We start from the raw sequence: 57,463 nt of genomic DNA on the forward strand, positions 1-57,463 counted from the left end.
TTTCGGTATCGACGATTATCTCAGGCAATCGACCGTGCTCTCGGCGCGCCATGCCGACGCCGCCGATCTTGCCGATCTCGATCTGCAGCCGGGCGCCATCGTGCTGGTCACGGTGGCGGTCAACGTCACGCCCGACGGCCAGCCGATCCAGTTTTCGGAGTCACGTTTTCCCGCGGAGCGGGTGGAGCTGAAGCTGTCGGCGCTGTAACGCCCGGCTATCCGATCTCGATCACGGCCTTGATCAGGCCCGACTTTTCATGGACCCAGCGTGCGAGATCCCCTGGCGTATCGGTCAGCGTGGTGCGGTGGGTGACGAGCTTGGCCAGCGGCACGGCGCCATTGCGGATCGAGGCGGCGACATGATCGAAATCGGCGCGCAGCGCATTGCGGCTGCCGACCAGCGTCATCTCGCGCTTGTGGAACTCGGGATCGGAAAAGACGATGTCGTCCTTGACGACGCTGACCAGCACCAGCGTGCCACCATGCGCGACATGGGCGAAGGCCGATTGCACCGAGGAGGTGTTGCCGGTGGCGTCGAAGACCACGTCGAAGCCTTCGCCACCAGTCGCGTCGCGCACCAGATCGGCAACCGGCGCTTGTGAGCCGTCAAGGACCGAGAAGCCGAGCTCGCTTGACGCGAAGCCCAGCCTTTCGCTGCTCATGTCGAGCAAGCTGACGTCGAGCCTGGCGATGCGGGCGAAGATGGCGGTGCCGAGGCCGATCGGACCGGCGCCGATGACCAGCGTGCGTGCACCGGGCTCGGAACGCGCGCGGCGCACGGCATGGGCGCCGATGGCCAGGAATTCGACGGCGGCGGCGTCGGCGAGCGACAGGCCGTTGGTGGGATAGAGGTTCTGCGTCGGCACCAGGATCTGTTCGCACATGGCGCCATCGCGATGCACGCCGAGCACTTCGATGCGCACACAGCAATTGGGCTTGCCGTGGCGGCAGGCGATGCATTTGCCGCAGGAGAGATAGGGGTTGATGATCACCGGTTCGCCGACCGCAAGACCGGCTCCTTCGCCGACTTCGACGACGGTGCCAGACACTTCGTGGCCCATGATGCGGGGGTAGGCGAGGAACGGGTGCTTGCCCTCGAAGATGTGATAGTCGGTGCCGCAGATGCCGACATGGCTGACCGCCACCAGTGCCCAGCCGGGAGGCGGCGAGCCGGGAGCGGGACGGTCTTCCAGAATGAGTTCGCCGGGCAAGCGGCAGACGACGGCTTTCATGGTTCGGTCCAATTTGGGTTTACGAAAACGCCGGCCCGTTTTGATACTGAGCCGGAGTTCGTTTTTCGGTTCGTTGACTACTTGCCGCCGCGGCGGCGCAGGCCATCGAAATAGACGATGACGATGATCAGCACGCCGGTGATGACACGCTGCCAGAAGGCGTTGACGTTGAGCAGGTTGGCGCCGTTGTTGATGGTCGCCAGGATGAACGCGCCGAGCAGTGGCCCGTGCACCGAGCCGACGGCGCCGAACAGTGAGGTGCCGCCGATCACCGACGAGGCGATCGCCTGCAGTTCCCACCCTTCGGCCTGGGTCGGGTTGCCGATGCCGATGCGCGAAGCCAAGAGCACGCCGACGAACGCCGCGCACAGACCTGACAGCGTGTAGGCCATGAAGATGGTGCGCTGGACGTTAACGCCGGACAGGCGCGAGGCCTCGGCGTTCGACCCAACCGAGAACAGATACCGGCCCCAGCGGCTGTGATGCAGGAAGACATAGGCGGGTATGCCGACCAGCAGGACCATCCAGAACAGATTGGGGACGCCGAGGAAGGAGTTACGCGAGAATTCCTGGAAAGCATCATTGTTGATCGAAATCGAATTGCCGTTGGTCATCAAGAGGCCAATGCCGCGCAGCGACGTCAGGGTCGCCAGCGTGATGATGAAAGGCGGCAGGCCCATCTTGACGATGCCAAAACCATGGAAGAGGCCGATGGCGACGCCGACCAGCAAGGTGAGCAGGATGGCGAGGAAGACCGGGACGCCGGCATTGATCAACATCGCGGCGATGACGGTTGCGAAACCGACCACCGCGCCGACGGACAGATCGATGCCGCCGGTGATGATGACGAAGGTCTGGCCGACAGCCAAAATGGCGATCATCGAACCCTGGCGCAGCAGATTCGAGATGTTGTTGGCCGACGCGAAGCTCGATGTGGATAACGACAGGATGACCCACAGCAGCACCAGCAGCGCCAGCAGCGTCAGTCCGAACAGGGCGTTGTAATTGCGCTTCGGTTTTTCGGCAGGAATCGCCTCGGTGCTCATGTCTTTCCTCCCAACTTTTCTTGTTTCTCGGCGAGCGCCTGTGTGAGAATGTCCTCATGATCGGCGGTGTGGAAGCCGTGCGTGGCCACCAGCTTGCCGCGGCGGAACACGTGCAGCGTGTCGGCCAGTTCATAGACTTCCGGCAAATAGGATGAGATCAGGATGATGCCGGCGCCCTTTGACAAGAGCGCGCTGAACAGGCGGTAGATTTCGGCCTTGGTGCCGACATCGACGCCAACCGTCGGCTCGTCGAAGATGAACAGCTTGGCGCCGTGGGCCAGCCATTTGCCGATGACGATCTTCTGCTGATTGCCGCCCGAAAGGCTGGAAGCCAACGCATGGCGCGTCGGCGTCTTGATCCTGAGGCCGGCGATCTGGCGGTCGGCCTCGGCCTTCTCTTTCGCGTTCGAGATCAACAGGTTGCGGGAGATGCGCTTGTAGATCGGCAGGTTGAGGTTGAGGCCAACCGGCAGGTTGAGACAAAGGCCCTGGTCGCGGCGGCTTTCCGGCGCCAGCGCCATGCCGAGCTTGATCGCGTCATGCTCGGAGTTGATCTGGACATCCTTACCTTCCCACAGGACCTGGCCGGCCGACTTCTTGTGCCGGCCGTAGAGCGTGGTGACGAATTCGCTGCGTCCGGCGCCGATCAGGCCGTAGAGCCCGACGATCTCGCCGGCACGGACTGTCATCGACACGTTTTCGAAGCCCTTGCCCGAGAGGTTCCTGGCCTCGACGATCGCGGCACCCGGAGTGAAATGATCCTTGTGGTAGATTTGTTCGATCGAGCGGTTGATCATCAGCTTGACGAGTTCGGCGTCATTGGTCTCGCTGATGTTCCTGGTGCCGACCAGCGTGCCGTCGCGCAGCACCGAAACACGATCGGCGAGCTCGAACACTTCCTCCATGCGATGGCTGATATAGATGATCGTCACGCCCTCCGACTTCAGCCGGCGGATCAAGGTGAAGAGCTGGTCGGCCTCCTTGCGGGTCAGGTAGGCGGTCGGCTCGTCGAAGATCAGGAACTTGGTGCCGCGCACGGTGGCGCGGGCGGCCGCGATCAGCTGCTGCTGGCCGATGGTGAGGTCACCGAGCATGACATGCGCCGGTAGGTCGAAGCCGAGGCCGTTGATGATCCTCTGCGCGTCTTTGACCATGGCGCGCTGTTGCAGGAGGCCGAAGCGGGACTCCTCCTCGCCTAAGAACATGTTGGCGGCGACGGTGAGATGGCGGCACAGCACCACCTCCTGGTGGACGGCGTTAATGCCCAGCGCCATCGCCTCGTGCGGGGTGGCCAAAGCCGCCGGCTTGCCCTCCCAGATGACCTCGCCGGAGGTACGCGGCATGACGCCGGTCAGAAGTTTTATGAGGGTCGATTTGCCGGCGCCGTTCTCGCCGACAATGGCGTGGATCTCGCCCGCCTTGAAGGCAAGGTGCACCGGCTTCAGCGCATGGGTGCCGGGGTAGCGCTTTTCGAGGCCGTTGAGTTCGAGGATCGTCCTGCCCGGCTGCAGCGTAGGGGCCGGGTGCAGTTCCTGCGCCGTCGACGTCATAACAATCCTCCCAGATTGGTCTCAATCGTTGGGTACGCAGCGATGCGTCTTGAACACGCATCTTGAAGGCGGAGCCTAAAGCACGCAGGCGAATTTCCAAATCGTCCGATGGATGTTTCCGGGGCGACGCCGCCCCGGAAACGATTGTCGCGACGCTGCTTATTTGAGCTTCGGGTTGAGCAGCGCGTCGATCTTGGGATCCTTCATATTGGCCTTGGTAACGAGGTTCGCGCCGGTGTCGACATTCGCCTCGACCTTCTCGCCCTTCGACGCGGCGAGTGCGGTCTTGATGCCGTCGTAGCCCATCCGGTACGGGTCCTGGACGACGAGGCCGGAGATGACGCCATCATTCAAGAACTTGATCAGCTTCTCGTCGCTGTCGAAGCCGATCAGCCCGACCTTGCCGGCAAGGTTGTTCTCGGCGATCGCCTGGCCGACGCCCTGCGCCATGATCAGATTGGAGGCAAAGATGCCCTTGAGGTCGGGATTGGCGGTGATCAGGTCGGTGGCGATGTTGAGGCCGGTGGTGGCCTGACCGTCGGCGTATTTGTCGGCGATAAGCTCGAGGCCCGGATACTTGGCCTTGATCTGTTCGATGAAGCCTTGCTTGCGCTGCTCGAGCGAACCAGCGCCGGGAAGCGCCGTGATCAGCGCGACCTTGCCTTCGACCTTGCCCCCATTGGCGGCACCGATGGCGGCGGCGAGACCGTCAGCGGCGACGCGGCCGCCCTGGACGTTGTCGGTGGTCAGGAAGGAGGTGAAGGCCTTGGAGTCGGCGCCAGAGTCGATGCCGATGACCTTGACCTTGGAGGCCGCCTCGTCGATCGGCTTGCCGAGCGCCTTGAACTCGGTCGGCGAGATGACGACGGCGGCCGGGTTGCTGGCGACGGCGTTTTCGAGGATCGAGATCTGGCCGTTGACGTCTGTTTCGGCCTGGGCGCCAAGCTCCGGCACATTGACGCCGAGATCCTTGCCGGCCTTGCGGGCGCCGGCCAGAACGATCTGCCAGTAGAAAGAGGTCGTATCCTTGACGATGATCGGAATGGTCACGTCGGCCGCCGAGGCGGGCGCGGAATGCATCGCGCCGGCAAGCATCGATGCTGCTGCCAGGGCCACGAAAGCGCGGCGGTTGAGAAGGCTGGTCACGAATTTCATTAGGTTCCTCCCTAAGTCGCCTGGTGAAGGTTTAGCTCCGTTCGGATAGGCGTGGCCCAAACGGAACTTTATCAATAAAAAACAGTTGCACTGTTTTGATAGTGCATCGATCCAGCCGATGCAAGCGGTGTTTCCAGTCCGTCCTCCAAAGGCCTGAGAATGCCTCGCCTACCAGCGCGGCTCCTTCCCTTGTCGTAGTCAGGCGCTCCCGTTTCCGTTCCGAGAACGTATGGAATATTAATTCCATATGCCAGTCAATATGGAATGTTCGTTCTTTTCTGGATCGCGACATTGTGAAGTCGGCCCCTGACCCTATGGACATCGCGAAGTACGGGGCCTCAAGCCAGTTCCTGCACCACCGTGTAGGGACGATACTTGGCATATTCCGTCTCCGGCACGTCGATATCGAGCAGTTCGAGGTTGCGCGTCAGGTTCGCCAATTTTGCCGTGCCGGTCAGCACGGTGGCGACGGCTGGCTCGTGCAAGGGAAACTGAAACGCGGCCGCCGGCAGCGGATAACCGCCTTCACCGGCGATCTTCTCCATGGCGTCGACGCGGTCGAGCACATCGTGGCTGGCGGGCTGGTAGTCGAAATGGGCGCCTTGCACCGGCCCGGTCGCCAATATGCCCGAGTTGAAAACGCCACCGATCACCAGCGACGTCTGTTGCGCACGGCACAGCGGCAGCAGTTCGGCTTCCGCGCTGCGGTCGAGCAAGGAATAACGGCTGGCGAGCAGGATGCAGTCGAGCGGCGCCCGGCGCATCACGTCAAGGCAGATTGGGACTTCGTTGACGCCGAGCCCATAGGCGGAAATCGTACCGGCCCGCTTCAACTCCTCAAGCGCCTTGAGCCCGCCATCCATCAGCTGGCGGAAATGCAGCTTGGTCTTCTCGACACCATGCGTGTAGACGCCGATGTCGTGCACATACAGGATGTCTATCCTGTTTAGCCCGAGGCGCGCATAGCTGAAGTCTACCGACCGCATAATGCCGTCATACGAATAGTCGTAGTCCAGCGCGAAGGGCAACGGATCGACATAGGAGTGGTCGGGAACCTGGTCTTCCGGCACCGGGCGGAACAGGCGGCCGACCTTGGTCGAAAGCACGTAGGAATCGCGTGGCTTGTAGCGCAAGAAGTCGCCGAAGCGACGCTCCGACAGGCCGAAACCGTAGAAGGGCGCGGTGTCGAAATAGCGCAAGCCCGCCTCCCAGGCGCCTTGCAGCGTTTCCATCGCCGCCTCGCGCGAACAGGCGCGGTAGAGGCCGCCGATCGCGGCGCCGCCAAAGCTGATCTCTGTGACCTCCAGCGCTGTCTGGCCGATGCGGCGTCTTTCCATGCACAACCTCCCCGTTCCCGGCCGTTGTCCAGCCCGGCAAGTTTATCAGATATTGCTTGAATTTCAGAGTGTCGCGCCGAGATGCCAGGGCACGAACTCGTTGTCGCCGTAGCCAAAATCCTCGCTCTTGGTCTTGCGGCCCGAAGCCGTCTCGACGATCAGTTCGAAGATCTCGCGGCCCATCCCGGCAATTGTCTTTTCGCCGGAAGCGATGACGCCGCAATTGACGTCCATGTCCTCTTCCATCTGGTGATACATGGTCGAGTTGGTGGCGACCTTGATCGAGGGTGTCGGCCGGCAGCCGAAGCAGGAACCGCGGCCGGTGGTGAAGACGATGACATTGGCGCCGCCCGCGACCTGTCCCGTGGCCGAGACCGGGTCGTAACCGGGCGTGTCCATGAACACCAGCCCGTTGCCGGTGACCTTCTCGGCGTAGCCGAACACGCCGTTGAGCGGCGTCTGGCCGCCCTTGGCGACGGCACCGAGCGACTTTTCCAGGATGGTGGTGAGGCCGCCGCGCTTGTTGCCGGGCGAGGGGTTGTTGTCGATCGAGGCGCCATGCTTGGCGACGTGATCTTCCCACCATTTCACATAGCCATCGAGCTTCTTGGCGACCTCGGGCGTCGCCGCGCGATAGGCGAGCAGATGCTCGGCGCCATAAATTTCCGTCGTCTCGGAGAGGATGCCGATGCCGCCGACGCCAGCGAGAATGTCGACCGCCGCGCCCAGCGCCGGATTGGCCGTGATGCCAGACATGCCGTCGGAGCCGCCGCATTGCAGGCCGACGACGATCTCGCTGACCGGAATCGGCTCGCGCTTCAACTGGCCGACTTCCTCTGATATCTCGGCCAGCACGCCCATCGCCTTTTCCACCGATTTGCGCGACCCGCCGGCATCCTGGATGTTGAAGTGGCGCTTGCCGGCGGCGGCACCCTTCTGGCCGTAGAGGGTGAGCTGGTTGACCTCGCAGCCGAGGCCGACCATCAGCACGCCGCCGAAATTCGGATGGCGGGCATAGCCGGCCAAGGTCCGGTGCAGCACCATCATGCCGTCGCCGGTACCGCTCATGCCACAACCCTGGCCATGGACGATCGGCACGAAGCCATCGATGCCGGGATATTTCGGCAGCAAGGTCCTGTTGGCCGTGTCGGCGATCGAATGGCAGACGGTGGCCGAACAATTGACGCTGGCGATGATGCCGATGAAGTTGCGCGTGCCGGCGCGGCCATCGGCTCGGCGATAGCCCATGAAAGTGCGGGCGCGGTCAGCTTCGGTTGCGTGCTCGGCTTCGCTCGGCGGCACCACCGGCAGCCGGCCGGCCTCGAAAACCAGATTGTGCGAATGGACGTGCTCGCCCGGCGCGATGTCCTGTGTGGCGCGGCCGATCGCCTGGGCGTATTTGACCACGGCTTCACCCGCGGCGATCGGCTTGATCGCCACCTTGTGGCCAGGCTCGATGACGGCGGCAGCGAGCGCGCCGTCCGGCAGCGTGGTGCCGATCTCGATACGGCCATTGGCAACGGCGACATTGTCGGCTGGAGATAGAAGAATGGTGTTCGAGGCGTTCACGGGCGTTTCCTGGGTGATCCTGGGATGCGCGGATTGACACGCGCCTGTTAAGAGATAATGTCTTTTATCGTGAAAAAACAGTTTTGCGTCAATTGTTTTTTCGCTCGGGTCGGCCCTTGGTGGCGCTGGAAACAATGAGCCTGGCCCAGTGAAAGCGATTCCTGCTTTCAGGGTCCTGGGAAGATCATATTGCGCTTCAAGCCGGCCGCCGCAAGCGCGGGGATGAATGGGTCAGGGATGTCGAAGAGCAACAACGTCTACAAGGATGCCTACAACCGGTGCCTCAGGCTGCTCGACGAGACGCGCAGCCTGCCGTCGGAACCCGAGCTGGGCGCGCTGCTCGGCGTCAGCCGCACGACCGTGCGCAGCATCCTGGCGCGTATGGAGGAAACCGGGCTGATCGCCTGGAACAAGCGCGCCAAGACGGTGCTGCGCGACCCGCATCCCGACGATTTCTTCCCCGAGGAAGAGACCGACACACTGGCCGAGATCATCGAGCGGTCGTTCATGCGGAGGCTGCTTGCCGGCGGCGCCGAGGCCGGCATGCAGATCAACGAGCTCGAACTGGCGCGTGAGATCGGTGTCGGCACCACCAGCGTGCGCGAGTTCCTGATCCGCTTCTCCCGTTTCGGCCTGATCGAGAAACGCCGCAACAGCCATTGGGTGCTGAAAGGTTTTACACGCGCCTTCGCGCTGGAACTGACCGAGATCCGCGAGATATTCGAATTGCGCTCGGCCGCCGCGTTCACCGCGCTGCCGCGGGATAGTCCGGTCTGGGGGGATCTCGACCGGCTGGAGGAGGAACACCGCGCTCTGGCGCGCGAGATCGCAATGCGCTTCAATGAGTTCTCGGAGCTGGACGAGCGCTTCCACCGGCTCATCCATCGCGCATCGCACAACCGCTTCATCGTTGATTTCTACGACGTCATCGCCATGATCTTCCATTACCATTACCAGTGGAACAAGGCGCAGGAACGCGAGCGCAACGAAGTCGCGATCGGCGAGCATCTATTCTATATCGAGGCACTCAAGTCGCGCGACCTCGGCAAGGTCGATGCAGCCTGCCGCAAGCATCTGAAGTCGGCACGCCAGACATTGCTGACCTCGATCCCGGAAAGCCGGCAACCCCAAAAGAGCTGATCCTGCCGCGTTGCCGCAGCAGCGAATTGGCGATTTTCGACCTGTCTCGGCCGTGCTAGGTATCGTCATCGATTGTTTGAAGAGGCAGATGGCTTGATCGGCCCGGGGAGACGGTGGAGCATTCCGGTCGCGCTTGTCGCGGCCTATTTGCTGTTGCTCCAGTCGACACTTGGTGCGTTCGCCTTCAGCACCGTGTCGAGTGCCGCGCAGCTCGACGCCTTCGGCAACGTCATCTGTACCCACGACGGCGCCTCCCAGCTTCCCGGCGGCGACCAGCATCCGTCCCACCTGCCGGCCTGCTGCATACTTGGCTGCAGCATGTTTTCGCCGGCCTATGCGCCGCCGCCCGATGCCGGGCTTGCACTTGCGTCCTTTTCCTTCGAGACCGTCGCCTTTGTCTTCCCGGCGGCCACGCATCTCGACTTCGCCCGCGAACGCTCCCCGTCGAACCCGCGCGCGCCGCCGCTGGCGGGTTGAGCCTGCTTGCTTGCGGAACCTTTCGCGAGCGTACTCATCCAAGATCAAAACCATTCGCGACCGGCGACGGCGCGATCATCACGTCATGGAGCAACCATGTCCCATTCTTTCCGTATAGCGGCGGGCACTTTGTTCAGCCGCATTCTGTCTCGCGTCCAGGAACGTTTCGGCGTTGCCGCCCTGGCTTTCGTGATCATGCTCGGCGGCGTCCAGACTGTCCTGGCGCATGAATTCAAACTCGGTGATCTCGAGATCGGGCATCCGTGGTCGCGTGCCACGCCGACCGGCGCCAAGGTGGCCGGCGGCTATTTCACCATCACCAACAATGGCAGCACGCCGGACCGGTTGCTGTCGATTACCTCCGACATCTCGGAAAAGGCCGAACTGCACGAGATGGGCGTCAAGGACGGCGTGATGACCATGCGGCCGGTCACCGGTGGTCTCGAAATTCCGGCCGGCGGCAAGGTCGTTTTGGGTCCCGGCAGCTATCATGTGATGTTCATGGATTTGAAGCAGCCACCCAAGCAAGGCGAGATGTTCGCCGCCACGCTGACCTTCGAAAAGGCCGGGACGGTGACGATCAAATTCGCCGTGCAAGCCATGGGCAGCGCGGCGCCTCAAGAAGACAATGATTGAACCGACCGTCGTACCGATCAGGATTCTAGAGGGACCATCATGATCAGATATCTTTTGGCGGCCGGCGCGTTTCTCGTGCTGGGGACAAATGCCGCCTTCCCGCACATCACGCTCGAGACCCAGGAGGCGGCGGTCGGCTCGACCTACAAGGCAGTGCTGCGCGTGCCGCATGGTTGCGACGGCAAGGCGACGACCGCCGTACGCGTGCAGATTCCGGAAGGGGTGATCGCGGTCAAGCCGATGCCCAAGCCTGGCTGGACGCTGCAGACCAAGAAGGGCAAGTACGAGAAGTCGTACCAGCTCTACGGCCAGGCGGTGGCCGACGGGGTGAAGGAAATCGACTGGAGCGGCGGCAATCTGCCGGATGAATTCTACGACGAGTTCGTCTTCCGGGCGACGCTGACGGCGGATTTGCCCGCCGGCCAGAAACTCTACTTCCCGGTGGTGCAGGAATGCGGCGATGCCGCCGCCCGCTGGATAGAGGTTCCGGCGGCCGGACAGGATGAGGACGCGCTTGAGAACCCGGCGCCCGGCATCAAGCTCACGCCGAAGAAATGATTTTCTGGCGGCGCGCCTGTCGGCAAGGTGCGCCGCCAATTCCATGGCGACAGCATGAACGAGAGATCCCCACTTCAAAGGCCCGCAACGACCAGCAAGCGATTCGGCTGGCCCTGTGGGCTTTTCGCGATGGTCATCGCGTTCATCGTCATGGCCTCGACAAGCCAGGCCCTTGCCCATGCGGCGCTGATCAAGACCGACCCGGCCGACGGCGCCGTGCTGGCACAGGCGCCGGCGCGGTTCTCGCTGACCTTCAGCGAGCCGGTCTCGCCGCTGGTGCTGACGCTGGTGAGGCCCGACGGCACGCCGGTTGCGCTGACATCCTTCCGCCTCAGCGAGCAGACGGTCGAGATCGACAATCCGCGGGCGCTCAAATCGGGCACGCATGTGCTGAGCTGGCGCGTCATTTCCGCCGACGGCCATCCGGTCGGCGGCTCGCTCTTGTTTTCCATAGGTGCGCCAAGCGAGCCGCCGGACGTCTCCGAAGCGATCGACTGGCCGCTGCGGTCAGCGATCTGGATCGGCAAGGTCCTTCTCTATGCAGGTCTTTTCTTCGGCATTGGCGGCGCTTTCGCCCTTGCCTGGCTGGCCGGGGATGGCCGTGCCGGTCAGCGCTTTGTTGCCGGGGCGATCCTGTGCGGACTGGTGGCGGCGCCGCTGTCGCTGGGCTTGCAAGGCCTCGATGCGCTCGGCGCGCCGCTCTCCCATCTGGCGCAGCCGGTCGTCTGGCGCACCGGTCTTGGGACCAGTTTCGGCTGGACGGTGCTGATCGCCCTGATAGCGCTGGGACTTGGCCTGGTGTCGCTGGCCGCACCGCGCGCGGCTGCCAGGCCACTTGCCCTTGCCGGGCTGGCGGGTGTGGGCGCGGCACTTGCCGCAAGCGGCCACGCAAGTGCGGCCGAGCCGCAATGGCTGACACGGCCGCTGGTTTTCGTGCATGGCGCCGGTATCGCGTTCTGGGCGGGCGCTCTGGTGCCGCTCGGTCTCGCGCTGAAGCGTCAAGCGGCCGGCGCCGTCGAATTCCTGCGTCGCTTCTCATGGGCCATCCTGCCCGTGGTCGCCTTGCTTGCCGCGGCGGGCATCGTGTTGGCCGTGATCCAGGTGCGGACGCCCTCGGCGCTGGTCGACACTGCCTATGGCCGGCTGCTGCTGGTCAAGCTCGCGCTGCTGGTCTTCCTGTTCACGCTGGCCGCCGTCAATCGCTGGAAGCTCACCGCTTCGGCCGAGGCGGGCGCGACCGAGGTGCAACGCAGGCTCACCCGCTCGGTCGGCGTCGAAGTGCTGATCGTGTTGGCGATCTTCGGTGTCGCCGCGGGCTGGCGCTTCACACCGCCGCCACGGGCGTTGGCGATCGCGGCGGCGCAACCGGTTTCGGTCCACATCCACGCGCTGCAGGCGATGGCCGATCTCAGCATCACGCCTGGCCATGCCGGGCCGGTTTCCGCCTCGATGATCATCATGACCGGGGATTTCGGACCGCTCGATGCCAAGGAAGTGACGCTGGTGCTGTCGAAGCCCGATTCAGGCATCGAGCCGCTGAAGCGCGCGGCAACCAAGCCAGGCGACGGCAGTTGGCGTGTCGACAACCTCGTGATCCCGGTTCCCGGCCGCTGGACGGTGCGCATAGACATATTGGTCTCGGACTTCGACGTGGTGAAGATCGAGGCGCCGATCGACATCAGGCCGTAACTCACGGATGTGATACCATTGTCGAACGGGAAACGTCCGCGTGCGGCTATAACACAATTCGGCGAGGCGGTTGACGCGGCTTGAAACGCTCGTCAATCATCGCCCGCAAAACACGGCCTCAACAAAGCGATCCGAAAGCAGGGAAGAAACGATGGAAAAAGCCGAAATCGGCCTGATCGGCCTTGGCACGATGGGCTCCAACCTGGCGCTGAACATCGCCGAACACGGGCACCGCATTGCCGTCTTCAACCGCACCAAGGCACGCACCGACGCCTTCGTGGAGAATGCCGGTGCGCTCAGGAACATGGTCGTCCCCTGTTACAGCCTGGAAGAGCTTGCCGCGGCGATCCGGCCGCCGCGCCCGATCATTATCATGGTGCTGGCCGGCAAGCCGGTGGACGAGCAGATCGAAGCGCTGCGCGGCGTGCTGTCGGCCAACGACATCGTCATCGATGCCGGCAATGCCAATTTCCGCGACACGATGCGGCGCTTCTCCGAGCTCTCCGGCTCGGGTTTGACCTTCATCGGCATGGGCGTCTCGGGCGGCGAGGAAGGCGCGCGCCATGGGCCGTCGATCATGGTCGGCGGCACCGAAGACTCCTGGAAGCGTGTCGAGAAGGTGCTGACCGCCATCTCCGCCAAGTTCAAGGACGAGCCGTGTGCCGCCTGGCTCGGTACGGACGGCGCCGGGCATTTCGTCAAGACCATCCACAACGGCATTGAATATGCCGACATGCAGATGATTGCCGAGATCTACGGTATCCTGCGCGATGGCCTGGGCATGGGGCCGAAGGAGATCGGCACGGTATTTTCCAACTGGAACAAGGGCCGGCTCAATTCCTACCTGATCGAGATCACCGCCAAGGTGCTCGCCGCCGACGATCCGAAGACCGGCAAGCCGGTGGTCGACATCATCCTCGATCGCGCCGGCCAGAAGGGCACCGGCAAATGGTCCGTCATCGAGGCGCAGCAGCTCGGCATTCCGGCGACCGCGATCGAGGCGGCGGTGGCGGCGCGCGTGCTGTCGTCGATCAAGGACGAACGGCAGGCAGCCGAAAAGGCCTATGGCAATATCGGCGTGACGAAAATTTCTGGCGACAAGGATACGCTGCTGAGAGACCTCGAACTGGCGCTGTTCGCCGGCAAGATTGCTGCTTACGCGCAGGGCTTTGCCGTGATGGCCGGCGCCTCGAAGGAGTTCAACTGGAACCTGCCGATGCCGACCATCGCCAAGATCTGGCGCGCCGGCTGCATCATCCGCTCGCAAATGCTCGACACAATGGCCGAGGCCTTCAGCAGTGGCGGCGCTTCGACCAACCTGCTGATGGCGCCGGCTTTCATCAGCTTGATGCAGGAGGCGCATCCGTCGCTGCGGCGCATCGTGGCGAGGGCTTCCGAAGCCGGGACGCCGGTGCCGGCGCTGTCTTCGGCGCTTGCCTATTTCGACAGCTATCGCCAGGGCCGCGGCACCTCGAACCTGATCCAGGCGCAGCGCGACTTCTTCGGTGCGCATGGTTTCGAGCGCATCGGCGAGCAGGGTGCGTTCCACGGCCCTTGGGGCAGCGGCGCGGCGCGTTAGTCGCCTGAGCGCCGATAGGCCACAACGCCCTTCGGCTCGCTCAGGCTCTGCAGCGAGCCGGGCGCGGTGCCGCCGATCCAGCCGAGCACCGAGCGCGCAAGCTCGGAGCCGGCCAGCCGGAAATCTTCGTTGACGACCAGCAATTCATGCCGGAACAGATGCAGCAGATCCGACGACTGCTTCGACACCACGTCGACGTCGCGGCCGAGCTTGAAGCCGGCATCCTCTATCCCGGCGACGATGGCGAGCGTCGCGGCGGCGGCGCTGCTGATAATGCCGTCCGGTCTGATATCGCGCCGCATCAGCTGCGCGGTCCTCATCCTGATCTGTTCGATCGAATGGTCGATCGAGATGGTGTTGAACGGCACCTCGCTGGCGCCGACTTCGCTCAGCGCGTCGGCAAAGCCGTCGACCGTATGGCGGTAGTAGCTCAAACCGGCCGGCGGCGTCACCAAAGCGAGCCGGCGGCGGCCCATGCCGGCGAGATGGCGCACGGCCTCGGCAGCGAAGGCGTAGTTGTCGAAATCATGGTAGGGATGAACCAGCCCCATATCGGTGCGGCCATGCGTGGCAAAGGGAATGCCGCGCTCCAGCATGTAGCGGGCGCGGGGATCGTTCGGCTGCGTGCGCGAGATGATGACACCGTCGGCCGAACCGGTCTCCACGAGATAGCGCACCGGGTCCAGCGGATCCTGCGAGCGCGAATAGGGTGTGACGATCAGGTGGTAGGGCGTATCGGCGATGACTTCGGTGACGCCATAGATGATGTCGGAGACGAAGCTCATGATCTCCTGCTCGGTGTTGAGCACGAGGCTGATGACATTGGTCTTGCCGGTCCTGAGGCGCACGCCGGCGCGGTTGGGCCGGTAGCCGATCTGCTTGGCGACGAGCTGGACGCGGCGCCTGGTCTCGGCGCCGATCTCCGGCGCATCCTTCAGGGCACGCGATACGGTGGTGACGCCGAGCCCGGTCATGAAGGCAAGCGTCTTCAGCGTCGGCCGCTCTTGCGCCGACGCCTCTTCGGTTTTTTTCGTCCGCTGTTTGTCCATTCTTCCCGCCCGTCAGGCGCATAGCAGCCGCAGGCCAGGTCGGCAATCGCCGCAATCCGCAATCCGGCATGATTTCAGGCCTTGTGTGGTTGCAATATACTGAAACGTTACAGATTGCCAATCTCGGCTTGTCGTGCGCCAGTATGGCTACCGATATCTGGCGGGCAGATTCCCCTGGGAATCCAAGGCGAAGGCTGTCTTAGCGGCGACTTTGCCGAGTTTTACAGGCAAATTGACCGTTTTGCACTGCAATCGCGGCGTGTTGCGAGCTCCAAGAATTTATTCGCGCTTCGAAAAAATGTAAGGTCACCCGCACGGCCGGGGTTGCACCATTGGCGCAATTGCCGTATCGAAAATCTGTAACGTTTCAGATTTCTGGGAGGAAGCCGAAATGCGATACAAATTCCTGACCGCTGCCTTTGCCGCGACAGTTGCGCTCAACGTTGCCGGGCCGGCGGCCGCGACCGATCTGGAAGTCACCCATTGGTGGACCTCCGGCGGCGAGGCGGCGGCGGTCGCCGAACTCGCCAAGGCATTCGACGCCACAGGCAATCACTGGGTCGACGGTGCCATCGCCGGATCCGGCGGTACGGCGCGACCGATCATGATCAGCCGCATCACGGGCGGCGATCCGATGGGAGCCACCCAATTCAATCATGGCCGGCAGGCGGAAGAACTGGTGCAGGCCGGCCTGATGCGCGACCTCACCGATGTCGCCACCAAGGGCAAATGGACGGAAGTGGTGCGGCCCAAGAGCCTGCTCGACAGTTGCACGATCGGCGGCAAGATCTATTGCGTGCCGGTCAACATCCATTCCTGGCAATGGCTGTGGCTGTCGAACGCGGCCTTCGAGAAGGCCGGCGTGCCGGTGCCGAAGAACTGGAATGAATATGTGGCCGCGGCCCCGGCGCTGGAGAAGGCAGGCATCGTGCCGCTCGCGGTCGGTGGGCAGGCCTGGCAGGCATCGGGCGCCTTCGACGTGCTGCTTGCCGCGGTCGGCGGAACCGACACCTTCCTCAAGGTCTACAAGGACAAGGACGCCAAGTTCGCCGCCGGTCCCGAAGTCGCCAAGGTCTTCAAGGCGGCCGACGATGCGCGCAAGATGGCCAAGAACACCAATGTGCAGGACTGGAACCAGGCCACCAACATGGTCATCACCGGCAAGGCCGGCGGCCAGATCATGGGCGACTGGGCACAAGGCGAGTTCCAGGTCGCCGGCAAGACCGCCGGCAAGGACTATACCTGTCTTCCCGGCCTTGGCCTGAACGAGGTCATCGCCACGGGCGGCGACGCCTTCTATTTCCCGCTGCTCAAGGATGCCGACAAGGCCAAGGCGCAGGAAGTACTGGCCGAAACCCTGCTCGATCCCAAGACCCAGGTCGCCTTCAACCTCAAGAAGGGCTCGCTGCCGGTGCGCGGCGACGTCGACCTCGACGCGGCCAATGACTGCATGAAGAAGGGCCTCGCCATCCTGGCCAAGGGCGCGGTCATCCCGTGGACGGACCAGCTGCTCTCGCAGGACAGCCAGAAGCAGAAGGAGGACCTGTTCTCGGAGTTCTTCGCCAAGCCCGACATGACCCTCGAAGAGGCGCAGAAGCGCTTCGCCGACATCATCGCTTCCGCCGATTGATCTCAGGCGCCCCCCGCCAGCTCCCGGCCCCTGTCCATCGAGGGTCGGGAGCGTGAGGCTCTCATTGTCCCAGCGAGGCTGCCGAGATGAGCAACAGCGAACGCCCCAACCGGCTTTTCCGCAATCTCAACGCGAAAATCGCCTCGATCCCGATGGTGCTCACCGCCGTGGTGGTGTTCGTCGGCGGCACGGCATGGACGGTGCTTTATTCCTTCACCAATTCGAAGCTCCTGCCGCGGTTGAATTTCGTCGGGCTCGACCAGTATTACCGGCTTTGGGCGACGCCGCGCTGGCTGATCTCGATCGAGAATCTCTTGATCTACGGCGTGATCTCACTGGTGTTTTCGCTGGTGATCGGGTTTCTGCTGGCAGCCCTGCTCGACCAGAAGATCCGTTTCGAGGACACGTTCCGCACCATCTTCCTCTATCCCTTCGCACTCTCCTTCATCGTCACCGGCCTTGTCTGGCAGTGGCTGCTCAATCCGGATTTCGGCGTCCAGGGCGTGGTGCGAAGCCTCGGCTGGACCAGCTTCGACTTCAATCCGCTCTACAATTCCAGCATCGTCATCTACGGCATATCGATCGCCGCGCTTTGGCAAGGCACGGGACTGATCATGTGCCTGATGCTGGCGGGCCTGCGCGGCATCGACGAGGATATCTGGAAGGCCGCACGGGTGGACGGGATACCCATGTGGAAGACCTATCTCTTCATCATCATCCCGATGATGCGGCCGGTTTTCATCACCACGCTGGTGATCATCGCGTCCGGCATCGTCAAGGTCTACGACCTCGTCGTTGCGCAGACCAGCGGCGGTCCCGGCATCGCCTCCGAAGTGCCGGCAAAATATGTCTACGACTACATGTTCTTCGCCCAGAATCTCGGCCAGGGCTTTGCCGCCTCGACCATGATGCTGCTGTCGGTGATGATCGTCATCGTGCCGTGGGCCTATCTCGAATTCGGAGGCCGCAAGCGTGTCTGACCATGCCGTCTCCTTGTCCGCCACGTCGTCAAACCCGCAAGCCGGCGTCTCCGGACCGAGCGGACCGAAGCCGCGACACGTGTTCTCGCGCCGCAACATTTTCCTCTACGGTACGCTCATCGTCGTGGCGCTCTACTACCTCCTGCCGCTCTATGTGATGGTCGTCACCTCGCTCAAGGGCATGCCGGAAATCCGCCTCGGCAACATCTTCTCGCCGCCGCTCGAGATCACCTTCGAGCCCTGGGTCAAGGCGTGGTCGCAGGCATGCACCGGCCTCAATTGCGACGGGCTTTCGCGCGGTTTCTGGAACTCGGTGCGCATCACCGTTCCCTCGGTGATCCTGTCGATCGCCATCGCCTCGGTGAACGGCTACGCGCTGGCCAACTGGCGCTTCAAGGGCGCCGACACATTCTTCGTCATCCTGATCGTCGGCGCCTTCATTCCCTATCAGGTGATGATCTATCCGATCGTCATCATCCTGCGCGAGATCGGCCTCTATGGCAGCCTTACAGGCCTGGTGATCGTGCATTCCATTTTCGGCATGCCGATCCTGACGCTTCTGTTCCGCAATTATTTCACCTCGATGCCGGAGGAGCTGTTCCGGGCGGCGCGCGTCGACGGCGCCGGCTTCTGGGGCATCTACCTGCGCATCATGCTGCCGATGTCGCTGCCGATCTTCGTCGTCGCCATCATCCTGCAGGTGACCGGCATCTGGAACGACTTCCTGTTCGGCGTCGTCTACACCCGTCCCGACACCTATCCGATGACGGTGCAGCTCAACAACATCGTCAACTCGGTGCAGGGCGTGAAGGAATACAACGTCAACATGGCCGCCACCATCCTGACCGGCCTGGTGCCGCTGGTCGTCTATTTCATTTCCGGCAAATTGTTCGTGCGCGGCATTGCCGCCGGCGCGGTGAAAGGGTGATGGCGATGGCGGCGAACGGCACCAGCGTTTCGATCCAGGACCTGTCGCTGAACTTCGGCGCGGTCTCGGTGCTGCAGACGCTCAACCTCGATGTCGCCGAAGGCGAGTTCATCGTGCTGCTCGGACCTTCCGGCTGCGGCAAGTCGACCTTGCTCAACTGCATTGCCGGCCTGCTCGACATTTCGGAAGGCCGCATCTTCATCAAGGGCAAGAACGTCACCTGGGAAGAGCCCAAGGACCGCGGCATCGGCATGGTTTTCCAGTCCTATGCGCTCTATCCGCAGATGACGGTGGAGAAGAACCTGTCCTTCGGGCTGCGTGTCGCCGGCATCGCCAAGGACGAAATCGCCAAGCGCATCGCGCGTGCCGCCGAGATCCTGCAGATCGAGCCGCTTTTGCAGCGCAAGCCGGCGGCACTCTCGGGCGGCCAGCGCCAGCGCGTGGCGATCGGGCGGGCGCTGGTGCGCGATGTCGATGTCTTCCTGTTCGACGAACCGCTGTCCAATCTCGATGCCAAGCTGCGTTCGGAGCTGCGCGTCGAGATCAAGCTTCTGCACCGCAAGCTGCAGAACACGATGATCTACGTCACCCACGACCAGATCGAGGCGATGACGCTGGCCGATCGCATCGCGGTGATGAAGGGCGGTGTCATCCAGCAGCTCGACGCGCCGCAGACCATCTACAACCGTCCGGTCAACCGGTTCGTTGCAGGGTTCCTCGGCTCGCCGGCGATGAATTTCGTCGAGGGGCAGCTGGAGGCTGGCACGACGGCGGTGTTCAAGACCGGGGATTTGACCATACCGCTCGATCGCTACGGCTTCGACGGCGCCGGCAACAAGAGCGGGCCTTGCGTGTTCGGGATCCGGCCGGAGCACGTTGCCTTTGGCGAGGCCGCGAACTCCATGCCCTTCGCCACCGACGCCGCCGTCGAAATCGTCGAGCCGATGGGCTCCGACACGCTGGTGTGGACGAAGCTCGGCGACCGCAATTTCTCCTTCCGCGTCGAGGCGGAAAAGACGCTGCGCAATGGCGATCCGGTTCGGATCGGCTTTGACCCCGCCCGCGCCTCGCTGTTCGATATCCCATCCGGCAACCGCATGTAGCTCCCAAGAAGACCATCCTCCCAAAGACAATCCCCAAGCAGAACGGACAGAGACGATGAACTGGTCATTCCAACTTTATAGCGCCCGCAATTTCTTGCCTTGGACCGATGTGCTCGAAATGCTCGGCAAGCTCGGTTACGCCGAGGTCGAAGGCTTCGGCGGCGTCTATGACGATCCCAAGGCCTTCCGCGCCGAACTCGACAAGAACGGCCTTGCCATGCCGACCGGGCATTTTTCCATCGATGCGCTGGAGAAGGATTTCGACGGCGTGCGCCGGATCGCCGAAACGCTCGGCGTCAAGCTCTTGATCTGCCCCTATCTGATGGCGGAGGACAGGCCATCCGATACCGCCGGCTGGCGCGGCTTCGGCGAGCGCCTGGCCAAGGTCGGCGAGGTGGCCTCGAAGGCCGGCTATGGTTTTGCCTGGCACAACCATGATTTCGAGTTCAAGGCGCTCGCCGACGGCTCGCTGCCGCAGGATCATATCCTGTCCTCCGCCCCCGACATTGGCTGGGAAATGGACGTTGCCTGGGTGGTGCGCGGCGGCGCCGACCCGCTGCCCTGGATCGAAAAGCACGGCAAGCGCATCGTCGCCGTGCATGTCAAGGACATGGCGAAGCCGGGTGAGGGGCTGGATGAGGATGGCTGGTCGGATGTCGGCCACGGCACGATCGACTGGGCGGACCTGATCAAGGTGTTGCGGGCCAAGAGCGCGGCGAAATACTTTGTCATGGAACAGGACAATCCCAACGACATCGAGCGCTTCGCCCGCCGCTCGATCGCAACCGTCAAGAGCTACTAGGAACAACCACCATGGCAAAGAAACTGGGTATTGGCGTCATCGGCTGCGGCAACATCTCGAAGGCGTATTTCTCGCTGGCGCCGCTGTTTCGCGGCATCGAGATGCGCGCCTGCGCCGACATCAACATGGACGCGGCCAGGGCACGGGCGAAGGAATTCAAGCTCCGTGCCGAAACCGTCGAGGATCTGCTCAAGGCCGACGATATCGACATCATCGTCAACCTGACCATTCCGGCCGTGCACTACGAGGTGTCGAAGCAGGTGCTCGATGCCGGCAAGCACGTCTATTCGGAAAAGCCGTTCGTGCTGTCGCTCAAGGAGGGCCAGGACCTCAAGACGCGGGCCGAGAAGAAGGGGCTGCGCATCGGCTCGGCGCCGGACACGTTTCTCGGCGGCGCGCACCAGTTGGTGCGTGAGCTGATCGACGAGGGAAAGCTCGGCAGGATCACCAGCGGCACCTGCCATGTCATGGGCCATGGCATGGAACACTGGCACCCCAATCCGGACTTCTTCTTCCAGCCGGGTGCCGGGCCGGTGCTCGACATCGGACCGTACTACATCACCAATCTCATCCAGCTGATCGGGCCGGTGAAGCAGGTGGCGGCTTTCGCGACGACCCCCGCCAAGGAGCGGACCATCAGCTCCAAGCCGCGAGCGGGTGAAAAGATCCCGGTCAACACGCCGACCACCATTCACGGCCTGCTCGAATTCGAGAACGGCGCCGTGGTGACACTGAACACAAGCTGGGACGTCTGGGCTCATGGCCACGCGCCGATGGAGCTTTATGGCGAGGCCGGAACGGTGTTCGTGCCGGATCCGAACTTCTTCGGCGGCGACGTGCGCTTCACCGAAGAGGGCAAACCGGTCAAGAAGCAGCCGAAATGGAAGCATCCGCTGGGCATCCCCAATGAGATGCACGGCCAAGGCATGATGGCCAATTACCGCACGGCGGGCTTGGCCGACATGGCGCTGGCGATCGCCGAAGGGCGGCCGCACCGCTGCTCGATGGAACTCGCGCTGCATGCCGTCGATGTCATGACCGGCCTCCTGCGCTCCGGCGAAACCGGCAAGTTCGTCGCCATGCAGACCACATGCGAGCGTCCGGCCGCGCTTGGCGTCAAGCAAGCCAAGGATCTCCTGGCCAAGAAGAAGTAGTCGCGGAGATTATCGATAATTTTGCTTGCCCCCTCTCCCCGTTCCTCCGGGGAGGGGGTAAAGGATGGCGTACGGGCACGTTCATCGCCTCTGCGATGACGGTGCCCTGTCCGTTCAGATTCGAGGATTTCCCATGCCCTATATCGCCGCTGAAAACCGCTACGAAAACATGATCTACAACCGCTGCGGGCGGTCCGGCCTCAAGCTGCCGGCGATCTCGCTCGGGCTGTGGCACAATTTCGGCGACGACACGCCGCATCGGACCAAGCAGGCGATCGTCCGCAAGGCTTTCGACCTCGGCATCACCCATTTCGACCTCGCCAACAATTATGGGCCGCCGCCCGGCTCGGCGGAGACCGCTTTCGGCGAGATCCTGCGCACCGATTTTTCCGCCTATCGCGACGAACTGATCATCTCGACCAAGGCCGGCTACGAGATGTGGGCCGGTCCCTACGGCGAATGGGGCGGGCGCAAATACGTACTGGCCAGCCTCGACCAGAGCCTGAAGCGGATGGGGCTCGACTATGTCGACATCTTCTATTCGCACCGTTTCGATCCCGACACGCCGCTCGAAGAAACCATGGGTGCGCTCGACCATGCGGTGCGTTCGGGCAAGGCGCTCTATGCCGGCATCTCGTCCTACAATTCGCAGCGCACCCGCGAGGCCGCCGACATATTGAGGCAATTGGGCACGCCCTGTGTCATCCACCAGCCGAGCTATTCGATGTTGAACCGCTGGGTCGAGGAGGACGGGCTGCTCGACACGCTCGAAGGGCTCGGCGTCGGCTCCATCGTGTTTTCGCCGCTGGCGCAAGGCATGCTGACGGATAAATATCTCGGCGGCATTCCCGATGGCAGCCGGGCCTCCCAGGGCAAGTCGCTGAAGACGGCTTTCATCAACGATCGCACCATTGCCAACATCAAGTCGCTCAACGCGATTGCCGGCAAACGCGGCCAGACGCTGGCGCAGATGGCGCTGGCATGGGTGTTGCGCAAGGGCAAGGTGACGTCGGCGTTGATCGGCGCCAGCCGGCCCGAGCAGGTCGAGGATTGCGTCGGTGCGCTCAAGGTGCTCGATTTCAGCGACGCCGAATTGGCCGAGATCGATGCTTACGCGCGCGAGTCCGACATCAATCTGTGGGCGGCCTCCGCCGAGCGCAAAGGTCCGCCAAGGAAATAGGCTCGCTCGGCAAGCCGGCAAACAAAACGGCGGGATGTTCCCGCCGTTTTCCATGGCAATCCGAAGCGGCCGCTTCAGGGCGACTTTGGCTTCTGGGCGGTGCCGAGCCCGGCCTTGGGCTTTTCGGGCGCCGGGGCGGATGTCTTCATTTTGGCCTCGATCCAGCCGGTGTAGTTGGCCAGCCGCGTGTAGATGCCATAGGCGTCCTTGTGGCCGCAGGCAGCGCTGCCATCGGCCGGGCCTTCGCCCCAACTGACGACGCCGACCTGGATCGGGCCGCCGGCGCCGGTCATGAACAGCGGTCCGCCGCTGTCGCCATTGCAGGCGTCACGCACGCCGCTCGTGGTGCCGGCACAGATCATGTTGCTGGTCAGCGGATCGGTCATGTCGGCGGCAATCGCATTGGCCGCGGCATCGATGCCCTTTTCCGAATAGCGCATGCGGTGCGACAGGTCTCCGAGAGCCGCCTTCAGATCATGCGCATAGATGGCCTTGATGCCGCTGTTGCAGGCGCTGTTTGGCTGCAGGTCGAGATCGGCGACCATCAGCGTGGTCGGGAAGGTGCCGTCCTGCATCTTGCCCCAGCCGGTGACGGTGGTCTTGCCGGTGTCTGGTGTCGCGTCATGGGTAAGCTTGATGGTCGGCGCATCGGCCGGGTCGGCGAGCCGGAGCAGGCCGAGATCGTTGTCGAGCGTCTGTTCGCTGTAGCCCTCGTTGACGATGACTTCGACAACCTTGTGCCGCTTGCCTTCGCTGAGATCCGTGGCACCGGTCAGCACGGTGACGGAATCGGGCGAGATCGGGCGGCCCTTGTCGTTGAGGCAGTGCGCAGCCGTCAGCACCCATTGCGGCGCGATCAGGCTGCCGCCGCAAAACTGCGCGTTGGCCTGAGAGGCCGGATTCTCGTCCAGCCTGGCGGTGGTGAGGAGTGCCACCTGGAAAGGATAGGCGCCCTTTTCAGCCTGATTGCCGCCATAGACGCGATCGGTGCCGTCGGGGTTCTCCGCCGCTGCCTTGGCCCTGGCATCGGTCACCCGCTGCATCGGCGAAACGGCCGCTTCCGGCCTGACGGCGGCCTCGTCCGCCTGGCCGGCGTTGATGAATGCAACGGCAGCGGCGATGCCAAGCAGCGATGCGGCAACGACCTGCCCGAACCGATTTGTGATGTGCACCCGAACCCCCTCCTGAGACAATTCTCCCGCGCGGATCGACGCCGGGCATTGTGCAACCAGAGGCCGCCGGTTCGGCGATCCGGACACGCACCCTATCGAACGGCGCGCGATCGGTCACAAAACCGAATCCCACTTTTGCTAACCGTGCCCGCGAGCAGAACCCGCACAAAACTCTATAGCCCCCCACGGGCTACGTGGAAGCGATTTATCATTGCCAATTTTGGATTATTTTAGGCAGTATGTCGCGGCAGGGTCTTAGGCGGGGGCTTTAGATTGACCGAGGCAAACAACGATCCGGTACGTTCGCCGATAGCCTTTGCCGATTTTTCAGCACCACCACGATCTCGACAATATTTCTGTATTTTGATCCAGTCCTTGCTGACTTTTGGGAGAGTCTCACCATGACAAAACTGACAAAGCTTATGATTGCTTCCGCATTGCTTTCCACCGCAATGTCGGCAGTCCCTGCTTTCGCCGCCGATCCTGGCTCCGCCAGTGCCGGCAATGGCGAAAGCATGCGGGACGTGACTTCGGGCGACTACAAGCCCGGGCGGGCCAAGCCGATCGCGCCGCCGACGCTGACTGACGAAGACAACCGCGCCGCGCCGATCACCGACGAGAAAGCGGCTGTCAAATCCTATGGCATCGTCGGACGTTCAGCCGATGGCAAGGAGATCAAGATCGAACCGAGCGAAGCGCTGCGGGAGATCATCATCAAGGAACTGAATGCGCCGGCCAATGGCGCCGAGGGCGCCCCGCGCAAGACCGAGGATCCTGACCTTGGCGAAGGCGAAGCCGGACGTCAGGTTTTCGGCACCGACGATCGTGAGCAGGTCAAGAACACCAAGACCTATCCGTTCTCGGCAATCGGCTATCTCGAAGCCAAGTCGAAGACCGGCTATGGCAGCTGTTCGGCAACGTTGATCGGCCCGCGCACCGTGCTCACCGCCGCGCACTGTCTCTACAGCCACGAGGACAAGGACTGGCTGTCCGACTACCTGTTCGTGCCGGGCCTCAATGGCAGCACCGCCGATGACGCTCCGTTCGGCGCCTTCGAATACGAAAGCGCCTATGTGCTGCAGGGCTTCATCGACAACTACCAGGGCTATTACGGTTCGGTGATCCCGTGGGATCTCGGCATCATCACGCTGAAGCAGGATGTCGGCACCAATCTCGGCTGGCTGGGCTACGCCAACTATGACGATCTCGGCGACTTCACCGCCAACCTCGTCGGCTATCCCGGCGACAAGCCGATGGGTACGATGTGGAAGGCGAGCTGCGAAGTCCATGCCGAAAACATCGCTCCGGAGTATTTCCAGTATGACTGCGATACTTTCCCGGGGTCGAGCGGCAGCTCGGTCTATGCCTATGACACCAAGTCCAAGCAGCGCATCATTACCGGCGTCAACGTGGCGGAAAGCCCTGAGGCCAACACCGCCGTGCGCCTGAACGCCGCCAACGTCCAGTGGATCAACAGCCTCTACAAATGACGGCTGCCGACGGTCGCGGCGCGTGCCGCGACAGAGAAACAAAGAACCGGCGGCGGGACGTTCCCGCCGCCGGTTTTCTATGCGATGGCGTGCACGGTCGGAGCCGTCACTTGCGCCAGCCCACCGCCACGATTACGCTTGGTCATCCAAGGGGTTGGGCGTTGAGGGTGGGATATGGCAAGGCCAGGAATCTTCGCAATGAGGGCAATGGCTGCCGCTCCCCTGCTGGCGGCGTTGATGTTGTCGGCATCTCTTACCGGACAGGCCTTCGCCAACGGAGGCAGTTCGCAGCCAGCCGGCGCCTGGGCGGAGCGCGTGCAGGTCCTCTATCAGAGCCGGACGCGTTCGGTGCTGCGCAGGATGGTGCGGGTGTGGGATTTCCAACCGGAAAAAAATCTCGACTTCACCTGGGAGCCGGCCGCTGGCCAGTCTCCCGATCGGACGATCGCCGAAGACGGCACCGTCAACGGCAAGGGCCGCCTGGTCTGGCGCGTGCGCGGCTCTGCGAACTATGACCCGAAGACCGTCTATTCCAGTTATTTTGGCTCCGTCAGGAACGGCCGGCTGGATGGGCAAGGGCGGCTCGAGCTTCGTTCGGGCGAGGTCTTCGACGGGCTGTGGCTTGAGGGAGAATTCAACGGAAAGGGCATCCATATCGATGCCGAGGGCAACCGCTATGAAGGCCAGTTCGTCGCTGGCGTCGCGAATGGCGAAGGCCGGCTCATGTCGAAGACCGGCGAAATATTCGCCGGCTCCTTTGTCGACGGATTGAAGAACGGCAAGGGTCGGACCCGGCTCGCCGGCGGCACGGTCTATCAATCGCAATGGGTGATGGGCAAGGAGGTCGGCAGCTCGCGTCCAGACGTGCTGGCCGATGCCCGGGTCGGCGGCCTTTTGAAGGCGCAGACCGGCGGCGGCGACGCCGACAAGGTCGAGATCGGGGTCGTGGTGGATCAACGTATGACGCAGCAATCCGACATGCAGTACCAGCACCTGGTGCGCGACGAGGACATCGCGATCTATCCGCAGGCGGATGAGGACAATGACAGCTGGAACGGCACCGGGCAGGTTACGACCAGCAATGTCTTTGGCCGCAAGGATTGGGACGAAGCGCCGGCCTTCGCCGAGGTCGACCTCAAAACGACGGACCAATCCAAAGTCAGGCTCGACCGCCTGGAAATGAAGGTCGCCTCGAGCGATGCCTACCGCAAGCCGATGCTGTCGATATCGGAGCATTTCGGCTGTGTCGGCTTCCGGCCGGATTTCTCGATCATCAACAATGGCTGGGGCGACGCCAAGGACATGAAAATGTCCATCCAGTTCACGACCGTGGACGAGGATGGCAATCCCAGCGGCCAGCCAAGCCGTATGTTCAGCAAGGACATTGGCAGTTTCGGCGAGGGCGTCGACGTGTCGATCAAGAGCGTGCTCACTGAAGCCGGCGTCGACACCGCCAGCCTGGAGACGGGGCGGTTTCCCTGTCCGTCGGTGGACAGTCTCAATGTCTGCCGCAGCCAGTTGGCCAACAAGATCAAGTTCGGCGAGGTCGCCGACTATCTCGGCAATATGCAGCAGGCGATGACACTGAATGCGATCGGCAAGCTCGATTATTCCTGGACAGATGACGAAGGTCATATCAATCAGAACAGCGAGCCGTTTCGCACCTCGGTGACCGTGGCGGTTTTCGAGACCCCGGAATCGATGGCCGAATGCGGCGATGGCGGTGGCGGCACACCGGAAGCGATGCGCTACCAGAACATCGAGTTTCCAATCGGCAAGCACGACTACACGATCGCCATGCCGGTGCGCGGCAACAAGAACATCAGCGCCTATACGGCGCGGCTGAAGATGTGGTCGTCGATGTCGTCCATCCACAACTTCAGCATCGCCGCGCATTTCGCCGATGGCAGCGTTCGCGAGAGCAAGCCGGTGACCTTCTTCTATTTCAAGCCAAAGCGGTCGCTGTTCGAGACCAAGACCGAGCCGGCGGCGTGTTATCTGCCACGCGACATGGTCGGCTGCAGCGGTTAGGACGTATAGATATTCAGGTGATGCCGGCCCGATCTTAAGCCTGGCGCATCCTGATCCAGGAACGGCTATTTGCGGCCCATCTCGAAATAGTTGGGCAGGGGAATGAGCCGGGCGAAGATCGTGCCCTGGGGAAAGACGCGCAGTTCCAGCATCGATCCGGACGAGCGTTCCGCCTTCTGGTCAAATAGGAAATTGCCGAGCGAATAGACTTCAGCCACATCGCCGCCGCCGAGCGGCACGATTGCCTCGCTCGACACATGCGGATGGCCGCCGACGATGACTGACACACCGCGCAGCCGCATCTGGTCGGCGAGCATCTCTTCGCGCGCCGACGGCTCGGTCTTGTATTCGCGGCCCCAGTGGACGAAGGCGACCACCGGGCGTTCCGCATTTTCGTGCAGCAGGCGGTCGAGCAAGGCTGGGGTGAGCAGGTCGCTGTTCTTCGAGCCGTTGGTGTCGATGTCAGTCAGGCCGACCAGGTCGAGATCGGCGAGCGCCAGCGTCTCGCCCTGGGCGACATGGGGGAAGCCGGCTTCGTCCAGCGCCTGCAGCGTCTCGGCATAGCCGGACGGGCCGAGATCGTAGGCATGGTTGTTGGCGAGGCTCACGCCGGCGACATGCAGCCGCTTCAGCATGTCGACAGCGAGGCTCTCCGGCATCGCCAGCGTCATATCGTCGATCGCCTCCGGCACGTTGGGCAGGATGACGCCTTCGAGATTGACGATCAGCGGCCGCGAGTTGGTCAGCGACAGGATGCTGTCGACGATGCGGTCGGCAACACCGTCGCGGACCAAAATCTTCTTCATGGCGCGGCCGAAATTCACGTCGCCGGCGAGATAATAGATCTTGTCCTTGGGCCGTGTGGGGTTGTTGAAGCCGGGGCCGAAAGCGCCGAACAGCGCCACCACATAGCTGGTGGTGCGCTCGACATAATCCGATGTGTGTTCCTGCGAGTTCTCATTGGCGACGACCAGCGGCAGGGCGCCGAACAATTCGCGCTGCAGCCTGGTCTGGATGTAGAGCGCGCCGACGGAATCGGCATGATCGGGCTGGCGCAGTGCCGCGATGCCGTCGAGCGAGCTGGCGGCCAGCATGTTGAGCGACTGCTGGTCGAAACGGCGTGCCTCATGCTGCGGCAGATAGTGCGAGAAGTCGGTGGATTCGACGATCAGCGTGTCGTGGTCGACAATTGTCTTAAGTGCCTCGGCAAGCCTGTCCCAGTCGCGGCGCCGCGCCTTCACCGACATCGCCACCGGCACGATTTTCGCCTCGGGGAAATAGTGGTGCAGGAAAGGCAGCATGGCACGTACGCCATGCTCCTTGTCGAACAGGCAGGACTCCTCGACCATGTCGCTGTTCTTCTCCAGAAGCCGCACGGCATCGGTGTCGGCCTTGACCGGACCAAGCACGGTATCGAAGCCGCGCGCCGTGGTGGCGTAGAGCTTGTGCGTCTTGTGGAAATGGTCCGGCGACAGGATGACGATGCGTTTGTAGCGGAAGCCCGAGGCGGCATGAAAACCCAGCGCCACCAGGTCGGCGGCCAGGAGATGATGCGGCACGGTGATGCCGGTCAGTCGCTGATTGGATGGCTGGACCTCGGCCGCGCTGGCGATGGCATTCTCGAACAGCTTGGCGTCGTCGTAGAAGGGCGGGAAGTTTGAGCTGCCGGACGGGCAGATGAGGGGTGCGGTGAAGGCGGGCAGGGGGAGGAGGGTGAACAGGAGGGCTGCCAAGATCTGCAAAATGTCGGCGCCCAGTCGGCCCCCCTCTGTCCTGCCGGACACCTCCTCCTCAAGGGGGGAGATTGGCAGCTTCATTGGCGGCGCTCTCTTTCTCAACGTCAGGGATTGGCGAAAGCCAGGAAACAGCTGATCTCCACCCTTGAGGGGGAGGTGTCCGGCAGGACAGAGGGGGGGCCCTTGGCGCCGACGTTTGATGGTCACGGCTCGGCCAGCACGATATTTTCCACGCCTCCGACATAATAGAACGGCTTCTGCTTCGAAGCGGTCAGCCGCACCACCTCGTGCGAAATGAAATCGGCCAGTCCGAACAGCGTGACGCCGCCATCCGGGGTTCTCGCCTTGCCGCGCAGGCCCTCGAGGATCGAATAGGTGAAGACGCCGTGGCCGAGTTCGGGCAATTCGGCGGCGGTGTTGTTGGCGGCGGTGGCCGAGAAGACGACGATGCGCGCGTCCTGCGCATCCTTTTCCAGCCGCGGATTGAAGGCGTTGGCGGCGTGGCAGGTGTCGAGCAGCATGAAGCGCATGCCTTTGGCCCGCTCGACCGATTTCTGGATGTCGGACCAATCCACCAGCGAAGAGCGCTTCCAGCGCTCGGCGTCCTGTTTGCGGCCATCGGTCGGGATGAAATAGTAATCCTCGTCGATGTTGATGCCGTGGCCGGCTACGAAGATGATGGTGGTGTCGTGCTCGCCAGGCCTGTCGAGGAAATCGGCGAGCTGGTCATCGATCGTGTGCGAGTCCGGTTCCATGATGCTGCCGGCACTGGCGACGGTGTAGGTCTGCTGCGCCTTGTCGGGGCTCTCGTCGAGCGCTTGGCGGTTGACCAGCACCAGCGATTCCATCGACGAGAACAGCGGCGCCGACTTCTGCGCAACCACCTTGAGAAACTCGGTGGCATCGTCGACGGGGTAGCGCAGGTCGCAGGCGTGGCCGGAACAGGCATCGGTCAGGAACGGGTATTTGTCGACACCGATGACCGCGACATAGAGCTTGCCCTTGGCTTGGGCCTTCTCGGCCTTCCTTGCCAGCGTCGTCACGCTGCGCTCGGTCAGATAGCCGTATTCATTGGTGCCGGTGATGCGAATGGTGTTTTGGCCATCCTCGACCGGAACCTCGACGATGGTGTTGTTGCCGTCCACCGAGCGGGCGGTGACGTCGCCGACATTGCGGCTGTTCGAAAGGATCGAGAAGCCGGCGGCATCAGCGCCGGCCTCCCTGGCGCCCGTGATTTCGACCGCGACGTAGCCGTCTCGCACCTTGCTCTGATCGCCGGCGAGGCGGATGCCGAACTCCGGCGGCTTGCGCTGGAGAAGCTTCTGCAACTCGTCGTCGACGCCGGGCCGCATCTCCTTGACCGCCTGCCTGGCGCTGCGCAGGATGATGGCGCGGCGCACCATTTCCGGGCTCCAGAGGTATTTCTTCAGCTGGCCGGCGCGGATGAAGCGGCCTTCATGGTCGCGACCCTGGTTGACGTGCCAGCCGATCAGCTTGTCGCCCTCGTCGGAGGAATAGTAATAGCCCTGCGGCATCCAGGCGATCCATTGCGACCCGGCAAAGAACATCGACACGATCAGTTCGTGCGTCTTCAGGTTCCAGAGCCGGAGCGTCTGGTCGGCACTGCCGGTGACCAGCAGGCCGGCCTTTTGCGAGGCGACCATAGCGTTGACCTCGCCGGTATGGCCGGTGAATTCACCTGATACCCTGGCGGTCGCGGATTTGTATTCGAGCAGCGTGCCGTCATTGCCGCCGGTGATCAGGCCAAGCCCGTTGTCGATCAGCGTGAAGGCGGAATGGGCAAAGCCGTTGGTGGCGTCGTTCTCGATCGTGCGCACGACCTTACCGCCATTGGCGATTTCCAGCACTGCGTTTTCCAGCGCGTCCTTGCCGCCGACCGTGGCGTGCAGCGACCACTGGCCGCTGGTCAGTGTGGCGCGGGCAAACGAGTTTTGCTCCGTCAGCAGCTGGGGGTCGTCGAAGAACCGCTCGGCGGTCGGCAGTTCCAGCTTCTTTTCCAGCGCGCCCATTTGTTCCGGGCAGGCGACGCGCTCGGGGCAGGGGTTGGCATCGCCCCAGCCGATGATGCCGTTCGCCGCGTCGATGCCGACCGCGGTCACCGGCTCCCCCGATCCTTGCAGCAGGGCCTTGCGTTCACCCGTCGCCGGGTCCCAGACCTGGATGGCGTTGCGGGTACCGCCGGCGGTCGCCACCAGCGAGCCGTCGGCATTGGCGGCGCTGGCATAGACCGTGCCGTCATGGCCGGCATAGTCGAGCAGCTTGTCGCCAGTGTCGGTGTTCCAGACGATGGAGCGGTGCTTGTCGGCGCAGCGGTAGCCGCAGGAAGCGATCAGACGTGACCCTTTGGCGAAGGTCAGCGAACCGATGAGGAAATCCTGCTTCGGCATGGCGCGCACCAGAGTGCCGTCAGCCGCACGCCAGATTTGGACCTGCCCGTCCTTGCTGCCGGTGCCAAACTGGCTGCCGTCCTGCGAAACGGCCAGCGCCATGACGCTGACGTCCCGCAGCTGCTCCGCTTCGGCCGGTAAGGCGATCTGCTCGCCCTTCGTGATGTCCCAGAGCCGGATGCCATTGTCCGTCGTTGTCGCCGCCAGTCGGGTTCCCACCGCGGCGAAAGCCAGTTTGTCGATATGCCAGGAATCGGCGTCGAGCTTTTTGTCCAGCGTCCATCCGGCCGTGGATTTGTCGTCCAGCCTCCAGAGATAGACGACGCCATCGGCGCCACCGCCGGCCAGCATCTTTCCATCGGGAGAGAAGGCAAGGTCATAGGTCGCGTAGTCGGCGGCCTTGAGTACGGCCTTCATCTTGCCGGTGGCGAAGTCGAACAGCCTGATGTCGCCATAGGGCGGCCTGTCGCCGAGACCAGCGCCGAAATAGCCGCCGGCGGCGATCGTCTTGCCGTCCGGCGAGACCGCGACCGCGAAGATCTTGCCGTCGTTGCCGTTGCCGAGATAGCCACGGATGGTGCGCAGGCTGACGCCGTTTTGCCAGTCCCAGATACGGATGGTCTTGTCGTCGGAGGCCGAGACGAGGTTCTCGCCATCGGGCGTGAAGGCGAGATCGGTGACCCGCGCGCTGTGGCCGCCAGTGTCGAGATCGAGGTGGAAATCCGGGGCGTCCTCGGCACGGGCGACCGACGCGGCGACCAAGGCTCCAGCCATGGCGAGCCAGCGGAAGGCACGCATGAGGCGGAGGCTCATCCTTGTCATCGTTATTTGGCTTCAGCCGACGGTCGCCCGCTGCGCACATAGGCTTCGATCGCCGTGGCGAAAGTGGGGGAGCCGGCCTTGCGCTGTTTGTCGACATAGCCGGCAAAGTAACTCCAGAAGGAGACGGCATAGTCGCGGAAATAGGCGTCTGTCACCTTGCGCGAACACAGGTCGCCATCGACGCAGAAGGACAGCCGGTTGAGGAAATAGACGATGCGGTCGAAATTCTCGCCGAAGTCGGCGAGCGGCATGTCGCCACCGGAAGCGCTCATCGCCTCGATGCCGATACGTTGCCGGAATACCTGCTCCTCGGTCGGCGAAGGGTTGGCGCTGAGCAGATTGTCGTATTTGGAATTGAGGGCCGCGAGGCGATCCTTGAGCGCTCGTTGCGCCTGCTGATAATCCTTTGTCTCCCAAAGCTCGACCAGGGACATGGTCTGCTCGACGCGCTTCTGCTCCTGATTGGCCAGGAACTGATAGACCGAGAATGCCAAGGTGAAGATGATGGCGAAGCGCACCAGCATGCCCGACCAGGCATAGACCAGCATGCGCCAGTCGCGGTCGGTGAAGGGGTTGCTTTCCTTCTTGATCTCATGGCTGCTCGGCCACGGGAAGCCTTCGGTGGTTTCCGGCAGCGCCTGCTTCGCAGCCGCGTCCTTTGCCGGTGTCACTGCTGCTGCCTGCTTCGTCGTGCCCCCCGGCTTCTTCATTTGCAGCTATCCAGTTCGATGGTGGCGGAGGGATCGAGCACGACGCCCGGCGCTTCGAGCTGCTTCTTCAGGCACGCCAGTTGCGGGCGCGAGACAATGAACTGCACGTCCGGTTCCGCCGGCGCCTTGTTCGGCGACGGCAAGGCCTCGACGATGCCACGCGAGGCGCAGCCCGAGAGATCGACGACGATCGCGTCGCTGCTGGCCTTGGCGATCTGGTCGTACTGGTCGAGAAAGCAGGTCGCCAGTTCCGAATTGATGACCACCTGCTTGGCGCAGAGGCCGCAGGCGTCCTGTGCCGACGCGTCGGCAACCAGCAGCAGGCCGGCGGCGATGCCGCCAACCGTGGCACTCCAGGAAAATACGCTATAGCTCACGAACCACCCCATCCATTGCGCCGGCCGTGTCGTCTCCCGACGCGGCGGCCAAAAGTTTTCACCCCATCGTGCCGGCAGTGCAAGGCCTGGCCATGAACACCCCCGCCTGGATTCTCAGGCGCGCGGCACCGTCTCCATCGGGAAGATCATCACCGCTCCCTTCGGGCCGCTCTTGTCGGCAAGCCGCATCACCGATCGGGTCGACGGCGCCACGCCGATATCGGCAAGCATGTCGGAGAAGCTGGCGGGGCCTATCCCGCGCGTCATCGACGCGACACCGTCCTGCGCCAGGAAGCTCAGATCCTCCTTTTCGCTTTCCGGCGGCGCCTCGGTCAGCACCGCGATCATCCGCTCCATGCCGAAGCTGGTGTCGGTGAAGGCGAGCAACCCTTCCTCGACCGTGGCCTGCGGGGCGAGGCGCTCGGCAACGATGTGGGTGATCGAATAGTCGCTGCCGACATAGAGCACATTGATGTCGACCAGCTGGTCCGAGCCGTTCTTGGCCAGCACATGCACTTCGTCGCCAGGCGAGACGCGTGGCACCACCGAGGCCTGCAACGGCTCCAGCCCGTCCTTGTCGCGACGCTTGACCTGGAATTGCACGTCGACGTCCTCGGGCTTGTAGTCGGAGGCCGCGGCCAGCCTGGAAAGCCCGGTGGCGCGGAAGATGGTGCGCAAATTCCTGGCCGTCGCATCGACAAGCTTCTGGCGGTCGTCGGCGTGGATGATGATCAGCGGCGGCCTGCCGCCATCCTTCAAGGTCACGTCGCCCGAAGCCGGCAGGAACCACAGGGCCGGCTTGTCGGTCGCGTTCCCGTCGGCGCCGGCAATGGCATTCTCGCGCATCACCGCGAAGCGAAGTTCGGCGCCCTTGCCCGGATCGACCAGTTCGATGTTGAAGCCGGTTTCCTTGGCCGCGGCCAGTTCGTCGAGAACCGAATTGACGAGTGCCGTTTCCGTCTCCAATCCCTTGGTCGCGGCCGGCCGTGCAACGGCGAGCTTGTAGTCGACGGCGATCTCCGCCACCCGGGCATAGGCATTGGAGGGGATATCAGCCACCTTGAGCGCGGGCTTCTTGTCGAACTCGACCGGCTTGACCCGGCTCTCCAGGTTCTTGGCCGATTCCACTTCGAGATAGCCGGCCGCGTCGGACAGCGAAGACAGCGCCGACGGCAGGATGGCGAGCTTGCTGCCGGGGGTGAGGCGGTGCAGCAGGCCGGCGCCGATCGACGCCTCGCCGTCCTTGACGATAACGGGCCATTGCATGACCGCATCCGTCTTGTCGGTGCCGAACACGCGCGCATCGAGTTCGCCTTCGAACAGCGGCGTCGGCCGGGTACGGCTGTCGGCCGAATATTGCTGCAGCACGGCCTGGCCGAGCTGCCGGTAGGTGACGTTGGGGTTTTCGGCGAGCTTCGACAGGATGGTGAAAGTGAAGAGGCCGAAGCGTGGCGCATCGGCCGTGCCCTTGGGCAGCGGCATCTCCGGTGTCGTCTCGACCGTCTGCGCGGCATAGAAGGCGACCAACTTGCCCTTGGTGATCGGCTCGCCGCCAGTCGGCGACAGGTTGAAGGCCGGCTTGCGCTGGCCATTCTCGTCGAGGCCGCGCGATGCGCTTGCGACGGTGTTCTCATACGCCTTGATGGCTGCCGCCCTGGCCGCCTCGTCGCCACCGACCAGGTCGGCGAACTCGACCTTGCGATCCAGCTCGTCATCGACATCGACGGCGCGGGTGGCGGTGCCGGAATGGCAGCAGTCGAACACCGCCCAGACGAAGGCGCCCTTGTCGCGGATGGCATCGAGCGTGTCGCCGATCTCATTGTCGACCAGCGCATTCGGCACGCCGGCATCCCTGTTGATCCACTTCTCGATGTCGACGGGCAGGAAAATTTCGTCGAGTCCGTCGGTCTCGTCGCCCTTGACCCTCTCGGGCTGCTGGGCGCCGTGGCCGGACAGATGCAGGTAGACAAAGTCGTCGCGCTGAACCTTGGCGCCGAGGTCGGCCAGTGCCGTCATGATCGCGGCATGGGTCGGCAAGCCCTTGGCGCCGGGCACGTCCTTGGCCAGCAGCGTGACGTTTTCCGGCGCGAATCGCACCGGATCGGGCACGTTCTTCAGCAGGTATTCGTGCACCAGGGCGGCATCGTTCTTCGGCCCGATAAGCCAGTTTCTCTGCGGCAAGGCCGGATATTCGGTGCAGGCGACGAGCAGCGCATGGTAGGTGCGCGACGCGGCCGACGCCCGGAACGAAATCGTGCCGGCAGCCATCAGCGCGGACGTGCCGACAAGCAGCGTCCGGCGTGTCAATTTGATCATATTGCTTCCCCAAGCCCGATCGAATTCCCAAGCGAAACCATCCTCGTCGAGGATTTTGGCAGTATTTTGAATGTCGCTCCGTCATCAAGCCTGCCATCACCAATGGGCCGGCATGTCATCGATCGGCTCGGGACAGCAACAGAAGAGTAGCAAAGAAGGCGGTTCGTCGCTATCTGAATGGGATCAGGCCGTTTGCGTGGGCAAACAGCCTTGGGATGGCGCAGGGCAGGCTGGAACAGAACCATGGCGGCAAGGGATGTGCTGACGAAAAACCAGTTGTGCGTGCTCGAGAAACTCGAGACCGCCAGCGGGCCGCTCAGCGCCTACACCTTGCTCGATCAGCTGCGCGAGCGCGGTTTTCGGGCGCCGCTACAAGTCTATCGGGCGCTCGACACGCTGGTGAAATCAGGCTTCGTGCATCGGCTGGAGAGCATCAACTCCTTCGTCGCTTGCGCCGAGCCGCACGACCACAGCCACTCGATGACCGCCTTCGCCATTTGCGACAGCTGCGGGCAAGTGACCGAAATGTCCGATCACGACGTCGACCACCGGCTGAACGAATGGGTCAACTCGACCGGCTTCGCCGCCAGGAAGGCGGTGATCGAATTTCGCGGGACCTGCGCGAAATGCCGCGCTGAGGCCGCCTAACGCAGCCTCAATGCGCCTCGTCCCAGTTGTTGGCGGCCCGCGCATCGACATGCAGCGGCACCGACATCGAGACCGCGGGCATCGCTGCGTTTTCCATGACGTGGCGTACGACCGGGATCGTCGCCTCGACTTCCGCCTCGACCGTCTCGAAGATCAGTTCGTCATGCACTTGCAAGAGCATGCGGGCGGACAGCTTGGCCTTGTCCAATGCTTCCTCCATGCGGATCATGGCGCGGCGGATGATGTCGGCGGCGGTGCCTTGCAGGCGGGCGTTGATCGAGGCGCGCTCGTTGAACGCGCGCAGCGACGGGTTCGACGACCTGATGTCGGGATAGTGGATGCGGCGGCCGAAGATCGTTTCGACAAAGCCGTGCTCGCGGGCATAGGCCTTGGTCTCCTCGATATAGTCGCGGATGCCGGGAAAGCGCTCGAAATATTTCTTGATGTAAGCGCTTGCCTCCTCGCGCGGGATCGACAGCTGGTTGGCGAGGCCAAAGGCCGAGATGCCGTAGATAATGCCGAAATTGATCGCCTTGGCGCGGCGGCGCACTTCCGACGGCATGCCCTCCACGGGCACGTTGAACATTTCAGACGCGGTGATGGCGTGGATGTCCGCGCCATCCGCAAAGGCCTGCCGCAATTGCGGGATTTCGGCGACGTGGGCGAGCACGCGCAGTTCGATCTGGCTGTAGTCGGCTGACACCAGCCGGTGGCTCTTGTCGGTGATGAAGGCGGTCCTGATCTTGCGCCCTTCAGCCGTGCGCACCGGAATGTTCTGCAGGTTGGGGTCGGAGGACGACAGACGGCCGGTCGTCGTCGCGGCCAGCGCGTAGGAGGTGTGGACCCGCTTGGTGTCGGGATTGACGAAGCCGGGCAGAGCATCGGTGTAGGTCGATTTCAGCTTGGTCAGCTGGCGCCAGTCGACGATCTTGCGCGGCAGTTCGTGACCTTCGGCGGCAAGGTCTTCGAGCAGTTGCGCCGAGGTCGACCACTGGCCGGTCTTGGTCTTGGAGCCGCCGGGCAGCCCCATGCGGCCGAACAGGATGTCGCCGAGCTGCTTGGGCGAGCCGATGTTGATGCGCTCGCCGATGAGCTGGTAGATTTCCTCTTCGAGCCGGGCCGCACCTTGCGCCAGCTCGCCCGACAGCCGGGACAGGATCTGCCGGTCGACCGAGATACCGCGCTGTTCCATGCGCGCCAGCACCGGCACCAGCGGCCGCTCCAGGCGTTCATAGACCGAGACCAGGCCCTTGGCGGCAAGCCGCGGCTTCAGCACCAGCCACAGCCGCAACGTCACATCGGCATCCTCGGCGGCGTGAGCGGTCGCCCTGTCGACGTCGACCTGGTCGAAACCGACAGAGCTCTTGCCGGAACCGGTCACGTCCTTGAGCTGAAGGGGGGTATGGCCAAGCCATTTGTCGGCAAGGGCATCCATGCCGTGGCCATGGGGGGTGCCGGCGTCGAGCACGTAGGAGATCAGCATGGTGTCGTCGAAGGGCGCGACATCGACGCCGTAGCGGCTCATGATGACCAGGTCATATTTCAGGTTCTGCGCGACCTTGAGGACCGATCTGTCCTCAAGCAGTGGTTTGAGCACCGCCAGCGCCTCGCGAAGCGGGATCTGGTTTTCGAGCATGCCGCCGCCGAGCAGGTCGCCATTGCCGCTCTTGTGGGCGAAGGGGATGTAGGCGGCGCGGCCGGGCGCCGTGGCCATTGCCATGCCGATCAGTTCGGCCTGCATCGGATCGGTCGAGGTGGCCCTGACGTCGAAGGCAGCGATACCGGCCTCCCGCGCCTCGGCCACCCAGGCTTTCAGCGTCGCGATATCGCGGATGCACTGATAGGCCGAGGTATCGATCTTGGCGGTCGCCGCGCCCTCCAGCCGCAATGCGGCCAGGAGGGAAGGGGTGTCACCTTGTTTTGGCGTCTCCGTCTCTGCTTCAGCGGCCTGGCCCGGCTCGGTGGCCGCCCCGTTTCGGGCGACGGGCGGTGTTCCGGCCCCGACGTCGGGGCCATGTGCGTTGTCGGCGCGTTCGACGGTTACCGCGACGGCCTGGACATCGCCGGCCTCGGTGCCGGTCGCTTCCGCCACGCGGCGGGTGAGCGAGGTGAATTCCATGGTCTTGAGGAAGCCGATCAGCTTCGGCCCATCGGGAGCATGCAGCACGAAATCGTCCAGCCCCTCGGCCACCGGCACGTCGTTCTTCAGCGTCACCAGTTGGCGCGAAATGCGCGCCTTGTCGGCGTTGGCGATGATCGATTCCCGCCTTTTCTCCTGCTTGATCTCGCCGGCGCGGGCGAGCAATCCGTCGAGATCGCCGAACTGCTCGAGCAGTTGCGCCGCAGTCTTTGGTCCGATGCCGGGCACACCTGGCACATTGTCGACGGAGTCGCCGGTCAGCGCCTGCATGTCGATCATCTTTTCGGGCGGCACGCCCCATTTCTCGATGACTTCAGGGATGCCGATCTGGCGGTCCTTCATCGGGTCGTACATGCCGACAGTGTCGCCCACCAGCTGCATCAGGTCCTTGTCGGAGGAGATGATGGTGGTGTCGCCGCCGGCCTCGCAGGCCAGCCGACAGTAAGTGGCGATGAGATCGTCGGCCTCGAAGCCTTCCATCTCGACGCAAGGCAGGTTGAACGCCCTGGTTGCCTGGCGGATCAGGCCGAATTGCGGGATCAGATCCTCGGGCGGCGCCGAACGGTTGGCCTTGTATTCGGGATAGAGGTCGTTGCGGAAGGTTTTCGAGGAATAATCGAAGATGACTGCGAAATGCGTCGGCACAATGCCCACATCGGTGTTGCGGGCATCCTGCATCAGCTTCCACAGCATGTTGCAGAAGCCGGAAACGGCACCGACCGGCAGGCCATCGGACTTGCGGGTCAGCGGCGGCAGGGCGTGATAGGCCCGGAAGATGTAGCCAGAGCCGTCAATGAGGAAGAGATGATCGCCTTTTTTCATGCCGGCAGGGATAGCGCGGCGCGATGGCTTGGTCCATGCCAAAGACATCGCCAGACGTAGGTTCCGTCAACACCCTGACAGATCGGGAACCCTGACAGATCGGGGTTATACAGGCCCGCTCACGGGTACGTTACAAAAGTGTAACGTTAACGCCCTTGAATCGCCATGTTCAGAGACCCAAATACACGTCATCGGCAGTTTTCGCCGAAGTCCGGAGCAAGGCCCGTCCCCCGCCTATACCGGACAACTGCGGCAGCCTATCCCCCCTCTCCGGGCTGCCGCATCGTTTCGAGTACAAGACCGCCGTGGTTCCCCCTCCACCACGGCGGTCTTTTTTTGCCCGCGGCCGCCGTCGCGGGCCGTGGTCCAATTGTCCCGGGCTTTTCGTTTCGCCGCTCTGCCTTTACGGTTCCGGCACTGAATCGAAAGGCTATGCACATGTCCGCAGTTTCCCCTGTCCTCGACCGCCTCGACAAGAATCTCGATCAAAGCCTGGAACGGCTCTTCGGCCTGCTCGGGATCAAGTCGATCTCCACCGATCCAGCCTATGCCGCCGACTGCCGCAAGGCGGCGGAATGGCTGGTGGCGGAACTCAAGCTGATCGGCTTCGACGCCAGCGTGCGCGACACGCCTGGACACCCGATGGTGGTTGCGCATCATGACGGGCCGGCGGGCGCGCCGCATGTGCTGTTCTACGGCCATTATGACGTGCAGCCGGTCGACCCGATCGAACTGTGGGAAAACGACCCCTTCGCCCCCGCGATCAAGGAGATCGGACCTGGTCACAAGGTCATCACCGGGCGCGGCTCGGCCGACGACAAGGGCCAGCTGATGACCTTCGTCGAAGCCTGCCGTGCGTGGAAACAGGTGCACGGCAGTCTGCCGTGCCGCGTCACCATCCTGTTCGAAGGCGAGGAGGAATCCGGGTCGCCCTCGCTGAAGCCGTTCCTCGAGGCCAATGCCGAGGAACTCAAGGCCGACTTCGCGCTGGTCTGCGATACCAGCATGTGGGACCGCGACACGCCGTCGATCTGCGTCGGGCTGCGCGGTCTGGTCGGCGAGGAGATCACGGTGAAGGCCGCCGACCGCGACCTGCATTCGGGCCTCTATGGCGGGGCTGCAGCCAACCCGATCCGCATCCTGGCCAAGGTGCTGGCCGACATCCACGATAAGGACGGTCATATCACCATTCCGGGTTTTTATGACGGTGTCGAGGAAACGCCCTCGCAGGTGCTGAAATCATGGGAGACACTGGGCGAGACGGCCGAGACATTCCTCGGACCTGTCGGCCTGTCGATCCCGTCGGGCGAAAAAGGTCGCTCGGTGCTGGAACTGACCTGGGCACGGCCGACCGCCGAGTTCAACGGCATCATCGGCGGCTATACCGGCAAGGGGTTCAAGACTGTCATCGCGGCGGAAGCCTCGGCCAAGGTTTCGTTCCGCCTCGTTCACAAGCAGGATCCAAAGAAGATCCGCGCGGCTTTCCAGAAATTCGTCGAGGAGCGTATCCCGGCCGATTGTTCGGTCGAATTCCACGCCCATGGCGGTTCACCGGCAATCCAGCTTTCCTATGACTCGCCTTTCCTGGCCAAGGCCAAGATCGCGCTCTCGGACGAATGGCCAAAGCCCGCGGTGACGACCGGCAGCGGCGGCTCCATTCCGGTGGTGGGCGACTTCCAGACCTATCTCGGCATGGAATCGCTGCTGGTCGGCTTCGGCCTCGATGACGACCGCATCCATTCGCCCAACGAGAAATACGAGCTCAGCTCCTTCCACAAGGGGCAGCGCTCATGGGCGCGCATTCTGGATGCTCTGACACGGTAAGGCGGACAACCCTGGACAGCGGAAAAATCAACTTTCTGTTGATTTTTCCGCCGATCACGGCGAGGACGGGTCGACAGCGCAATGTGTTGGAGCGCGTGTGCGCTTCTTCGATGGAGGCGCGACGCCGAAGGCCGCGACCCGGAGAAGACGATGAGCGATATCCGCTTCCATAAAAACGATCTGCCTGACCTCTCACACTACAATGTCGCGGCGGTGGCCATCGATACGGAAACGCTCGGCCTCAACCCGCACCGCGATCGGCTCTGCGTGGTGCAGATTTCGCCTGGCGACGGCAGCGCCGATGTCATCCAGATCGCGCCGGGCCAGAAAAAGGCGCCGAACCTTGTCAGCCTGTTGAGAAACCGAACCATCACCAAGCTGTTCCACTACGGTCGCTTCGATCTCGCCGTGCTCTACAATGCGTTTGGCGTAATGCCCGAGCCGGTTTTCTGCACCAAGATCGCCTCGCGGCTGACGCGCACCTACACCGACCGGCACGGGCTGAAGGACATCTGCTTCGAGCTTCTCGGCGTAGGCTTGTCCAAGGCGCAGCAATCGTCGGATTGGGCGGCCGAAACGCTGTCGCCCGAGCAACTCGAATACGCCGCCTCGGACGTCCTCTATCTGCATCGGTTGCGCGACGTGCTGGCCGGGCGGCTGGCGCGCGAGGGGCGCACGAAGGAGGCGGACGCCTGTTTCCGCTTTCTGCCGACCCGGTCCAAGCTTGACCTGATGGGCTGGGCCGAAGAGGATATCTTCGCCCACAGCTGAAAAAGGGATGAGATGGCTGACAGAAAGCCGATATCGACCGCGCCGACCGACGGCTCCAAGGTCACCGTCACCTGGAAGGACAGCGACGGCGTCCTCAATGAATCCATAGCGCAATACCGCGACGGCGGCTGGTGGGTCTACACCGACAGCCACACCCAGAAGAAGGTCGAGCCGACCAGCTGGCGGCCCACTGCCGGCGACGACGACGACCAGTGAGCGCGTCGCTGGCTAGGCGGGGTGCTTTCGCATAGCCTGAAGCCGTTGATATCGGGGCCGATTCGGAGCCTTCCGCTCCGCGCTCGCCCTCTTGCTCGGAGGAAACCGCTATGGGTGTCGAAAGCCTTCTCGTCTTCATCATCATTGGCATCGTCGGCGCGTTCATCGCCGGCTGGCTGTTCCCACGGATCGGCTTCTCGATCGGCGGCGGCATCATCGCCTCCATCATCCACGCCACGATCGGCGCCATCATCCTTTTGGTTCTGGTCAAGGTCCTGAAACGAGCATGAGGCTCGGCACGACAAAGGGCGCGCCATGAAGCAGAACACACTCTATCTCATCATTGGCGCGCTCATCGTCGTGGTCATCGCGCTGGGCGTCTACGTCTACCGCGAGCAGACCAGGCCGAAAGGCGTCGAACTCAAGATCGACGACAAGGGCATTTCGATCCAGCAGAACTGAGCCTGCCGCCGATTGGGCGGCGACATCAACCATATGGCGGATCGGGCACCAGCGTCAGCGCAAAGGCGGATATCCAACCGTTATGGCCTGGAACCCCTGCATTGCGCTTGACCGTCGAGCGCGCGATCGGGCTTAGTCGGCGACATCAAAGCGGGGCAGACAGTCGTCAATGGACAGCGAGCAGTTGGACGGTTCTCGATCCCTTCCAGCGTTCGATCCGCTGGGCGGGTCGCAAATGATCCCGGGGATCGCTTTCAAGGCCAGCGCGGCGGTGAGGGCGGCGCTTTCGGCGATCGGACGTACGGAGGACCTGCGCTTTTCACCGGACAATCGATTGCTGGCAATCGCCGGCTATGCGCGCAAGCGCCTGCTGGTCCTGCGCATCGACGTCGAGGCCGGATCGGATGGTCCCGATGTCACGATCCATGGTTTCATGGAGCTGACATCAGGCGACATGGGCGAAATCCATGGCCTGGATTTCATCGATGACCGCACCCTGGCGATTGGCAACCGCGATGGACTGGTCGCCATATTCAACCTGCCTCGAGAGCAACCAGCCGGCCAGAGTCGCGAGATATCGGCCATTCGGCGGGTAAAGGGCCGGCGGCCTTGCAAACTGAATTCGCCGGGCTCGATTGCCGTCAGGCCGGAGTCGCGCGGCCGCGTCAGCCTGCTGGTCTGCAACAACTATACGCATCTGGTCACCCAGCATGTGGTCAACCGGTGGCTCGGCTATCGCACGACGAGCAACCAGCGGCTGCTCGAACGTGGTCTCGACATACCCGACGGCATTGCGCTCAGCCATGACGGAGGCTGGATCGCCGTCAGCAGCCACGGCACCCAGGATGTAAAACTCTACCGCATGTTCTCCTCGCTTGGGCCTGACAGCGAACCCGCCGGCGTCCTGCAGCACGCCGGCTATCCGCACGGCGTGCGCTTTACAGCGGATGATCGGCACATCCTCGTCGCCGACGCGGGCAGCCGTATGGTGCATGTCTATGGCGGCGACGGCGATTGGAGGGGCCAGCGAGCACCCGCGGCCTCGGTGACCGTGCTCGACGAGGAGACCTTTCTGCGGGGCAGGGCCAGTGTCGAGGAAGGCGGCCCTAAGGGTCTCGACATCGACCGCTCGAACAGTGTCATTGCGGTCACTTGCGAGGAGCAGGCGCTGGCCTTCTATCCGCTGGCGTCGATTGTCGGAACAACAAGGTCGGGGGATCGAGCCGGGCGTGGCGCGCCGTTAAGCGCCTGATCGATCGGAACAACGCACCAGAAAATGGCCATGCTTACTTGCGTAGCCTGGCGGCAAAGGCCTTCATGCCCTTCTTGATTGCCCTGCGCGCTTCACCGGCATCCTGCCAGCCTTTGAACTTGATGGTTTTGCCGGTGCCAAGCACCGACGACAGAAAGAACTGTTCGATCTCGCGCCTGAGATGCTCGGGCACGCGGTCGGCGGCCACGGGCTCGTCCTCAGCGTCCTCCTTGTGAGGACAGAAGACGTAACGGTCGTTGCGCAGGGCCTCGCCGCCGTGATCCTTCTGCTTGACCCGCAGCGCACCCAAGAGGTTGCATTTGATGACGGTGCCGGGACCCGTGGCGGCCTGATGGATGACTAGCCCATCCAGGGGATCGCCATCGTCCCCCAATGTGGAGGGAATGAAACCCCAATCGTAGGGATAGGTCATTCCGACTGGTAAAGGGCGGACATAGCCGAATACCTGGATAGCCGGCTCATAGGCTACCTTGGCCGCGGCACCGCGCGGGGTTTCGATGACGACCCTGACAAGGCCCTTCGTCGTCGTCGGCAGCTTGAGGTAGTCGGGCATGAGGCGCCTCTGTGCGTTCCGGTTGGTCCGGGATGGAACTCCAAGGCGCAATGAATGTTCCCAAGAGCAGGCCGAGGAGATTTCAAGGCATGACAAAAGCTTCTTTGCACTTGCTCAAGGGCGTGGGTTATCTGATCTCAACCCTGAGCGTTGTGCTGCTGGCCATCGTCAGTTGGTCGAGCGCTTCCAAAAGCCCGCTGCTGACCACATGTCTGCTTGTCGGCGCGGCGGCTTCGATTGCCGGCATGTTCTGCCGATGGCTGACCTATGAGATCGAAAAACGTAGGGAAGGCAAATAAGGCGCGCGTTGCGGCCAAGAGGTCCAGCAGAGGCTTCGCATCGCATAAGCCGGCTGTCATCCGGCCACCGTCGGCGGCAACAGGGTTAACAAATTCCTAACGAAATTCAAAGGCTTGGCCGAAGGCCTGCTTAACCCGCCCTTAAATCGCCGCATCTACTCTTCAACCCGAGCGCCATTGGCACCGGGGATATCAGCGCAGCGCATGGCGAACCGCAGAGACAGCCGCATCGAGCCCAGCTTCGAGGGACCGCCACGGGCGAAATCCCAGACGGGTCTTTCGGTGAGCGAGGAGGACCGCGTCGTGCCGAGCAACCGCAAAGCCTCCGCCAAACGCAAATCATCGAAGGGGAAATCGGCCCGGGGAAGGCGCGGTGGAAGCGGGCGTGGCCTGTTCGGCGTGCTCGGCCGGCTGGTCTACTGGTGCTTCGTGCTCGCCATATGGGGCGGCATCGCGGTCGCGGGCGTCGTTGTCTACTACGGCGCCAAGATGCCCGCGGCCACGACCTGGTCGATCCCGGACCGCGCGCCCAACATCAAGATCGTCTCGGCCGACGGACAGCTGCTGGCCAATCGCGGCATGAGTGGCGGCGAAGCGGTCGGCCTGCACGAAATGTCGCCCTATATTCCCGAGGCGGTGATCGCCATCGAGGACCGCCGTTTCTATTCGCATTTCGGCGTCGATCCGATCGGCCTGTCGCGCGCCATGGTCACCAATCTCGCCGGCGGGCACTTCTCGCAAGGTGGTTCGACGCTGACACAGCAATTGGCCAAGAACCTGTTCCTGAAGCCCGACCGCACGCTGGAACGCAAGGTGCAGGAAGTGCTGCTGGCGCTGTGGCTGGAGCATAAGCACACCAAGGACCAGATCCTCGAAATGTACCTCAACCGGGTCTATTTCGGCTCCGGTGCCTTTGGTGTCGAGGCGGCCTCGCGGCGTTATTTCGGCAAGAGCGCGCGCGACGTCACCCTGTCGGAAGCCGCACTCCTGGCTGGCCTGCTGAAGGCGCCCTCTCGGCTGTCGCCGGCGCGCGATCCCAAGGCCGCCGAGGAGCGCTCGCAACTGGTGCTCGCCGCCATGCGCGAGGAGGGCAAGATCAGCGAGAAGGAGCTGAAGACGGCGCTGAGCGCGCCGGCGACGCGCTCGCCGTCCTACTGGACCGGCTCGGAAAACTATGTCGCCGACACCATCATGGAAGAACTGCCCGACCTGATCGGCGACGTGCGCGGCGATATCGTCATCGACTCCACCGTCGACCTGAACCTGCAGAAGCTTGCCGAACAGTCGATCCGCCGGCTGATCGACGACAGCGGCAAGAAGCTCAACGTCACCCAGGGCGCGCTGGTATCGATCGACGATTCCGGCGCGGTGCGCGCCATGGTCGGCGGCTACGACTATTCGACCAGCCAGTTCGACCGCGCCTCCGAGGCGCGCCGGCAGCCTGGCTCGGCGTTCAAGCCATTCGTCTACATGGCGGCGCTCGAGGCCGGCCGTACGCCCGACAGCGTGCGCAACGACGCGCCGATCAAGATCGGCAACTGGACGCCCGACAATTACGGCGGCAAGTACTTTGGCAAAGTCACCTTGGCGACGGCGCTGGCCAAGTCGCTGAACTCGGTTGCCGCGCAGCTGACCATGGAGGTCGGGCCGAACGCGGTGGTGGAAGCCGCGCACCGCATGGGCATCCAGTCCGATCTGCTGGCCAACACCTCGATCGCGCTCGGCACCTCGGAAGTGACGCCGCTGGAGCTGACCTCGGCCTATGTGCCCTTCGCCAATGGCGGCTACAAGCCCGACATCCACTTCATCCGCCGCGTGACGACAGCCGACGGCAAGGTACTCTATGACAGCGCCGGCGGCAGCGCGCCGCGCGTGATCAAGCCCGAGATCGTCGGCATGATGAACTCGATGATGACCGGGACGGTCGAGGTCGGCACCGCCAAGAAGGCGGCCTTCGCCTGGCCGTCGGCCGGCAAGACCGGCACCAGCCAGAATTCGCGCGACGCCTGGTTCGTCGGCTACACCGCCAATCTCACCACCGGCGTGTGGTTCGGCAATGATGACGGCACGGCGATGAAGAAGGTCACCGGCGGCGCGCTGCCGGCGCAGGCCTGGCACGAATTCATGGTCGCCGCGCATGAGGGCGTGCCGGTGCGGCCGCTGCCCGGCACCTGGAAGTCGACGCCGCCGGATACCATTGTGCCCGACGACATTCCCTCGGCCGACAACAACCAGCCGGCACCGGTTCCGTCGGCTTCGGTCGGACAGCAAGCGCCGATCGCGCAGGCGACGGCACCGGCGAGGCCAGCGCCGGTCCGCGCGGCGCGGCCCGCCCAGACCGTCGATGCCGATGGTTTTGACATGCCGGCTGACAATGGCACGACCGCCTCGGTCGGGCATCCGGTCCCTCCGGGCAGCGTTGGCGGTCCGTTGAAGAAGAAGCGGACTTCGATCCTCGACATTCTCGGTGGCGGCTGAGCGTCAATCCGCCTCTCGCCAGCGCCACGGTGTTCGGCTACACCTCCGGCCGGAGACCGCGACATGGCTGAACTCGACACCAGAAAAACCATCGTGCTGACCGGCGCCAGCCGAGGCATCGGCCATGCCACGGTCAAGCGCTTTTCGCGCGAGGGCTGGCGCGTCATCACCTGCTCGCGCCAGGCCTTCGCCGAGGATTGCCCGTGGCCTGCCGGTCCCGAGGACCACATCAAGGTCGATCTCGCCGATCAGGAAGATGTCGGTATTGCCGTGTCGGAGATCCGTCATCGGCTCGAAGCGCATGGCGGCCAGCTCAATGCGCTGGTCAACAATGCCGGGATTTCGCCCAAGCTCAGGGATGGCAACAGCCGCATGAACTCGATCGACACGCCGATGCATGTCTGGCGCGACGTGTTCCAGGTCAATTTCTTCGCGCCGATCATGCTGGCGCGCGGCCTGTTCAAGGAACTGGCGGCCGCGAAAGGCTCGATCGTCAACGTCACCTCGATCGCCGGCACCCGCGTGCATCCCTTCGCCGGCACCGCCTACGCGACGTCGAAGGCCGCACTTGGCTCGCTGACGCGCGAGATGGCGCATGATTTCGGCCCGCACGGCATCCGCGTCAACGCCATCGCACCGGGCGAGATCGACACGGCGATCCTGTCGCCGGGCACGGACAAGATCGTCGAGACCATCCCGCTCAGGCGCCTGGGTACCACGGCGGAAGTCGCCGACATCATCTTCTTCCTGTGCTCGGCCCAGTCCTCCTATGTGTCCGGCTCGGAAATCCACATCAATGGCGGCCAGCACGTTTGAACTGGTCGAGCCAAGGCCTGCTCATCCGGCCAAGGTGAGAACGGCCTTACCGCTGAAGCTGCGCTGGCGCAGTGCGTCCAGGGCTTGTCCGATCTCCGTCCACGGCACGGTCATAGCCACGCGGGTTTCCAGCCGTCCGGCGGCGACCACGGCGAGCAGCGCGGCGATGTCAGCGCCGATAGCTGAACCGGACGTGTAGTAGGCGAATGTCTGAAGCCTTGCCCCTTCGTGACCCGGAACGAACTGGCGGAATCCAACCGGCGTGAGTTCGCCGCTGCTCGAACCGAAGATGACGATTGTCCCACCGGGCGCGACGCGTTCGATCGCATGTGCGAGGCTTTTGCCGCCGACCGACTCGGTGATCAGCGAAAACGGTCCTTCAGCTTGCTCGATCGACTCGACGATCTGCTCGGCTCCTAGCCCACGCAGATCCTCGTGGTGTCGAGTGGCGGCGATGGCGGTCACCGAAGCACGCTGCTCGCGGGCGATCTGGATCTGGAAGCGACCGACGGCACCGCTTGCACCGGTGATCAAGACCTTTTGGCCGGCCAGGTCACCGCCATGGCGCAAAGTCCTGAGCGCCGTCGTGCCCGCCACGGGGAGCGTGGCTGCCGAGACGAAGCCGACCTCATCCGGCAGGACGGCGAGACGGTCGGTTGAAACGGCGACCCGTTCGGCCCAGCCGGCCTGGTCGACCAAGGCCGCGACCCGGGTGCCCGCAGCCGGCCCGGAGCCATCGGCGGCCGCGCGTTCGACAATTCCAACGATGTCCTGGCCGGGTCTCCAGCCGTTCGGACGGATGGTGAGCAGGCGCAGTTCACCCCGGTTCAACGAGGTTGCGTGGACGGAGACGAGCGCTTCGTCCGCGAGGGGCCGAGGTTCTTCCACCTCGGCCAGCCTGAGCCGCGTGGCGCTGTCGGAAGATATGATTAAGGCGAGCATGGCTACGCACCCTTCTTGCTGGACGCCGGACCTTACCGGCTTCGCAGCTCGAGGAATTTAGCTATCATGGCATTTAATCGCTAAAAGCAGTCGATCATGAGACAGCCTCTTCGCTACCCATGGCTCAATTTCAATGTCGATGACGTGCTGGCGCCAGCCATCGCCGTTCGTGTCGACGTCACCGAAACCAGTGCAGAGGTTCCCGCTCATTGGCATCGCAAGGGCCAGCTCGTCTTTGCGCTCGGAGGCGGCGTCACATGCCGCGTTCCGAGCGGCCTGTGGATGGTGCCGCCGCATTGCGGGGTATGGATCCCCGGTTCCATGGAGCACAGCAACATCGCGACGGCCAATGCCCGGATCTTCTTCGTCTATATCGAGCCGGGAGCCGCCGAATTGCCGGACCGGTGCTGCACGCTTTCAATTTCGCCGCTGCTGCGCGAACTGATCGTCGAGCTGTCCGACAGCGTGCAGGACGACAAGGCAAGGGATGACCTCCTGACCAGGACCCTGCTTGCCGAACTGCCGCGCATGCCTGTCCAGCAACTGCATCTCCCGATTTCAGCCGAGCCGCGATTGAGGCGGATCGCCGAGGCGTTGGCGCAGGACCCCGCCGATCGCAGCACGCTGGCACAATGGGCCAGCCGCGTTGCGCTCAGCGAAAGCAGTCTGGCGCGTCTCGTCGTCAAGGAGACTGGCTTGAGCTTCGGGCGCTGGCGCCAGCAATTGCACCTGATCGTCGCCATTCGGGAGCTGGCCTCGGGTGCGAGTGTGCAGCAGGTCTCGGGCGATCTCGGATATGGCTCGGTCACCGCCTTCATCACCATGTTCAAGAAGGCGCTTGGCAAGCCTCCGGCAAAATACCTCGGCAGCGTCGCGCAAAACGGCGGTTCGGCATTCGTGGCATGATCAGCGCGCCTGTGGCACGTCGGTTCAGGCAGCGGACGGTTCAGCGGCCCGCGGCTTGTGGCCAAGCACCTCTTCGACAATGCCGCGCGCGATCTCGCGTTCGCCCATGATCACCGTGTCGGCGCCTAATCCCTTCAGATGCTCGACCTCGGCATCGGAATGGGCGCGGGCGACGACGTTGATGTTGGGATTGGCGGTGCGTGCCCGCAGCACGATCTGGCCGGCCTCGAAGGCATTGGGGATGGCAAGGATCAACCGCTTTGCACCTTCAGGATTGGCGGCGGCGAACACTTCGGCATTGGCGGCATTGCCGGCGATGGTTTCGATGCCGTCGGCTTTCAGTCTGGCCAGCGTCTTGTCGGCATCCTCGATGGCGAGGAAGGGCAGGGAGGCTTGTTTCAGTGCGGCACCAACAAGGCCGCCGACCCGTCCGTAGCCGATCAGGATTGTGTGGTTGGTGAGGCTCGTCTTCGGCGGCGGACCATCTTCGGCTTTCGCCATTGCGGCAACGGAGGCCACCTGACCCGGTTCCGTCGCCGGACCAACCGGCTTGGCGTCCACCGGCGGTGCCGTCCTGGTGGCGCGGGCCTCCAGCCAAGGCTTCATCCAGTCGATGACCAGGAACATCAGCGGGTTGAGCACGATCGACAGGATGGCCCCCGCAAGGATGAGGTCGCGGCCCTGTTCGGGCAGAAGTTTCAGCCCGACGCCGAGTTCGGCCAGGATGAAGGAGAATTCGCCGATCTGGGCAAGGCTGGCCGAAATCATCAAGGCCGTGGCCAGGGGATAGCCGAAGGCGACGACGATGACGAACGCCGCCAGCGACTTGCCGATGACGATGATGGCCAGCGTCGCCAGGATCGGCAGGCCGTTGCTGATCAGGCTGAACGGGTCGAACAGCATGCCGACGGAGACAAAGAACAGCACCGAGAAGGCATCGCGCAGCGGCAGCGATTCTTCCGCCGCTCGGTGGCTGAGCTCGGATTCGCTCATGATCATGCCGGCGAAGAAGGCGCCCAGCGCCAGCGAGACGCCGAACAATTTTGCCGCGCCGAAGGCGACGCCGAGGGCAATGGCGAGCACCGAGAGACGGAACAGCTCGCGCGACCCGGTATGGGCGACGTAGTGCAGGATCCACGGAATGACCCGGCGGCCGACCACCAGCATGACGACGACGAAGGCGGCAACCTTGGCCAGCGTGATGCCGACGACACCCCAGATGCCATAGCTGGCCGGCAGCGTCAGCAGGCCGCTCGAATGGGCATCGGCCTGTTCCTGGCCGCCGAGCACGCCGGCAAGCGCCGGCAGCAGCACCAGCGCCAGCACCATGGCCAGGTCCTCGACGATCAGCCAGCCGACGGCGATGCGGCCGCGCTCGGTCTCGATCAGCCGGCGTTCCTGAAGTGCGCGCAGCAGCACCACGGTCGAGGCGACCGACAGCGCCAGGCCGAACACCAGGCCCGCGCCCATCGACCAGCCGAGCATCCAGGACAGCCCGGCGCCGAGTGCGGTGGCAAAGCCGATCTGGACGATGGCGCCAGGCACGGCGATGGCGCGGACCGACAGAAGGTCCTTGAGCGAAAAATGCAGGCCAACGCCGAACATCAGGAGGATGACGCCGATTTCGGCCAATTCGTTGGCAAGCCCGGCGTCGGCGACGAAACCGGGCGTGTTCGGCCCGACCAACACGCCGGCTACGAGATAGCCGACCAGTGGCGGAATGCGGAAACGATTGGCGAGAGCGCCGAAGACGAAAGCCAGCCCCAGACCGGCGACGATGGTGGCGATAAGGGGCGTGTCATGCGGCATTGTCTATGGAGCGCCTTTCAAGCTAGCGATGTCGGATATGCGCCGCCCGAAGCCGTCGCCTGTCTTGCAATATGGTGGAAGCGGTAACGATGATGCAACCCGCAAGGGTGCGAAAAGCGACGGCGCGGCGACAAAATGCCGGACCGGCGAACGGATGCCGCCGATCTGTTCGAGCCCGCGACGGTATTCGCCCTGTTGCCGGCGATCAGGCTGCCTGCAGCAAGGCCTCGATCTCGGAGATGCCGTGATTTGTCATGGTCTTCGGGATCTCGGCCGTCACCTTGTCACCAACCTCCTTATGCAGCTTCTTGCGCATGGCACCGAGCACCACCGGTGGGGCGACAAGCACGATGCTGTCGAACTCGCCGTCATGGGCAAGCTTGTAGAGCCGGGCGGCAATCTCCTGGGCGAAGCGTTCCTTGCCGATACGGTGCCAGTCGGTCTCCTCGACCGCGCTGCGGTGTACGGATGGGCCATCATTGTATCGGCCCGGGCTGTCGCTTCCCTGTTCGCGGGTGGGCGGGTTTTCCTGTTCCATCACCTGCACCACTTCAAGGTTGGGAAATTTGGTGTCGCCGGCATTCTTGAGCAGGAGCGCCTTTTCACCGTCGGCCACCAGAACCCAAATGCCATGCTTCAAATTGATCGTGTTCATGAAAACGCTCCTCGTTGAGTGGTGGCTATTCCGGGAACGCGTTCTGGCCGGTCACGTTCCAACTGAAACGGCGGACCGAGCGGTCGCGAAGACGGGCGGCGAACATGAAATCGCCTCTGCACGACTTTAATCTACTGAATTGGTAGAATTTAGAAAAAACTATTTTGCGAGATAAGTCGCCGGCAGCTAAAAGTGCCTGAAATCAAGGCCTGTTTCGACGGCCCCGGTGTGCTCAGGGCATGGGCGTGGAATATTTTTCTCCTGCTCTTCGCGGTTGCGAAAAAGCGATTGCCTGCCATCACCGGATGAGCGAGTGCTTTGCTTCTGCTTTTTTATGCCTGGGCGTAAAACTGCGAAACTGTTCCCGGATTGCTTTTCTGATGCCGCAAGCCACCACCAAGCTCAATGCCTTTCCCGTCTTCGTGCGGGTCGAGGGCGAAGCCGTGGCCATTGTCGGCGGCGGCGAGCAGGCGCTGGCCAAGGCGCGGCTGATCGCCCAGTCGAGCGCGGTTCTGTACATCATCGCCGCAAATGCCGAACCGGAGCTGTTGGCCTTCATCGCCGAGACCGGCGCGAACCATGTGGCCGCCGGGTATGACGCCTCACGGCTCGAAGGCGCCGTGATGGTGTTTGCCGCCAGCGGCGACGAGACGCTCGATCGTCGCGTGGCCGCCGACGCGCGCCGGCTGGGCATTCCGGTCAATGCGGTCGACCGGCCGGACCTCTGCGATTTCTTCACGCCTGCGCTGGTCAACCGCGCGCCGGTCGCCATTGCCATCGGCACCGAAGGCGCAGGCCCGGTGCTGGCGCAGATGCTGCGCGGCCGCATCGACCGCATGCTGTCGCCGTCGCTTGGCGCGCTGGCGGCGCTTGCCGCCTCGTTCCGCAATGCCGCCGAGAGATTGCCCAGGGGCAATATACGTCGCCGTTTCTGGAGCGACTTCTTCGGTGGAGCGCCGGCGCGCGCGGTCGAGGCTGGCGAATTTTCGCGGGCGCGCGAAGCCGCCGCCGATCTGCTGACGTCCGACGCGCCCGTTCGCGGCCACATCGCCCTGGTGGGCGCCGGTCCCGGCGCCGAGGATCTCCTGACCCTGCGGGCGCATCGTCTCCTGATGGAAGCCGACGTCATCGTCCATGACGCGCTGGTGCCGGAGGCGGTCGTCGCCATGGGGCGCCGCGATGCCGAGCGTCTGCCGGTGGGAAAGCGCAAGGGCTGCCACACCAAGAGCCAGGCCGAAATCAATGCATTGCTGGTGGAGCTCGGCCGTGCGGGCAAGCGCGTCGTGCGGCTGAAGTCGGGTGATCCGCTGGTGTTCGGGCGCGCCGGCGAGGAGATGGCGGCGCTGCGCGATGCCGGCATCGCCTATGAGGTGGTTCCGGGTGTCACCGCGGCCTTCGCCGCTGCCGCCGATTTCGAGCTGCCGCTGACGCTGCGCGGCGTTTCCTCCTCGATGGTGTTCACCACCGGCCACGATCTCAAGGGCAATTCATTGCCAGACTGGGCCAAGCTCGCCATTTCCGGTGCTACCGTCGCCGTCTATATGGGCCGCTCGGTCGCGGCCGAAGTTGCCGGCCGGCTGATCGAGGCCGGCCTGTCGCCGGACACGGCGGTCGCCGTGGTCGAGAATGCCAGCCTGACCAATCGCCGACGCTTCCACGGCACACTCGCCGACCTGCCGTCGCTGGAAGCGCGCGCGGATCTGTCGGGACCGGTCATGACCATCATCGGCGACGCTGTCGCCGGGGCCAATTTCGAGCGGTCCGAGCCGCTCGCGGCTCACAGGCATGCGCCCGTAGCGGCCACCGAGGGAGTTCAGCCATGAAGATACTGACCGCCAATCGCCTCGGCGACGGCATCGCCGTCTGGTACGCCGATGGCGGCTGGGCCGAGACGGTGGACCATGCAGACCTTGCCCATGACAAGGCGGCCGAGGATCGGCTGGAGGCGATCGGCGCCAAGGCCTATGCCGACAATGAAGTGGTCGACGTCAATCTGATCGACGCGGAAGTCGTCGACGGCGTCGTCGAGCCGGTGCGGTTGCGCGAGAAGATCCGCGCCGCCGGTCCCACTATTCGTGGCGATCTCGGCAAGCAGGCTATACGGGCGGCGTAAGCCAGACTGAAAGTGAAAGTGGGCGGACGCGCCCTGAAAGACGAAGCATGTACCGTTACGATGAGTTCGACCACGATTTTGTCCAGGCCCGCGTCGCCGAGTTCAGCGACCAGGTCCAGCGCCGGCTGTCCGGCGAGATCACCGAGGACCAGTTCCGGCCGCTCAGGCTGATGAACGGCGTTTACCTGCAGCTGCACGCCTATATGCTTCGCATCGCCGTGCCCTACGGCACGCTGAACGGCAAGCAGTTGCGCATGCTCGGCCACATCGCCCGCAAATACGACAAGGGCTACGGCCATTTCACCACGCGCCAGAACATCCAGTTCAACTGGCCGGCGCTGTCGGACATTCCGACGATCCTGGCGGACCTGGCCAGCGTCGAGATGCACGCCATCCAGACCAGCGGCAACTGCATCCGCAATGTCACCGCGGACCATTTTGCCGGCGCCGCCGCCGACGAGGTCGCCGATCCGCGTCCCTATGCGGAAATCCTGCGGCAGTGGTCGTCGGTGCATCCGGAATTCTCGTTCCTGCCGCGCAAATTCAAGATCGCGGTGACGGGAGCCGAGCGCGACCGCGCCGCCATCCAGACGCATGACATCGGCCTGCACCTGAAGAAGAACGCCGCTGGCGAACTCGGCTTCGCCGTCTATGTCGGTGGCGGCCAGGGCCGCACGCCGATGGTGGCGCGCAAGATCCGCGACTTCCTTCCGGAAGCCGATCTTCTGTCCTACTGCACGGCGATCCTGCGCGTTTACAATCTCTATGGGCGCCGCGACAACAAGTACAAGGCGCGCATCAAGATCCTGGTGCACGAGACCGGCGCCGAGGAAATCACCCGCCAGGTCGAGGCCGAGTGGCAGGAGTTGAAGGATGCGGAACTGAAGCTGCCTGAGGCGGACATCCGCGCCATCGAGGCCTATTTCGCGCCGCCGGCGCTGGCCGGGCGTCCGGAAGGCGACGCGGCCGTCAAGGTGGCGCGGTTGGATTCCAAGGGCTTCTCGGACTGGCTCGACCAGAACGTGGTGACGCATCGCCATCCCGATTATGCCGCGGTGACGATTTCGCTCAAGGGCATCGGCGAGGTACCGGGCGATGCGTCGGACAGCCAGATGGAAGCGGTCGCCGACATCGCCGAGAAGTACGCCTTCGACGAGTTGCGCGTCAGCCACGAGCAGAACCTGATCCTGCCGCATGTGGCGCGCGCCGACCTGAAGGCTGTCTATGACGCGCTGGTCGACATCGGGCTGGCAACGGCCAATTCCAACCTGATCTCGGACATCATCTCGTGCCCGGGCCTCGATTATTGCGCGCTGGCGACGGCGCGTTCGATCCCGATCGCGCAGGAAATCTCGCAACGCTTCGCCTCGCTGGAGCGGCAGCGCGAGATCGGCGAATTGAAGCTCAAGATTTCCGGCTGCATCAATGCCTGCGGCCACCACCATGTCGGCCATATCGGCATCCTCGGTGTCGAGAAGAAAGGCTCCGAGCTCTACCAGGTGACGCTCGGCGGTTCGGCCGACGAAAACACCTCCGTCGGCGAGATCATCGGCCGCGGCTTCTCGTCGGAAGAGATCACCAACGCCATCGAGACGATCGTCGATACCTATCTCGGCCTTCGGCTCAACCCACAGGAAATATTCATCGACGCCTACCGCCGTGTCGGTCCCGCGCCGTTCAAGGAGGCGCTCTATGCTGGCGAAGCCAAGGCCGCTTGACCGTATTGCCGACGTCGAGGACGGCGCCGCCGCCAAGGCGGCGGGCCTCGATGCGCTCTATGGCCATTTGAAGCCGCTTGAGATCATCGAACGTGCGGCCAGGGACCTGTTCCACGACGAGATCGCCGCCGTGTCTTCGTTCGGCGCGGATTCGGCGGTGTTGCTGCACATGATCGCGGAGATCGACCGCACGCTACCGGTCATCTTCCTCGATACCGGCAAGCATTTCGAGGAGACGCTCGGCTATCGCGACGCGCTGGTCGCCGATTTCGGGCTGACCAACATCCGGGTGATCAAGCCCGACGAGGCGGCGCTCGAACGGATCGACCCGACCGGCAATCTGCATCAGAACAACACCGATGCCTGCTGCGACGTGCGCAAGGTCGAGCCGCTGGCACGTGGCGTCGCCCCCTTCCGTGCCTGGTTCACAGGTCGCAAGCGCTTCCAGGCCTCGACACGGGCCGCACTTCCGGTGTTCGAGGCGGTCGGCCCGCGCATCCGCATCAATCCGCTGGCGCACTGGACGACGTCGGATCAGGCCGACTACATGCGTTCGCATGCGCTGCGCGAAAATCCACTGGTCGCCTATGGCTATCTGTCGATCGGCTGCTTTCCGTGCACGCAGCCGGTGCAGCCGGGCGAGGACGCGCGCAGCGGCCGCTGGGCCGGTCACGCCAAGACCGAGTGCGGCATTCACCTGTCGGGACTGGAAGTGTCGCTGACCGACGCATCACTATAGGGTATGTTGCAATTCAGGTGAGGCCGGCCTGCAAACGGCAGCTTCCTGCGCTTCCGGGGCTCACGTACTTCAAGTACGCTCCGCTCCGGTTCTCGGAAGCAGCCGTTTTCGAAGCGGCCTGACCTGAATTTCAGCACACCCTTGAGCTCTTTGAATTTTTAGGAATTTTGATGACTGAACCGACGACACCGGAGACCCGGCTCTGGACCCCTGAAGGGTTTCGCGAGGACGAGTGGACCCATGCCGAAAGCGCCGACGCGCTGGCAGGCAATGGCCGCTTCATCCTGCCGTTGCAGGCATTCCTCGATCTTGACCCGGAGGTGCGCCGCTCGGCAAAGGAGCGGCTTGGCGTCGTGCTGCAGCCCGGCGATCAACTCGAGAAGATCGCCGACCTGCTCGACCAGCTGTCGCTGGTGGCGCTGG

General features: G+C 63.5%; 49 protein-coding genes and 1 pseudogene (2 of these 50 only partly in view). 32 read left to right on the forward strand and 18 right to left on the reverse strand.

Features of this window, described 5'->3' with window-relative positions; all coding sequences use genetic code 11:
- On the forward strand, window positions 1-208 hold the final stretch of the coding sequence (phnF, locus tag EN850_RS05985) for a phosphonate metabolism transcriptional regulator PhnF (RefSeq protein WP_136090830.1). The gene continues 542 nt to the left of window position 1, outside the view; 208 of the gene's 750 nt are visible here — the last part of the coding sequence; its start codon lies beyond the left edge, outside the window; its stop codon occupies window positions 206-208.
- Between the two features lie 7 nt (window positions 209-215).
- Here the strand turns inward: phnF and EN850_RS05990 are convergent, their stop codons facing one another.
- The 6 genes from EN850_RS05990 to EN850_RS06015 all read right to left on the reverse strand — a co-directional run bounded on the left by EN850_RS05990 (window position 216) and on the right by EN850_RS06015 (window position 7,889).
- Window positions 216-1,232 carry a zinc-binding alcohol dehydrogenase family protein gene (locus EN850_RS05990; RefSeq protein WP_136090831.1) on the reverse strand — a complete coding sequence of 339 codons (1,017 nt, stop codon included), beginning with the start codon at window positions 1,230-1,232 and terminating at the stop codon, window positions 216-218.
- 77 nt (window positions 1,233-1,309) lie between these two features.
- Window positions 1,310-2,278 (reverse strand): ABC transporter permease, encoded by a 969-nt coding sequence (locus EN850_RS05995; RefSeq protein WP_027144667.1) that lies wholly within the window; start codon window positions 2,276-2,278, stop codon window positions 1,310-1,312.
- Window positions 2,275-3,828, reverse strand: coding sequence for a sugar ABC transporter ATP-binding protein (locus EN850_RS06000; protein ID WP_135881438.1), 1,554 nt, complete (start codon window positions 3,826-3,828; stop codon window positions 2,275-2,277). Before EN850_RS06000 ends, EN850_RS05995 begins: the two co-directional genes overlap by 4 nt.
- 159 nt (window positions 3,829-3,987) lie before the next feature.
- Complete coding sequence (locus EN850_RS06005; RefSeq protein WP_127872337.1) at window positions 3,988-4,983, reverse strand: ABC transporter substrate-binding protein; 996 nt, start codon at window positions 4,981-4,983, stop codon at window positions 3,988-3,990.
- 338 nt (window positions 4,984-5,321) lie between these two features.
- The gene (locus EN850_RS06010) at window positions 5,322-6,320 is read right to left on the reverse strand and encodes an aldo/keto reductase (RefSeq protein WP_127277040.1); all 999 of its coding nucleotides are present in this window, start codon (window positions 6,318-6,320) and stop codon (window positions 5,322-5,324) included.
- Between the two features lie 63 nt (window positions 6,321-6,383).
- The gene (locus EN850_RS06015; RefSeq protein ID WP_136090832.1) at window positions 6,384-7,889 is read right to left on the reverse strand and encodes an altronate dehydratase family protein; all 1,506 of its coding nucleotides are present in this window, start codon (window positions 7,887-7,889) and stop codon (window positions 6,384-6,386) included.
- Between the two features lie 237 nt (window positions 7,890-8,126).
- Here EN850_RS06015 and EN850_RS06020 point away from each other — a divergent pair, with 237 nt between their 5' ends.
- The 6 genes from EN850_RS06020 (at window position 8,127) to gndA (ending at window position 13,968) form a co-directional block, all read left to right on the forward strand.
- Window positions 8,127-9,029, forward strand: coding sequence for a GntR family transcriptional regulator (locus EN850_RS06020; RefSeq protein ID WP_136090833.1), 903 nt, complete (start codon window positions 8,127-8,129; stop codon window positions 9,027-9,029).
- A 120-nt stretch (window positions 9,030-9,149) separates the two neighbouring features.
- Window positions 9,150-9,506 (forward strand): DUF2946 family protein, encoded by a 357-nt coding sequence (locus tag EN850_RS06025; RefSeq protein ID WP_136090998.1) that lies wholly within the window; start codon window positions 9,150-9,152, stop codon window positions 9,504-9,506.
- Between the two features lie 96 nt (window positions 9,507-9,602).
- A complete protein-coding gene (locus tag EN850_RS06030; RefSeq protein WP_127277046.1) occupies window positions 9,603-10,142 on the forward strand; it encodes a copper chaperone PCu(A)C in 540 nt (179 codons plus the stop codon).
- 39 nt (window positions 10,143-10,181) lie between these two features.
- On the forward strand, window positions 10,182-10,700 hold the full coding sequence (locus EN850_RS06035) for a YcnI family protein (protein WP_127872340.1): 519 nt from the start codon (window positions 10,182-10,184) through the stop codon (window positions 10,698-10,700).
- Between the two features lie 129 nt (window positions 10,701-10,829).
- Entirely contained in the window at window positions 10,830-12,389 is a 1,560-nt protein-coding gene (locus tag EN850_RS06040; RefSeq protein WP_136090834.1) for a copper resistance CopC/CopD family protein, read from the forward strand.
- A gap of 151 nt (window positions 12,390-12,540) precedes the next feature.
- On the forward strand, window positions 12,541-13,968 hold the full coding sequence (gene gndA / locus EN850_RS06045) for an NADP-dependent phosphogluconate dehydrogenase (RefSeq protein ID WP_136090835.1): 1,428 nt from the start codon (window positions 12,541-12,543) through the stop codon (window positions 13,966-13,968).
- On the opposite strand, the gene EN850_RS06050 is transcribed toward gndA, so the two are convergent.
- Window positions 13,965-15,017, reverse strand: a complete 1,053-nt coding sequence (locus EN850_RS06050; RefSeq protein WP_127872343.1) for a LacI family transcriptional regulator — start codon at window positions 15,015-15,017, stop codon at window positions 13,965-13,967. The genes gndA and EN850_RS06050 overlap by 4 nt on opposite strands.
- A gap of 391 nt (window positions 15,018-15,408) precedes the next feature.
- Here EN850_RS06050 and EN850_RS06055 point away from each other — a divergent pair, with 391 nt between their 5' ends.
- The 7 genes from EN850_RS06055 to mgrA all read left to right on the forward strand — a co-directional run bounded on the left by EN850_RS06055 (window position 15,409) and on the right by mgrA (window position 22,794).
- Window positions 15,409-16,647, forward strand: a complete 1,239-nt coding sequence (locus tag EN850_RS06055) for an ABC transporter substrate-binding protein (RefSeq protein WP_135929386.1) — start codon at window positions 15,409-15,411, stop codon at window positions 16,645-16,647.
- Between the two features lie 86 nt (window positions 16,648-16,733).
- Complete coding sequence (locus EN850_RS06060) at window positions 16,734-17,627, forward strand: sugar ABC transporter permease (protein ID WP_127872345.1); 894 nt, start codon at window positions 16,734-16,736, stop codon at window positions 17,625-17,627.
- Window positions 17,620-18,555, forward strand: a complete 936-nt coding sequence (locus EN850_RS06065) for a carbohydrate ABC transporter permease (protein WP_127277058.1) — start codon at window positions 17,620-17,622, stop codon at window positions 18,553-18,555. The genes EN850_RS06060 and EN850_RS06065 overlap by 8 nt, the downstream gene beginning before the upstream one ends.
- Window positions 18,556-18,560: 5 nt before the next feature.
- Complete coding sequence (locus tag EN850_RS06070) at window positions 18,561-19,658, forward strand: ABC transporter ATP-binding protein (protein ID WP_136090836.1); 1,098 nt, start codon at window positions 18,561-18,563, stop codon at window positions 19,656-19,658.
- A 55-nt stretch (window positions 19,659-19,713) separates the two neighbouring features.
- Window positions 19,714-20,460, forward strand: a complete 747-nt coding sequence (locus EN850_RS06075; RefSeq protein ID WP_127277060.1) for a sugar phosphate isomerase/epimerase — start codon at window positions 19,714-19,716, stop codon at window positions 20,458-20,460.
- A gap of 11 nt (window positions 20,461-20,471) precedes the next feature.
- The gene (locus EN850_RS06080) at window positions 20,472-21,614 is read left to right on the forward strand and encodes a Gfo/Idh/MocA family oxidoreductase (protein ID WP_127872346.1); all 1,143 of its coding nucleotides are present in this window, start codon (window positions 20,472-20,474) and stop codon (window positions 21,612-21,614) included.
- A 133-nt stretch (window positions 21,615-21,747) separates the two neighbouring features.
- Window positions 21,748-22,794, forward strand: coding sequence for an L-glyceraldehyde 3-phosphate reductase (gene mgrA / locus EN850_RS06085; RefSeq protein WP_127872347.1), 1,047 nt, complete (start codon window positions 21,748-21,750; stop codon window positions 22,792-22,794).
- A gap of 74 nt (window positions 22,795-22,868) precedes the next feature.
- Here the strand turns inward: mgrA and EN850_RS06090 are convergent, their stop codons facing one another.
- Window positions 22,869-23,966 carry a trypsin-like serine protease gene (locus tag EN850_RS06090; RefSeq protein WP_127280604.1) on the reverse strand — a complete coding sequence of 366 codons (1,098 nt, stop codon included), beginning with the start codon at window positions 23,964-23,966 and terminating at the stop codon, window positions 22,869-22,871.
- A 401-nt stretch (window positions 23,967-24,367) separates the two neighbouring features.
- On the opposite strand from EN850_RS06090, the gene EN850_RS06095 reads away from it, so the two are divergent.
- On the forward strand, window positions 24,368-25,456 hold the full coding sequence (locus EN850_RS06095; protein WP_136090837.1) for a serine protease: 1,089 nt from the start codon (window positions 24,368-24,370) through the stop codon (window positions 25,454-25,456).
- Between the two features lie 198 nt (window positions 25,457-25,654).
- Window positions 25,655-27,487, forward strand: a complete 1,833-nt coding sequence (locus EN850_RS06100) for a hypothetical protein (RefSeq protein WP_245511771.1) — start codon at window positions 25,655-25,657, stop codon at window positions 27,485-27,487.
- Between the two features lie 65 nt (window positions 27,488-27,552).
- Here EN850_RS06100 and amrB read toward each other — a convergent pair whose 3' ends face one another.
- The 5 genes from amrB to EN850_RS06130 form a co-directional block, all read right to left on the reverse strand.
- Window positions 27,553-29,304: an AmmeMemoRadiSam system protein B gene (gene amrB, locus EN850_RS06105; RefSeq protein ID WP_136090838.1), complete on the reverse strand. Its 1,752-nt coding sequence runs from the start codon at window positions 29,302-29,304 to the stop codon at window positions 27,553-27,555.
- A gap of 122 nt (window positions 29,305-29,426) precedes the next feature.
- Window positions 29,427-32,444, reverse strand: coding sequence for a caspase family protein (locus EN850_RS06115; RefSeq protein ID WP_246689152.1), 3,018 nt, complete (start codon window positions 32,442-32,444; stop codon window positions 29,427-29,429).
- An 11-nt stretch (window positions 32,445-32,455) separates the two neighbouring features.
- Window positions 32,456-33,163, reverse strand: coding sequence for a hypothetical protein (locus EN850_RS06120; RefSeq protein WP_127281257.1), 708 nt, complete (start codon window positions 33,161-33,163; stop codon window positions 32,456-32,458).
- On the reverse strand, window positions 33,160-33,540 hold the full coding sequence (locus EN850_RS06125; protein ID WP_136090839.1) for a hypothetical protein: 381 nt from the start codon (window positions 33,538-33,540) through the stop codon (window positions 33,160-33,162). Before EN850_RS06125 ends, EN850_RS06120 begins: the two co-directional genes overlap by 4 nt.
- A gap of 114 nt (window positions 33,541-33,654) precedes the next feature.
- On the reverse strand, window positions 33,655-35,856 hold the full coding sequence (locus tag EN850_RS06130) for a caspase family protein (RefSeq protein ID WP_136090840.1): 2,202 nt from the start codon (window positions 35,854-35,856) through the stop codon (window positions 33,655-33,657).
- Between the two features lie 243 nt (window positions 35,857-36,099).
- Between EN850_RS06130 and EN850_RS06135 the strand changes: the two genes are divergently transcribed.
- Window positions 36,100-36,504 carry a Fur family transcriptional regulator gene (locus EN850_RS06135; protein ID WP_127277494.1) on the forward strand — a complete coding sequence of 135 codons (405 nt, stop codon included), beginning with the start codon at window positions 36,100-36,102 and terminating at the stop codon, window positions 36,502-36,504.
- A gap of 7 nt (window positions 36,505-36,511) precedes the next feature.
- Here EN850_RS06135 and polA read toward each other — a convergent pair whose 3' ends face one another.
- Complete coding sequence (polA, locus tag EN850_RS06140; protein WP_189591028.1) at window positions 36,512-39,466, reverse strand: DNA polymerase I; 2,955 nt, start codon at window positions 39,464-39,466, stop codon at window positions 36,512-36,514.
- Window positions 39,467-39,898: 432 nt separating this feature from the next.
- Here polA and EN850_RS06145 point away from each other — a divergent pair, with 432 nt between their 5' ends.
- From EN850_RS06145 to EN850_RS06170, 6 genes and pseudogenes are all read left to right on the forward strand, one after another.
- A complete protein-coding gene (locus EN850_RS06145; RefSeq protein WP_189522174.1) occupies window positions 39,899-41,290 on the forward strand; it encodes a M20/M25/M40 family metallo-hydrolase in 1,392 nt (463 codons plus the stop codon).
- Between the two features lie 150 nt (window positions 41,291-41,440).
- Window positions 41,441-42,061, forward strand: coding sequence for a ribonuclease D (locus tag EN850_RS06150; RefSeq protein ID WP_127277487.1), 621 nt, complete (start codon window positions 41,441-41,443; stop codon window positions 42,059-42,061).
- Between the two features lie 12 nt (window positions 42,062-42,073).
- Entirely contained in the window at window positions 42,074-42,277 is a 204-nt protein-coding gene (locus EN850_RS06155) for a hypothetical protein (RefSeq protein WP_135881418.1), read from the forward strand.
- 137 nt (window positions 42,278-42,414) lie between these two features.
- Window positions 42,415-42,567, forward strand: a pseudogene (locus tag EN850_RS06160) (GlsB/YeaQ/YmgE family stress response membrane protein); the annotation flags it as partial.
- A gap of 25 nt (window positions 42,568-42,592) precedes the next feature.
- Window positions 42,593-42,739 (forward strand): hypothetical protein, encoded by a 147-nt coding sequence (locus EN850_RS06165; protein ID WP_135914977.1) that lies wholly within the window; start codon window positions 42,593-42,595, stop codon window positions 42,737-42,739.
- Between the two features lie 235 nt (window positions 42,740-42,974).
- Window positions 42,975-43,991, forward strand: coding sequence for a hypothetical protein (locus EN850_RS06170; RefSeq protein ID WP_136090842.1), 1,017 nt, complete (start codon window positions 42,975-42,977; stop codon window positions 43,989-43,991).
- A 34-nt stretch (window positions 43,992-44,025) separates the two neighbouring features.
- Here the strand turns inward: EN850_RS06170 and EN850_RS06175 are convergent, their stop codons facing one another.
- The gene (locus EN850_RS06175) at window positions 44,026-44,565 is read right to left on the reverse strand and encodes an inorganic diphosphatase (RefSeq protein WP_127277477.1); all 540 of its coding nucleotides are present in this window, start codon (window positions 44,563-44,565) and stop codon (window positions 44,026-44,028) included.
- 89 nt (window positions 44,566-44,654) lie between these two features.
- On the opposite strand from EN850_RS06175, the gene EN850_RS06180 reads away from it, so the two are divergent.
- From EN850_RS06180 to EN850_RS06190, 3 genes are all read left to right on the forward strand, one after another.
- Window positions 44,655-44,864, forward strand: coding sequence for a hypothetical protein (locus EN850_RS06180; protein ID WP_127277475.1), 210 nt, complete (start codon window positions 44,655-44,657; stop codon window positions 44,862-44,864).
- A gap of 204 nt (window positions 44,865-45,068) precedes the next feature.
- Entirely contained in the window at window positions 45,069-47,342 is a 2,274-nt protein-coding gene (locus tag EN850_RS06185) for a transglycosylase domain-containing protein (protein WP_127870015.1), read from the forward strand.
- A 63-nt stretch (window positions 47,343-47,405) separates the two neighbouring features.
- Window positions 47,406-48,158 (forward strand): SDR family oxidoreductase, encoded by a 753-nt coding sequence (locus EN850_RS06190; RefSeq protein WP_127870014.1) that lies wholly within the window; start codon window positions 47,406-47,408, stop codon window positions 48,156-48,158.
- 21 nt (window positions 48,159-48,179) lie between these two features.
- Here EN850_RS06190 and EN850_RS06195 read toward each other — a convergent pair whose 3' ends face one another.
- Window positions 48,180-49,100, reverse strand: coding sequence for a zinc-binding dehydrogenase (locus EN850_RS06195; protein ID WP_136090843.1), 921 nt, complete (start codon window positions 49,098-49,100; stop codon window positions 48,180-48,182).
- A 96-nt stretch (window positions 49,101-49,196) separates the two neighbouring features.
- Here EN850_RS06195 and EN850_RS06200 point away from each other — a divergent pair, with 96 nt between their 5' ends.
- Window positions 49,197-50,006, forward strand: coding sequence for a helix-turn-helix transcriptional regulator (locus tag EN850_RS06200; RefSeq protein ID WP_135919066.1), 810 nt, complete (start codon window positions 49,197-49,199; stop codon window positions 50,004-50,006).
- 24 nt (window positions 50,007-50,030) lie between these two features.
- On the opposite strand, the gene EN850_RS06205 is transcribed toward EN850_RS06200, so the two are convergent.
- Window positions 50,031-51,815 carry a cation:proton antiporter gene (locus tag EN850_RS06205; protein ID WP_127870011.1) on the reverse strand — a complete coding sequence of 595 codons (1,785 nt, stop codon included), beginning with the start codon at window positions 51,813-51,815 and terminating at the stop codon, window positions 50,031-50,033.
- A 205-nt stretch (window positions 51,816-52,020) separates the two neighbouring features.
- Complete coding sequence (locus EN850_RS06210; protein ID WP_135865771.1) at window positions 52,021-52,470, reverse strand: host attachment protein; 450 nt, start codon at window positions 52,468-52,470, stop codon at window positions 52,021-52,023.
- A 380-nt stretch (window positions 52,471-52,850) separates the two neighbouring features.
- Here EN850_RS06210 and cysG point away from each other — a divergent pair, with 380 nt between their 5' ends.
- The 5 genes from cysG to EN850_RS06235 form a co-directional block, all read left to right on the forward strand.
- A complete protein-coding gene (cysG, locus tag EN850_RS06215; protein ID WP_135865768.1) occupies window positions 52,851-54,293 on the forward strand; it encodes a siroheme synthase CysG in 1,443 nt (480 codons plus the stop codon).
- Window positions 54,290-54,583: a DUF2849 domain-containing protein gene (locus EN850_RS06220; protein ID WP_127281321.1), complete on the forward strand. Its 294-nt coding sequence runs from the start codon at window positions 54,290-54,292 to the stop codon at window positions 54,581-54,583. Before cysG ends, EN850_RS06220 begins: the two co-directional genes overlap by 4 nt.
- 47 nt (window positions 54,584-54,630) lie before the next feature.
- Window positions 54,631-56,301: a nitrite/sulfite reductase gene (locus EN850_RS06225; RefSeq protein WP_136090844.1), complete on the forward strand. Its 1,671-nt coding sequence runs from the start codon at window positions 54,631-54,633 to the stop codon at window positions 56,299-56,301.
- Window positions 56,276-57,040 (forward strand): phosphoadenylyl-sulfate reductase, encoded by a 765-nt coding sequence (locus tag EN850_RS06230; RefSeq protein ID WP_135929372.1) that lies wholly within the window; start codon window positions 56,276-56,278, stop codon window positions 57,038-57,040. Before EN850_RS06225 ends, EN850_RS06230 begins: the two co-directional genes overlap by 26 nt.
- Before the next feature lie 170 nt (window positions 57,041-57,210).
- Window positions 57,211-57,463, forward strand: partial view of a DUF934 domain-containing protein gene (locus EN850_RS06235; RefSeq protein ID WP_135865762.1) — the 5' portion only. It continues 281 nt past the right edge of the window; 253 of the gene's 534 nt are visible here — the first part of the coding sequence; the start codon lies at window positions 57,211-57,213; the stop codon falls past the right edge of the window.

Source organism: Mesorhizobium sp. M8A.F.Ca.ET.207.01.1.1, from assembly GCF_004794715.1.
Classification (GTDB): Bacteria; Pseudomonadota; Alphaproteobacteria; order Rhizobiales; family Rhizobiaceae; genus Mesorhizobium.

Excerpts from the sequence above, each read along its gene's own strand:
- EN850_RS06020 (WP_136090833.1), top strand. The coding sequence starts at position 8,127 with ATGTCGAAGAGCAACAACGTCTACAAGGATGCCTACAACCGGTGCCTC.
- EN850_RS06130 (WP_136090840.1), bottom strand. The coding sequence starts at position 35,856 with ATGATCAAATTGACACGCCGGACGCTGCTTGTCGGCACGTCCGCGCTG.
- EN850_RS06230 (WP_135929372.1), top strand. The coding sequence starts at position 56,276 with ATGCTGGCGAAGCCAAGGCCGCTTGACCGTATTGCCGACGTCGAGGAC.
- mgrA (WP_127872347.1), top strand. The coding sequence starts at position 21,748 with ATGCCCTATATCGCCGCTGAAAACCGCTACGAAAACATGATCTACAAC.
- EN850_RS06155 (WP_135881418.1), top strand. The coding sequence starts at position 42,074 with ATGGCTGACAGAAAGCCGATATCGACCGCGCCGACCGACGGCTCCAAG.
- EN850_RS06195 (WP_136090843.1), bottom strand. The coding sequence starts at position 49,100 with ATGCTCGCCTTAATCATATCTTCCGACAGCGCCACGCGGCTCAGGCTG.
- EN850_RS06010 (WP_127277040.1), bottom strand. The coding sequence starts at position 6,320 with ATGGAAAGACGCCGCATCGGCCAGACAGCGCTGGAGGTCACAGAGATC.
- gndA (WP_136090835.1), top strand. The coding sequence starts at position 12,541 with ATGGAAAAAGCCGAAATCGGCCTGATCGGCCTTGGCACGATGGGCTCC.
- EN850_RS06165 (WP_135914977.1), top strand. The coding sequence starts at position 42,593 with ATGAAGCAGAACACACTCTATCTCATCATTGGCGCGCTCATCGTCGTG.
- EN850_RS06000 (WP_135881438.1), bottom strand. The coding sequence starts at position 3,828 with ATGACGTCGACGGCGCAGGAACTGCACCCGGCCCCTACGCTGCAGCCG.
- EN850_RS06100 (WP_245511771.1), top strand. The coding sequence starts at position 25,655 with ATGAGGGCAATGGCTGCCGCTCCCCTGCTGGCGGCGTTGATGTTGTCG.
- EN850_RS06095 (WP_136090837.1), top strand. The coding sequence starts at position 24,368 with ATGACAAAACTGACAAAGCTTATGATTGCTTCCGCATTGCTTTCCACC.
- amrB (WP_136090838.1), bottom strand. The coding sequence starts at position 29,304 with ATGAAGCTGCCAATCTCCCCCCTTGAGGAGGAGGTGTCCGGCAGGACA.
- EN850_RS06210 (WP_135865771.1), bottom strand. The coding sequence starts at position 52,470 with ATGAACACGATCAATTTGAAGCATGGCATTTGGGTTCTGGTGGCCGAC.
- EN850_RS06200 (WP_135919066.1), top strand. The coding sequence starts at position 49,197 with ATGAGACAGCCTCTTCGCTACCCATGGCTCAATTTCAATGTCGATGAC.
- EN850_RS06150 (WP_127277487.1), top strand. The coding sequence starts at position 41,441 with ATGAGCGATATCCGCTTCCATAAAAACGATCTGCCTGACCTCTCACAC.
- EN850_RS06190 (WP_127870014.1), top strand. The coding sequence starts at position 47,406 with ATGGCTGAACTCGACACCAGAAAAACCATCGTGCTGACCGGCGCCAGC.
- EN850_RS06035 (WP_127872340.1), top strand. The coding sequence starts at position 10,182 with ATGATCAGATATCTTTTGGCGGCCGGCGCGTTTCTCGTGCTGGGGACA.
- EN850_RS06120 (WP_127281257.1), bottom strand. The coding sequence starts at position 33,163 with ATGAAGAAGCCGGGGGGCACGACGAAGCAGGCAGCAGCAGTGACACCG.
- EN850_RS06050 (WP_127872343.1), bottom strand. The coding sequence starts at position 15,017 with ATGGACAAACAGCGGACGAAAAAAACCGAAGAGGCGTCGGCGCAAGAG.
- EN850_RS06040 (WP_136090834.1), top strand. The coding sequence starts at position 10,830 with ATGGTCATCGCGTTCATCGTCATGGCCTCGACAAGCCAGGCCCTTGCC.
- EN850_RS06225 (WP_136090844.1), top strand. The coding sequence starts at position 54,631 with ATGTACCGTTACGATGAGTTCGACCACGATTTTGTCCAGGCCCGCGTC.
- EN850_RS06170 (WP_136090842.1), top strand. The coding sequence starts at position 42,975 with ATGATCCCGGGGATCGCTTTCAAGGCCAGCGCGGCGGTGAGGGCGGCG.
- EN850_RS06075 (WP_127277060.1), top strand. The coding sequence starts at position 19,714 with ATGAACTGGTCATTCCAACTTTATAGCGCCCGCAATTTCTTGCCTTGG.
- EN850_RS05990 (WP_136090831.1), bottom strand. The coding sequence starts at position 1,232 with ATGAAAGCCGTCGTCTGCCGCTTGCCCGGCGAACTCATTCTGGAAGAC.
- polA (WP_189591028.1), bottom strand. The coding sequence starts at position 39,466 with ATGAAAAAAGGCGATCATCTCTTCCTCATTGACGGCTCTGGCTACATC.
- cysG (WP_135865768.1), top strand. The coding sequence starts at position 52,851 with ATGCCGCAAGCCACCACCAAGCTCAATGCCTTTCCCGTCTTCGTGCGG.
- EN850_RS06180 (WP_127277475.1), top strand. The coding sequence starts at position 44,655 with ATGACAAAAGCTTCTTTGCACTTGCTCAAGGGCGTGGGTTATCTGATC.
- EN850_RS06175 (WP_127277477.1), bottom strand. The coding sequence starts at position 44,565 with ATGCCCGACTACCTCAAGCTGCCGACGACGACGAAGGGCCTTGTCAGG.
- EN850_RS06005 (WP_127872337.1), bottom strand. The coding sequence starts at position 4,983 with ATGAAATTCGTGACCAGCCTTCTCAACCGCCGCGCTTTCGTGGCCCTG.
- EN850_RS06055 (WP_135929386.1), top strand. The coding sequence starts at position 15,409 with ATGCGATACAAATTCCTGACCGCTGCCTTTGCCGCGACAGTTGCGCTC.
- EN850_RS06145 (WP_189522174.1), top strand. The coding sequence starts at position 39,899 with ATGCACATGTCCGCAGTTTCCCCTGTCCTCGACCGCCTCGACAAGAAT.
- EN850_RS06185 (WP_127870015.1), top strand. The coding sequence starts at position 45,069 with ATGGCGAACCGCAGAGACAGCCGCATCGAGCCCAGCTTCGAGGGACCG.
- EN850_RS06115 (WP_246689152.1), bottom strand. The coding sequence starts at position 32,444 with ATGAGCCTCCGCCTCATGCGTGCCTTCCGCTGGCTCGCCATGGCTGGA.
- EN850_RS06220 (WP_127281321.1), top strand. The coding sequence starts at position 54,290 with ATGAAGATACTGACCGCCAATCGCCTCGGCGACGGCATCGCCGTCTGG.
- EN850_RS06030 (WP_127277046.1), top strand. The coding sequence starts at position 9,603 with ATGTCCCATTCTTTCCGTATAGCGGCGGGCACTTTGTTCAGCCGCATT.
- EN850_RS06070 (WP_136090836.1), top strand. The coding sequence starts at position 18,561 with ATGGCGGCGAACGGCACCAGCGTTTCGATCCAGGACCTGTCGCTGAAC.
- EN850_RS06080 (WP_127872346.1), top strand. The coding sequence starts at position 20,472 with ATGGCAAAGAAACTGGGTATTGGCGTCATCGGCTGCGGCAACATCTCG.
- EN850_RS06135 (WP_127277494.1), top strand. The coding sequence starts at position 36,100 with ATGGCGGCAAGGGATGTGCTGACGAAAAACCAGTTGTGCGTGCTCGAG.
- EN850_RS06060 (WP_127872345.1), top strand. The coding sequence starts at position 16,734 with ATGAGCAACAGCGAACGCCCCAACCGGCTTTTCCGCAATCTCAACGCG.
- EN850_RS06205 (WP_127870011.1), bottom strand. The coding sequence starts at position 51,815 with ATGCCGCATGACACGCCCCTTATCGCCACCATCGTCGCCGGTCTGGGG.
- EN850_RS05995 (WP_027144667.1), bottom strand. The coding sequence starts at position 2,278 with ATGAGCACCGAGGCGATTCCTGCCGAAAAACCGAAGCGCAATTACAAC.